The organism is Streptomyces sp. NPDC001634 (genome assembly GCF_040298185.1).
GTDB lineage: Bacteria > Actinomycetota > Actinomycetes > Streptomycetales > Streptomycetaceae > Streptomyces.
Map to the genome: position 1 here is coordinate 1 of NZ_JBEOZU010000033.1, position 57,507 is coordinate 57,507.

The following is a 57,507-nucleotide window of genomic DNA, read 5'->3' on the forward strand; positions in this document are numbered from 1 at the left end:
GCGGCGGGTGCGGTGACCTTCAACGTGCTGACGACGGTGTTCACGGGCGGTGAGGGGGCTGCGGCGGCGGGTGCGGGCAAGGCCGGCGCGATCGCGAAGGCCCTGTCCGTGGCGGGCAAGGCGGGCCGGATCATCGACCCGATGACGTATGTCAGCAAGGGTGTGGGCGCGGGCCTGTCGAAGATCGGCGATGTCACCAAGGCGCTGAAGGGCGTCGGCCACGTCGACATCCCCACGCTCCCCGACGGTTCCGTACACCTGCCGAACGACCACCTGCTGGACCCGCACGGCAACATCCTCGGGCCCGACGGCACCGTGCCCACGGTGCCGACGCCGCACGAGGTGGCCCCGGGGCTTCCGGCCCACTGGACGATCCCGAACCAGCCGCCGGTGTCCCCGGGGATTCCCCACGCGGCGGCGGACGGCGTGCACGGCGGCGTCCCGCACACGACGGACGGTGTGTACGGCGGCATGCCGCACACCGGGAACGGCGTGTACGGCGGCATGCCGCACACCGGGAACGGCGTGTATGGCGGGATCCCGCACGGCCACACGCCGACCACTGGCCTCCCGCACGATATGCCTGCGGCCGCGCACGATGTGCCGACCGTGCCGCACGATGTGCCCACTGCCCCGCACGATGTCCCGGCGGGCACGCCGCACACCGGTGGTCACGACGTCCCCGGCGGCCACACCCCGGAGACCGCTCCGCACGGCACGGGCCACGACGCCACTCCGGGCAGCCACACGGACGGTGCCTCCCACGGTGCTGGGCACGACCACCATGGCGCGGGTCACGACGGCGCGGGTCACACGGACGACGCCGCGCACGCCGGTGACGACACGGGCCTCGGGCACGACGCCGTGGACACCGCCGCGCACCCCGGCACCGACGCTCCGGTCGCCCCGGGCCACCCGGGCACGGACGTGCCGGTGCATGGCGGGGCCGGGGAGGCGTTCGAGTACAAGCCTTCCATGTCGACGGCAGAGTTCGAAGGTCTGAGCGATGCCGAGAAGCACGCGGTGGCCACGGCTGAACTGGCGCACGGCACGAACCCCGCGCCCAGCATTAGTAACAAGGCAGGGATGGACTACGGCAACGCGAACTGGAATGAGTTCATGGACGGCCTCAGTCCCGAGGAGAAGCGAGGGCTGGTTACGTACACCGGTTCCGCTTACACCCCGATCAACAACCACCTCCGCTACGGCACTCATGCGTCTGAGTCGACGTTGCGCACCATCAAGGAGATGGACCAAGTCATGGGCGCCCGTCCCGTGCCCGAGGACATCATGGTCGTGCGCGGCACCGGAATCGACCACCTCAATCTGAAGTCGCCGCTTGACATGCGGGGCGGTGTTTACGACGACCCGGCGTACACCTCCACGGCACTGGGTAAGACGCCGCCGCCCCCCTTCGATGCCAAACCGGTGCGGATGCATCTGCGGGTGCCGAAGGGGACGCCTGCCCTCTGGCTGGAGTCCCTCACCCAGGTCAAGGGAGAACGGGAACTGCTCCTCGCCCGCGGGACCGAGTACAAGGTGACGCGCGTCTTCATGGACGAATCGGACGGCAAGTGGCACGTCTACGGGGAGGTCCTGCCGAGGCCGTAGCCTGCGTTGCGGATCAGCCCAAGGTAAAGGAATGTGGACGTCATGAACAGTGAACGACCGATCAACCCGCGCTTTGACGACGACATGATGTTCCGCCTCGTGTCGCCGGGTCCGCCGCGATACCAAACCCGGACCGACAAGCCGGTGCGGTACTTCACGGTGGTTGACAAGCAAGGTGGCGCGGTCCTCGGCTACGTGTGGGCCAACGACGAGGACGACGCTGCCGCGTGGGAACCGCGGCAGGCCGCCGGACCCCGCGGGATGTCCGAGGGCGGCATCTGGCACGCCAGGCTGGAGGATGCCAAGGAGCGGGGCATCCTGCCGTCCCAGGCCCTCGCGGAGCTGCTGGCCAACCCGGAGGGCAACAAAGGCCGGGCCCTGCCGGACTCCCTTACTGACGCCCCGAGCGCCGCCGCGGTCGAGGCCTTGGCCAAGGGTGAGTAGTGAACGGCCGGTCAACTCCCGCTTCGAGGAGGACCTGCCGTTCACAGAGGCGCCGGGCGGCCCGCCGCGCTACCAAGACTGGACCGAGAAGCCGGTGCAGTACTTCACCGTGGTCGACAAGGAGCGCTTGGTCCTCGGGCATGTCTGGGCCGGAGACGAGGACGACGCCGCTACGTATGAACCGCGGAAGGCCGGCGGCCCAGAGGCGGTGAACGAGGGTGCCTCCTGGATCAGGCGGCTGCGCAACGCCAAGGCACGGGGCATCCGACCATCCCAGGCCCTCGCCGAGCTGTACGCCGACCCGGAGCCCGGTGGCAGGGGTCGCCCCCTCCCCGGCTCCCTCGCCGAGGCCCCCAGCCCTGCCGTCGTGGAGGCCCTGGCCGGTCCGTACGGGCCCGTCCGTATGGTCCACCCCGTGCAGTACGTCACCGTCACCGCGCCCGACGGCGAGGTCGTCGGATACGTGTGGGGCGATGCCGAGACCGCGGAGTGGATCCTCCGCCCGGCCGGCAGCATCAGTGCCTACGATGCAGGATCGGAGTGGTACCGCAAGGTCACCGACCTCCGCGAGCGCGGCCTCGCCCCCCTCGCCGTCCTCACCGAACTCGCCCGCGAACCCGGCGTCGGGCCCGTCACCGGTGCCCCCAGCACGGCCGCCGTCGAGGAACTCGCCCGTACGGTCACTCCGGCCGACGACTGGCGGCTCCTCGCGCAGCTCCGCCGGGACGATCACGCCGCCTGGCAGGAGCTGGCCGATGCCTTCGACGCGCTCACGGACGAGGACCGGAACGTCCAGTGGGGCGGCGGCGAAATGAAGGCGAACGGCGTGATCCAGGTGGCGTACCCCATCCACAGCAAGCCGCTGTGGCGGACCGTCACCGCCCTTTACCATGTCGGCGCCGTCACCGGCGAGCACCGTTGGGTCGACAATCCCATGCCCGAAGTCCCGCCCGGCGGTCTGCTGCACCCCGCCGACGCCGTGCGCGCGGCGACCGCCGTCGTGCGCGGGGAACGGCTGTGTGAGGGGACCCTCTCCCATGCCCTGAAGATCGGGCTCTTCGACGCCGTTGGGGAGTCTCTCCGTGCCTGGTATGCGGCCTGCGGAACCGAGTTGGCGCCGGACCTTCCCCCGCGGTAGAGATAACCGCTCCACCGCGCTCGACTCATCAGGAACACCGTCTTCAGGAGCCCTCACCATGACCACCCCGCCGGGCAACCCCTACGCCCAGCAGGCCAACCCGTACGCATCCCAGGGCGGTTACCCGCACTCGTACTCGCACCCGACCGCGTACGCGGCGCCGGGGCCCGGGTACCCCCAGGGCCACGGCCCCCACCTCACCTGCCGTTTCTGCGGCACCGCCCCCGCCGTCGACGTCACCTTCCGTGCCCACCGCGGGCTCCTGGTTCTCATGACCTTCCGGAAGCTGGAAGGGCCCATGTGCCACGGCTGCGGAATGCAGGCCTACAAGCGGCTGACCACCGAGACGCTGTGGCAGGGCTGGTGGAGCCCCGCCTCCCTCGTCGTGTTCACCCCGTTCACCCTGATCTGGAACGTCATCGCCAGTGCCAAGGTGAAGAAGCTTCAGGCGGCCCCGGTAGCCCGTCAGTCCGGTCAGTACTGACCCACCGCCCGTCCCACGCGTGGCCGACCGCACCCGGGGTGTACTCCCCGCTCGTCCATGCCTTATGTTGCAGAGGCAAAGTTAGGGGGAGCCTGTCATGCCGCAGGAACGGCAGACACCGCAGACGCCCGCGTCGCTCATGACGCCGGCCGAGGTCGAGGCCGTGGCGTGCGCCGCGCACGCCGCGCAGAAGGACAAGGCGGGGCGGCCGTACACGGAGCATCTGCGGGCGGTCGCCGAGGGCGTACGGGCGCGCGGTGGCGGGGACGAACTCGTCGCCGCGGCCTGGCTGCACGACTCGGTGGAGGACGGGGTCCTCAGCGAGGAGTGGCTGGAGGCGGCCGCGCTGTCGCAGGTGACCAAGGACGTCGTGCGGGCCGTGACCAAACACCCGGGCGAGCCCCCGGAGGCGTACGCTCGGCGCATTCTCGCCACCCCGGGCGCCCGGCTCGTCAAGGCGGCCGACCTCGCGCACAACGCGAATCCGCGCAGGCTGGCCGTGCTCGACACCCCGACCGCCGAGCGGCTCACCCGCAAGTACGCCGCCATGCGGCAGTACCTCGGCCTCACCACCGAGGACTGACGGTCCCCGAGCACGGAAAACGGACGGAACGGCACAGGACAACTGATGGCACGGGACTACGACAGCCAGCTGCTGGAGTCGGTGGCGGTGCGCCGCCGGCGCATGCGCGACGCGCTGCTGTTCGGCGCCCAGCGCGGCCGGCGCACGGTGGACGAACGGCTCGGGAAGGTGTTCGCAGGCATAGCGATCGCCGCCGTGCTGTGCGCCGGATGCGTCGGCTGGTCCTTCCTGCAGGCCACCCTCGCGAAGCAGAAGGCCGAGCAGAAGAAGCAGCAACAGCAACAGGAGCAGCTGTACAACCCGTCGGGGTCGAGCACGTCCCCCACGCCCTCCGGCAGCGGTACGCCATGAGCGCCCGGTATGCCTGCACGGAACCCCCGTATGGAAGCCCCGATTCGGACAACATCGCGATGATAGGTTCCCGTAAGTGGTGAGCACAGCAACGACTTCCCGAGCCCAGCTCAGCCGGGTCACCCTGGTCGGCGAGCGACGGCGAGCCGACATCGTCCTGCCGTCGGACACCCCGATCGGTCAACTGCTGCCCGACATCCTGCAGTTGCTTGACGACCGGGCCGCCTCCCGGCCGATGACGCGGCAACTCATCACCTCCGACGGGTCGGTGCTGCCGCACGACGCCACCCTGTCCTCGGCCGAGGTCGCCGACGGCGCCGTACTGCAGCTCGTACGCGCGCACGCCGCGCCGCCCGCGCCCGTCGTGCACGACGTCACGGACCAGGTCGCCGATGACCTCGATCTGCGCGCCTGGCGCTGGCGGCCCGCTGCCCGCCGGGTCAGCGCCGGCGTGGCCACCTTCGTCTTCGCGGTGACCGCGGCCGTCCTCGCCCGACGCGAGTTCGCCCTGGAGTCGCTCACGACCGGGCTCGTGGCCGCCACCCTGGTCTTCCTCGTCGCGGGAGCGGTCGTCGCCAAGGTCGGGGACGGCAACCGCGGCCTCGCCACGGCCCTGCTGCTCGCCTCCGGCGGGCTCGGGCTGCTCGCCGCGTGGACCGCCGCCGACGCCTACGACTGGCCCGGCACGGCCCGGCTGGCCGGTGTCGTGGCCGCGCTGGTGCTCACCCTCCTGCTGCTCGCGTACTTCTCACCGCTCGGTCGCGGCGGGCTCATCGGCGCGGGCGCGACCGCCGTCATCGCCGTCGTCTGGGAGGCGGCGGCCGCCGTACAGGACCAGCCCGCCCGGCTCGGCGCCGTGATGGGCGTGTTCTCCGTCGTGCTGCTCGGGTTGCTGCCACGGTTCGCGCTCATGGCCTCCGGGCTCACCGGGCTCGACGACAAGCGCTCCGGCGGCGTCTCGGTCAGCCGCCACCAGGTCGGCAACGCGCTCGCCGCCACCCACCGAGGGCTCGCCCTCGCGACCATCGTCACCGCCGCCTCGGCCGCCGCCGGCGGCTGGCTGCTGACCACCGCTCCCAGGCCGACCCCGTGGACCGTGACCCTCGCGTCGCTGATCGCCGTCGTGCTGCTGTCCCGGGCCCGGGCCTTTCCGCTGGTCGCCGAGGTGGTCGCGCTGTTCGCCGCGGCCGCGCTGCTCGTCGTACGGCTGGTGGTGCTGTGGATGGACCACGCCGTCGGCGCGGGGCCGCTCGTCGTCCTGTGCGCGGCCGCGCTGCTGCCGCTGCTCGCCCTCGCCGTCCAGCCGCCGGAGCATGTGCAGATCCGGCTGCGGCGCATCGGCGACCTGATCGAGTCGATCGGCGTGATCGGGCTGTTCCCGCTCGCCGTCGGTGTCTTCGGTATCTACGGGCAGCTGCTCAACAAGTTCTGACACACCGTGCGGCCGCTCCGGGCGGGGCGGGCAGGAGAGAAGGGCGACATGCCGAACGGCGACAACTGGCAGAGCGAAGTGATGCGTGACCTGAGGGGCAACTCCGGCCCGTCGGGGCCGCAGCCGCAGCCCGAGGGCACCCACGCCGCCGGTGCCGCGTACCCGCAGAGCGCACCCGCACAGGGCCAGGCGTACGGCCACCCCGGGCAGCCGGCGCCCCAGCAGCCGTACGCCGGTCACCCGGGCGCCCCCGTGCAGCCCCAACAGGCCCAGCAGCCCCAGCAGTTCCCCGCCCAGCGGCCCGTCGCCCCCGCCCCCGGCCCCAGGCCGGTGCCCCGCACCCCCGACTCCCGCCCGGTCATGGACAAACAGCTCGCCGGCGCCGGTCTCAAGCCCCGCCACGGCGAACCCTTCAGCACCCGCGCCCTGCGCGCCGTCCGCCGTACCGTCTCCTCCTCCGCCGCCCGTGAGGTCGCCGGCGCCACCGCCACCGCCGAGGTGCTCCAACAGGCCGTGACCACCGGCCGCCAGATCGCCGTCACCTCCATCAGGGGCGGCTCCGGGAAGACGACCGTCGCCGCGCTGCTCGGCACCACGTACGCGCACTACCGGCACGACCCGACCCTCATCATCGAGGCCGACCCGGCGCTCGGCTCGCTGCCGCTCCGGCTCGGCGCCGAGACCCTCCGCTGGACCACGGGCGACGTCGCGGGCATCGTCGAGCCGCAGATGTCGCTCCTCGACGTCACCGGGTATCTCGTCCAACTCCCGGACAACGCATGGCTGTTGCCGGGAAGTCAGGGGCAGATCGGTGCGATGCTCGACACCAAGGGGTACGAGAGGGTCATGGTGTCCCTGCGCCGCTACTTCGGCGTGACCGTCGTGGACTGCGAGACGCTGCCCGCCGAGGTCGCCCGTGTCGCGCTGTCCGCCTCCCAGGCCCGGGTGCTGACGGCGCCCGCCACCCTGGAGGGCATCGCAAGCACGTACGCCGTCCTTGAGTGGATGCGCGGCCTGCCCCGGCACGTCATCGAGGGGACCGTCGTCACGCTCACCGAGACGGTCCCGCACACCGGGCTCGACATCGACAAGGCCGCCGAGAAGCTGAAGGCGACCGGGGCCCGGGTCCACGTACTGCCCTACGACCGGCATCTCGCCGCCGGCGGCACGATCCACACCGAACTCCTCGCGCACGCCACCCGGAACGCCGCCACGCACCTGGCCGCCGAGGTCTTCCAGCTCTCCCAGAAGCGCCGCTGAACCGGGGGGAGGAACACGGCATATGAGCACAAGACTGATCCATCGCCCGGCCCGCACCACGCGGCCCCCGGCGGCCCCTGAGCCGCGCACCATAGAGGCGCCGCCCAACCTGCCCGAAGGCAAGGCGGGTTCGATCGCCACCTCGCTGCTGCCCGTGGCGGGTGTGATGTCGTCCGTCGTGATGATGACCGTGGTACGCAACAGCCAGTTCGCGGGGCTCGGCGCGATCATCCTGGTGGTCACCATCGCCGGATCCATGGCGCTGGTCTTCTCCCAGCGCGGCAAGGCCCAGCGCACCCGCCGCACCCAACGCGAGGCCTATCTCGCGTACTTGGAGGACCTGCGCGAGGAGCTGTCCAAGGAGGAGCGGGAGCGGCGCGAGACCGCCCAGGTGCTCAATCCGCCGCCGGACGCCCTCTACGACATAGTCCGTGACCCTGCGCGGCTGTGGGAGCGGCGCCGGATGGACGGCGACTTCCTGCGTGTGCGCGTCGGCACCGGTGAGATGCCCGTACGGGATCTGAAGGTCGCCCAGCAGGGGTCCTCCGTGCTGACGCCCCCCGACCAGTTCATGCTGAACGAGGCCTCCGCGCTGATGGCCCGGTTCAGCACCGGCACCGAACTCCCGCTCACCGTCCCGCTGGACCGGGTCGGCAACGTCAGCGTCATCGGCCCGCGCGAGGACACCCTGCGGGTGGCCCGCGCCCTGATGGTCGAGGCCGCCGCCACACACGCCCCCGACGACGTCGCCATGGCGCTCGCCGTGCCCGGCGACCGGCTCGGGGAGTGGGAGTGGGCCAAGTGGCTGCCGCATCTGCTCGACGCCGAGCAGTTCGACGGCCCGGTCGCCGCCCGCCGTATCGCCCCCTCGCTGCCCCAGCTCGCCCGGCAGATCGGAGCCGAGCTGCGCCGCCGCGCCTCCTACGCGGCCGAGGTGCGCCGTGGTCTGTCCGGCAAGGACGCGCTCGCCATGACCTCCCGGCTGCTCGTGGTCACCGACGGGCACGGCGACGACGCCGTCGACCTGCCGCGCCCCGACGACGCGGTGGGCCTGCGCGACATGGGCGTCACCGTGCTGCATCTGCTCGACCAGCGGGTGCAGGAGCCCGGCAGCGTCGGCGTCCGCATCACCGTCGACGGCGACCGGATCGTCATCGAGGACCTGCGCGAGGCGGAACCCATCAGCGCGCACGGCACGGTCGACGAGGTCGGCATCCCGTTCGCCGAGGGCCTGGCCCGGATGCTCGCCCCGCTGCGGCTGTCCGCCGAGTCGACGGCCGACGCACCGCTGACCGGCCCGGTCGACTTCGCGGAGCTGCTCGGCATCGACGACGTGGCCCACCTGGACCTGGACCGCCTGTGGGCGCCACGCGGAGAACGCGCCTTCCTGCGCGTCCCCATCGGCCTCAGCGACAGCCGCGAGCCGGTTCTGCTCGACCTGAAGGAGTCCTCCGAGCTGGGCATGGGCCCGCACGGTCTGTGTGTCGGAGCCACCGGCTCCGGCAAGTCGGAGCTGCTGCGCACCCTCGTACTCGCCCTGGTCGCCACCCACCCGCCGGAGGACCTCGCCCTCGTCCTCGTCGACTACAAGGGCGGCGCCACCTTCGCGCCCTTCGCGGACCTCCCGCACGTGGCCGGCGTGATCACCAACCTGGAGAACCAGGCGGGCCTCGTCGAGCGCGTCCACGCGTCGCTCGCGGGCGAGGTCAAACGCCGCCAGCAGGTCCTCAAGGATGCGGGCAACGTCGCCGACATCGGCCACTACGCCGCCCTGCGCGCCGAGAAGCGCCCCGATCTGGATCCGCTGCCGCACCTGTTCGTCGTCATCGACGAGTTCGGCGAACTCCTCACCGCCAAGCCGGACTTCATCGACCTGTTCCTGTCCATCGGCCGCATCGGCCGCTCCATCGGCGTACACCTGCTGCTGTCCAGCCAGCGGATCGAGGGCGGCAAGCTCAAGGGCCTGGACACCTATCTGTCCTACCGGCTCGGCCTGCGCACCTTCTCGGCCGACGAGTCCCGTACGGTCCTGGACACCACGGACGCCTTCCATCTGCCGCCGCTGCCCGGCTTCGGCTACCTCAAGGTCGACACCAGCCACTACGAGCGGTTCAAGGCGAGCTACGTCTCCGGCGGCTACCGTGGCCCCGTCCAGCAGCGCGAGGAGCAGGACACCGGGCCCCTCGCCCTGGAGTACGACGCGTACAACACCCTTGGCCAGGAGGAGGCGTCGGGCCCGGAGGAGCCGCAGATGCGGCGCCGCGAGACCGGCCCCACCGAGATGGGCGTCATGGTCCAGCAGATCGAGAACGCCGACACCAGGCCCGTACGCCAGATCTGGCTGCCCCCGCTGCCCGACGCCATCGCCCTCGACAAGGTCGCCGGGCCCGTCGACGTCGGAGCCCGCGGCATGCAGCTCGCCAGGCGGCGCGGACCGCTCCAGGTACCGATGGGCATCCTCGACGACCCGACCAAGCAGTGGCAGGGCCGGTGGTACCTGGACCTGACGGTCGCGGGCGGCCACGCGGCGGTCGTCGGCGGACCGCAGTCCGGCAAGACGACCCTCCTGCGCACCCTCGCCCTCTCCCTGGCGCTCACCCACACCCCCCAGGAGGTCGGCATCTACGGCCTCGACCTGGTCGGCGGCGGCCTCCAGGCCCTCTCCGGGCTCCCGCACGTCGGCGGGGTCGCGGGCCGTGCCGACCGCGAGCGCGCCGCACGCACCATCGACTCCGTGCGCGGCATGCTCGACCAGCGCGAGGAACTCTTCCGCATCCACAACATCGACTCGCTGGAACAGCTGCGCGACCTGCGCACCGCCGGACGCCTCCCGGAGCTGGCCTCCACCGAGATCGTGCTGCTCATCGACGGCTTCGGCGCGCTGCGTGACGACTTCGAGGAGCTGGACGACGCGGTCGTCGACATCCTCAAGCGGGGCGGCGGCTACGGCATCCACGTCGTCGCGGGCATGCTCCGCTGGAACGACGTGCGCATCGCCACCCAGTCCCAGTTCGGCACGCGCGTCGAGCTGCGCCTGAACGACGCGAGCGAGTCCAGCGTCGACCGCAAGCTCGCCGAGACCCTCGCGCCGGAGGAGAGGGGCCGCGTCCTCACCGACGGCAAGCTCTTCGCCCAGGTCGCGCTGCCGCGCACGGACGGCCTCGCCGACACCGCGGACCTCGGCGCCGTCCTGGAGCGCACGGCCCGTACGATCCGCGCCACCTGGACCGGCGAGGTCGCCCAGCCGGTCCGGGTGCTGCCGCACGTTCTGGAGCCCCAGCTGCTCCCGGGCCCGTCGGCCGAACCGCGGCGGGTGGCCATCGGCCTGGACCAGAACCGGCTGGCACCCGTCCTTCTCGACCTGTTCGAACGCGACCAGCATCTGCTGATCATGGGCGACAGCGAGTGCGGCAAGACGAACCTGCTGAAGGCCATCGCGCACGGCCTCATCGAGCGCTACAGCGAGGACGAGCTGGTCTTCGGCATCATGGACCCGCGGCGCGGCCTGCGCGGCGCGATCCCGGAGGAGTACCGCGGCGGCTACGCCTACAACGCCAAGCTGGCCGGGGCCCTGTCGGCCGGTATCGCAGGCGAGCTGGAGAAGCGGCTGCCCGACGAGAGTGCGGACAGCGAGGATCTGGAGCCCGGCAGCTGGGGCTCGGGCCCGCGGATCGTGATCCTCGTCGACGACTACGACGTCCTGACCACGGCCGGCCAGCAGCCCCTCGCCCCCTTCCTCCCGTACATTCCCTCGGCCGTCGACATCGGCCTTCACTTCGTCGTCACCCGCCGTGTCGCGGGCGCCTCCCGCGGTCTCTACGAGCCGTTGCTGCAGGGCCTGCGCGAGTCCGGCGCCTCGGCCCTGGTGATGGCGGGCGACCGCAGCGAGGGCCAGCTGTTCCCCGGCGTGTACGCCACCCACCAGCCGTCGGGCCGCGGGGTGCTGGTCCGCCGGGGCGAGCCGAACCGGCTGATCCAGACCGTGTACGCGGGGGACCGGTGAACCGGACGCTCCCTGTGGGGCGTCCAGGACAGCAGAGGCGTACGACAGCCGAGCAACACAGACGTAGGACAGCCGAGCAACACAGACGTAGGACAGCCGAGCAACACAGACGTACGACACCCGAATCGAGCAGCAGTATGAAGGACCGGCCGACCTCATGACCAAGGACGTCATCGCCCTCACCAAGAAGATGCCCGACCCGCTGAGCGTGATCGCGGGTCTGCTCTCCGGCGGCCCGGACAAGCTGGTGGGTACGGAGGGCGACGGCGCGGTCGTGCAGCTCTGCGACGAACAGGGGCGTCCGCTCGTCTCCGTCGAGGCGCCGCTGCTCGTGCAGGTCAGAGGCGAGGCCGCGCGGCTGCTCGGCGCGAGCGAGCCCGAGGTCCCGTACTGGTGGACCGAGGCCCGTGCCACCACCGGCGTCAAGGAGGCCGAGCAGCTGGCGGGCACCTTCGCGGCCCGTCTGGCCACGCTGGTCGGCGGCACCGCTTGGCCGCCACAGGCCGCGACTTCCCTCGCCGTCGTGAACACCGACGCGGTGAGCGCGACGCCGACACCCGCCGCCGCGCAGCCCGCCGTGGACGTGCTCACCGACAAGGTCGCCGTCGTCATCCAGGACCGTCCGGTCGTCGCGATGACGGCGTGGCTCTCGGACGCCCTGCGCGCGGCGGCGAACGCCGAACTGGGCCTTCAGATCGTGACCCCCGCGGGCACCCGCCTGTCACCCGCCGTCCGCTACAGCCTCCCGGGCTGGCCCTCGCGCTGGGTCGTGCAGGACGAGAAGGACGGCTACTACGACGGATTGTCCGGGGCCGTGCTGGAGTGGAAGGGCGGCCTGTTCGTGACGGTCGAGTCCCCGGACGCGACCCCGCAGGACCCGCGCACCCCGGTGGCGGACTCCTTCAGGAAGGACATCGAGGACAGGGGAGAACGCCAGCTCGCGATCTCCTTCCGGGCGATCCATCCGGCGGACGAGCGTCTTGTGCTCGGCGGCGCGCTGGAATCCGTATGGCGAGAGATCACCGGCGAGCCGCCGGCCGGCTGGGGCACCGAGGAGCCCGCCAACCTCCCTTGGTCCCTGCGGCAGTTGACGGACGTGGCGCACGAGCGGTCGCCCGCGCCGACCTGGCTGGTGGTGGTCGGCACCCCGGAACGCCCCGGGCTTGCGACCGTGCGTATCAGCCGTACGGAGGGCGGGGTCGAGGAGGACGTCACGCTGGCGTTCGGCTACGGGCCGGGGGAGGAGGTGCCGACGGACGCGGTGCGCACGGCCGCGGAGGTGCTGGCCACCCGGCACGACCTCCAGTCGATGCTGGTCCAGATCCGCAAGGCCCGCCGCGACCTGTCCGTACCGCCGCGCTTCGAGGGCCCCGGCGTCCCGTTCGCCTTCGTCCTGGGCGCGGAGGAGGTACGGGCGATGCCGGGCGACCGGGCCCGCCGCACACCACTGTCGGAGGCCCCGGTCCCCCTGGGCCCGAGGACGCGGCAGGCGTTGTACTACCCGCTGCCGGGGGATCCGGGGGATCTGTCCGGGTGGGCGGAGTTCGAGAAGCTGATGAGGCACCTCAAGGGTGCTTCGTAACGAGAGGGAACTGGAGCGCCCCGCCAGGGGTGCGAGGCTGTGACATTGTGCGGCTCCGCCGCGTGGGCGCGCCCGGCCACAGGTCGGGGCGCATGTCGAAACTGCGGGAGAAGTAGCCGGAGATGAGGATGAACGCCGGCATGTGGAAGGCGTAGACGAACATGTACGCCGCCTGGAGGGCGCGGCTGTCGCCCTTCAGCGGCTCCCGGGGGCGGCCCATGGCCACGAGCACGATCGCCAGGTACTTGGCGTTGTCGAACGCTGTCTGTGGGTATTCGTAAAACCCTCGATATGAATCCCGGTTATCGCCTGCGTGTGCCCCGGATTGACGGAAATCGGCATTGCCAGGTGGTGTTCCTGCGCACATCGGCAACGATCGACAACCATCGACAACGATGCCGATTTTCCTACCGCATACGGGTGTTGTGTCCGTATTCATCCGGACTAAGGGTGCATAATGCCTGCGGGTGACTCTGGCGAAATGTCCGGCGGGCGAGGGTACTGGAATTACCCGCGAGCGCAATGTATGGACATGGAAACGATCTGTGTCAAATCCCTGTCCGACGACCTCCGAATTGCTCTGCGGGAACGCGGAGTTCACTGTCGCCCGTGCCCGGAGCGGAGCGGTATGTGCGGCTGGGGTGGCCGACGATGCCTCACGGGCCGCATAGGGCGGGCCTGTTGGTGGCACGATGGTTCTGGCGGGGGTGTGCAGGGGATGGCGCCCCGGGCCGGGAGAGCGGACCGACCGAGGGTGTGATCAGTTGTGGCCATTTCGCTGTCAGTGGTGCTGCTGTTGGCGATCATCCTGGTGGTGATGATCCGAGGGGGGTCGATCAAGGCCGGCCCGGCGATCGTGGCGATCCTGTTCGGCTTCTTCCTCGCCTCGACCGGAATGGCTCCGTCCATCAACCGGTTCCTCAACTCGATAGCGGAGACGATCAACTCGATCCGCTTCTGAAGGGGCGTTCCGGTCGGCGGCCCGCCGTGGGTCTGTACGTCCTGTACGGCGCAGTACGAAACGCGAAGGCCGGGCGAGGGAACTGGTCCCTCGCCGGGCCGGGCGCGCATGGTCGCGTGTGCGTCGCTACGACGCCGGAGTGGGCTTGCTGCGCCGGGCGAGCCGACGCCAGACCACCCAGAGGTTGATCACGAGGTTCGCCGCTCCCGCAATGGGCCACCCCACGGATCCGCCGGCTCGGTAGGTTTCGACCCCGATTGTCAGCAGCATGACGCCGACCGCCGGGCCTGCCAGGTCGAGAAAGAGGTCGACCCGGTCCGCGATCTTCGAGACGTTGGACACGGCGTGATCCTGGCAGGGAACCGAGTCGCTGCCAAGGGGCAACCGGACCGGTTGATCAGGTCCGGTGCATGACCAAGGCCCAGGTCGGACATTCACGGTCCCACCTGGGCCTCGCCCATATGGAGCGGGCGACGGGAATCGAACCCGCGTAGCTAGTTTGGAAGACTAGGGCTCTACCATTGAGCTACGCCCGCAACAGGACGCGCCGCAGGTCAGTGACCGCGGCACAGGAGGCATCGTAGCGGGTCGCCCGCCCCGTAGGCCAACGCGTTGCCCCATGCGCGCGCCTGTGAACAAACCGGCCGACGCAGCCTGTCCGGGCATGTACCCTACGTGTCGCACCAGACGGGGTGTGGCGCAGCTTGGTAGCGCGTCCGCTTTGGGAGCGGAAGGCCGTGGGTTCAAATCCCGCCACCCCGACCACCGTGCCGGAACGGTGTACCGGACACCGGCATGATCGCCTTTTGGGGCGTGTACCGCCTGCGGTTACTATGCAAGCTGCGCGCCCGTGTGTCTGCATTGTCACGTCTCTCAGGCAGGGGCCCGCGAATCGGCCGAAGGCGCGCCCGTCCCGGGCGGAGCAGCCGGCAGAACCCCAAGAAGTCAGCCACAAGGAGACCGAACCGTGAAGAGCGCCGTGGAGACCCTGAACCCGACCCGGGTTCGGCTCACTGTTGAGGTGCCCTTCGAGGAGCTCAAGGACAGCCTCGACGCGGCGTACAAGAAGATCAACCAGCAGGTCACGGTGAAGGGCTTCCGCAAGGGCAAGATCCCGGCGCGCGTCATCGACCAGCGGTTCGGCCGTGGCGCCGTGCTGGAGGAGGCCGTCAACGACGCGCTCCCGAAGTTCTACACCGAGGCGGTCAACGAGGCCGAGCTGAACCCGCTGGGCCAGCCCGAGGTCGACATCAAGGAGCTGAAGGACAACGAGGTGCTGTCCTTCACCGCCGAGGTCGACGTCCGCCCGACCATCGAGATCCCGGACTACTCCGGCATCGAGGTCGAGGTGGACGCCGTCGAGGTGACCGACGAGGACATCGAGAAGTCGGTCCAGCAGCTGCGCGACCGCTTCGCGTCGACGAGCCCGGTCGAGCGCGCCGCCGAGGACGGCGACGTCGTCACCATCGACCTGGAGGCCAAGGTCGAGGGCGAGGTCCTCGAGGACGGCGTTGCCAACGACGTCTCCTACACCATCGGCTCCGGTGAGCTGCTGGACGGCATCGACGACGCCGTGAAGGGCCTGTCGGCGGGCGAGGAGGGCACCTTCACCTCCGAGCTCAAGGGCGGCTCGGCAGCCGGCAAGGAGGCCGAGGTGACGGTCAAGGTCACCCAGGTCGCCTCCCGTGAACTGCCGGAACTGGACGACGAGTTCGCGCAGCTCGCCTCCGAGTTCGACACGCTGGAGGAGCTGAAGGCGGACAGCCGCAAGCGCCTCGAGAACATGAAGCAGTACGACCAGGCCACGCAGGCCCAGGAGCGTGTCCTGGACAAGCTGCTCGAGCTGGTCGAGGTCCCGATCCCCGAGAAGCTCCTCGAGGACGAGATCAACACCCGTAAGCACAACCTCGAGCACCACCAGCTCGCGCAGATGGGTCTGACCCTCGACAAGTACCTGGAGATCCAGGACAAGACCGCCGAGGAGTTCGAGACCGAGACGCGCGAGGCCGCGATCAAGGGCATCAAGACCCAGTTCGTCCTCGACGAGCTGGTCAACAAGGAGAAGCTGAACGTCAACCAGGAGGAGCTCACCGAGCACCTCATGCGGCGCGCGGCCTCCTCCGGCATGTCCCCCGACCAGTTCGCCCAGGCGGTCGTCGAGGGCGGCCAGGTTCCGATGCTGGTCGGCGAGGTCGCCCGCGGCAAGGCCCTCGCGGTGGTCGTCGAGGCCGCCACGGTCAAGGACACCAACGGCGAGGTCATCGACCTGTCCGACGAGGACGAGGAGGAGCCCGAGGCCGAGGCCGCGGAGGGCTCCGCCGAGGCCGCGGAGGGCTCCGCCGAGGAGAAGCCGGAGGCGTAACCTCCGCACGCTTCGACAGCCGTACGACGGGCCCCAGGACGCACAGCGCGCCCTGGGGCCCGTCGCCGTATGCGTCCGACCGACGACGGCCGGGCGTTTGGTTGCCCGCGGCGCCGGTGGGTCCGGGGCCGGGGGCGGAGCCCGGTGAGGGCCGCTGAGGGGCGGGCGTTTGGTTGCCCGCCGGAGCGGGGCGGTGACGTTGTGCGGCTCGGCCGCGTGGGCGTGTGCAGCCGCCGACGAGTGGCCCCAGTGCGCCTGCCGGGCGACCCGCGGCGCCGGTGGGCCCGGGGCCGGGGGCAGAGCCCCGTGAGGGCCGCCTAGGGGCGGGCGTTTGGTTGCCCGCCGGACTGGGCCCAGCAAGGGGCGCGGGGCCGTGACGTTGTGCGGCTCCGCCGCTTGGACGCATGCAACCGCCGACGAGCCGCACCGACACGCCTGCCGGGCCACTTACGGCGGCAATGGGCCCGCGGCGGAGCCCCGTGACGGCCACCGACGGCCCGGAGTTTCGCTGCCCGCGTGCCCCGTAAGGAGCGCGAAGAAACCGGGTGCGCGGCGGCTGACAAGCCGTACCAACGCGCCTACCGGGCCACCTGCGGCGACAATGGACCCGGGGCCCGGGGCGGAGCCCCGTGAGCCGCCCGGTCCCGGGCACCGCACACACAGCCAAGGCCCATGCGCTGACAGCGAACACCCGCGGAAGCGGGATGGCACCCGCCTGCCTGCGCGTTAGGGTCCATGAATACGAGGGCAGGGGAGTCCCCGAAGCCGCCCCACCAAGGGGCGCACGGGGTCCCAAGCCCCAGCAGAACACGTGAGACGGCCCCGCGCCGTCGTAAGACGAGCAGGTGGATACGTGACGAATCTGATGCCCTCCGCCGCCGGCGAGCCTTCCATCGGTGGTGGCCTCGGTGACCAGGTCTACAGCCGGCTGCTCAACGAGCGGATCATCTTCCTCGGCCAGCCGGTCGACGACGACATCGCCAACCGGATCACCGCGCAGCTGCTGCTCCTTGCCGCCGACCCGGACAAGGACATTTACCTGTACATCAACAGCCCTGGTGGTTCCATCACGGCCGGCATGGCGATCTACGACACCATGCAGTACATCAAGAACGACGTGGTGACCATCGCCATGGGCATGGCGGCCTCCATGGGGCAGTTCCTGCTCAGCGCGGGCACCCCGGGCAAGCGATTCGCCCTGCCCAACGCCGAGATCCTGATCCACCAGCCCTCGGCCGGCCTCGCCGGCTCCGCGTCCGACATCAAGATCCACGCCGAGCGGCTGCTGCACACCAAGAAGCGCATGGCCGAGCTCACCTCCTTCCACACCGGCCAGTCGGTCGAGCAGATCACCCGTGACTCGGACCGCGACCGCTGGTTCGACGCCGAGGAGGCCAAGGAGTACGGCCTGATCGACGAGGTCATCACCACCGCTGCCGGCATGCCGGGCGGCGGAGGCACCGGGGCGGGCTCGTAAGGGCTCACCGGGCCCCGTACGGCCGGTAGACGCCCGAAGGGGCTCCACCGGTCCCGTAACGGCCGGTGAACCCCGTAAGGGCTCACCGGGCCCGCCAAGGCCCCCAGTGCCCCCTCCAGCCCCCAGCCACCGCCCCAGCCCCTTTCCAGGAGACATCGTGAACGACTTCCCCGGCAGCGGCCTCTACGACCGTGTGCGCGCCGAGTACAACGGCCCCACGGCCGAGTCCCGCTACGTCATCCCGCGCTTCGTGGAGCGCACCTCGCAGGGCATCCGCGAGTACGACCCGTACGCGAAGCTCTTCGAGGAGCGCGTGATCTTCCTCGGCGTCCAGATCGACGACGCCTCCGCCAACGACGTCATGGCGCAGCTGCTGTGCCTGGAGTCGATGGACCCCGACCGTGACATCTCGGTCTACATCAACAGCCCCGGTGGTTCCTTCACCGCGCTGACGGCCATCTACGACACGATGCAGTTCGTGAAGCCGGACATCCAGACGGTCTGCATGGGCCAGGCGGCCTCGGCCGCGGCGGTCCTGCTGGCCGCGGGCACCCCTGGCAAGCGCATGGCGCTCCCGAACGCCCGTGTGCTGATCCACCAGCCCTACAGCGAGACGGGCCGCGGTCAGGTCTCCGACCTGGAGATCGCCGCCAACGAAATCCTCCGGATGCGCTCGCAGCTGGAGGAGATGCTGGCCAAGCACTCGAACACGCCGATCGAGAAGATCCGCGAGGACATCGAGCGCGACAAGATCCTCACGGCCGAGGACGCGCTGGCGTACGGCCTGATCGACCAGATCATCTCGACCCGGAAGATGAACAACACCGCGGTCCGCTGACGCGAATCGACACGATTCGTCATCGGATCTGTATCGTCTGCCGCCCCTTGGCCCGGTTTGAAACAGTGCACGTCAAAGTGAACCGTGCCAAGGGGGGCCCGAACGGGGGGCCCGGCAAGGTACCGTCGGACATAAGGCAGCACCAGGAGCCGCTGGATCCAAGGCGTCTCCCAGGCGAAGGGGAAGCACACCGTGGCACGCATCGGTGACGGCGGCGATCTGCTCAAGTGCTCGTTCTGCGGCAAGAGCCAGAAGCAGGTCAAGAAGCTCATCGCAGGCCCCGGTGTGTACATCTGCGACGAGTGCATCGACCTCTGCAACGAGATCATCGAGGAAGAACTCGCGGAAACGAGCGAGGTGCGCTGGGAGGAACTCCCCAAGCCCCGCGAGATCTACGAGTTCCTCGAGGGATACGTGGTCGGTCAGGAAGCGGCCAAGAAGGCCCTTTCCGTCGCGGTGTACAACCACTACAAACGGGTCCAGGCCGGTGAGAACGGCGGGCCCCAAGGCCGCGACGACGCCATCGAGTTGGCGAAGTCCAACATCCTTCTGCTGGGCCCGACGGGCTCCGGCAAGACACTCCTCGCCCAGACCCTGGCCCGCATGCTGAACGTACCCTTCGCCATCGCCGACGCCACGGCGCTGACGGAGGCGGGTTACGTCGGCGAGGACGTCGAGAACATCCTGCTGAAGCTGATCCAGGCCGCGGACTACGACGTCAAGAAGGCCGAGACGGGCATCATCTACATCGACGAGATCGACAAGGTGGCCCGCAAGAGCGAGAACCCCTCGATCACGCGCGACGTGTCGGGCGAGGGCGTCCAGCAGGCACTCCTGAAGATCCTCGAGGGCACGACGGCTTCCGTGCCTCCCCAGGGCGGCCGCAAGCACCCCCACCAGGAGTTCATCCAGATCGACACGACGAACGTGCTGTTCATCGTGGGCGGCGCGTTCGCGGGTCTGGAAAAGATCATCGAATCCCGCGCCGGGGCGAAGGGCATCGGCTTCGGGGCGACGATCCGCTCGAAGCGCGAGCTGGAATCGAAGGACCAGTTCGAGGACGTGATGCCGGAGGACCTGGTGAAGTTCGGGATGATCCCGGAGTTCATCGGCCGCCTCCCGGTCATCACCTCGGTGCACAACCTCGACCGCAAGGCCCTCCTCCAGATCCTCGTCGAACCGCGCAACGCGCTGGTGAAGCAGTACCAGCGCCTCTTCGAACTCGACGGCGTGGAACTGGACTTCGAACGCGAGGCCCTGGAGGCCATCGCCGACCAGGCGATCCTCCGCCAGACGGGCGCCCGGGGCCTGCGCGCCATCATGGAGGAGGTCCTCCAGGCGGTGATGTACGAGGTTCCGTCCCGCAAGGACGTGGCCCGCGTCGTCATCACGGCCGACGTGGTCCTGTCGAACGTGAATCCGACGCTGATCCCGCGTGACGCCCGCGGCCGCGGGCCGGGGGAGCAGAAGACGGCGTAACCGCGCGCCGCACAGAGCACAAAAGTGCCCGGCACTCACGAAGTGCCGGGCACTGTGCTGCGCGGGTCCGGAACTACTTCTTGACCCGGACCTCCTTGCGGACCTTCGTGGTGACGTCGATCGCGGTGTCCTTGGAGACATCCGTGGTGTTGTCACCGGGGGAGACCATGGCGATGGTGCTGTAGTCCGCCCAGGCGCAGAACCAGTCGGTCTTCACCTTCTGGGTCACCTTGTTGGTGCCCTTGGCCGCCTGGCACTTCATCACCGCGCCGTCGAGGTCGGCCGACTCCGGCTGACCGATCAGCTCGGTCTTCTGGCTGGAGCTGCTGCTCGAAGAGCTTTCCTGGGTCTCCTTCTTGAGGGAGGCGAAGAACTTGTCCAGAGCCGCCTTGGGGTCGGAGATCTTTCCGTAGCCGCCGAGGATCGTGACGCTCTTGGCGGTGGCGAGCTGGGCCGCGCCCGGTGCGGTGCTGGGGTCCTTGGGGTTGTAGTGGCTGAAGTCGGCCGTGGAGTAGACGGCGGCGACGGCGGTGCCGTTCTGCACCCCGCTGGCCGCCAGGTCCTTCACGGTCGCGGAGTCGCTCGACGCACCGTCCTTGGTGACCCGGGTATAGGTGTCCATCACCTTGGCCGGCGTCGTCAGCTTGTGCGGACCGTCGTCGGAGAGGCCGGAACCACCGCTGCCGAACACGAAGTACGCGCCCACCGCGACCGCCGCCACGGCCGCCACCGCGCCGATGACGATCCCGGTCTTCTTCTTGCCGCCCTCCGGAGCCGGCGGCTGCGGGCCGCCGTAGGACTGCTGGCCGTAGGGAGGCTGGCCGTACGGCTGCTGCTGTTGGCCGTAAGGCGGCTGCTGCTGCGCGTACGGGTTCGGCTGGGGCGGGGAGCCCTGGGGGGCCTGCTGGGGGTAGCCGTAGCCGGGGGCCGGCGGAGCCTGCTGGGGGTAGCCGTAGCCGGGCTGGGGGGCCTGCGGCGGCTGGCCGTAGGGGCCCGGCTGACCGTACGGTCCGGGCTGCTGGGGCTGCCCGCCGTACGGGCCCGGCTGGTTGTAGCTCATGGTCTGGGTTCCCCTCCAGATGCTTATGTGGTCCTGACATCCTGGCGCAGGCGGAGGGACGGCAGGTCATCGGGGGGCTCACCGTTACGAAAGAATCGCGTTTCGGGACGGGGCGGTGACACCCCTAAACTGAGCCCGTGACCGAGAACGCTCAGCAGCAGCCATCAGCGACCCACACCGAACTGCCGACCCAGTACGCGCCGGCCGAGGTAGAGGGGAAGCTGTACGAGCGCTGGGTAGAACGGGGTTACTTCGAGGCCGACGCCAAGAGCGAGAAGCCCCCGTACACCATCGTCATTCCGCCGCCGAACGTCACCGGCAGCCTCCACCTGGGCCACGCCTTCCAGCACACGCTCATGGACGCCCTCACCCGCCGCAAGCGGATGCAGGGCTACGAGTCGCTGTGGCTGCCCGGCATGGACCACGCCGGCATCGCCACCCAGAACAAGGTCGAGCAGCAGCTCGCCGAGGAGGGCAAGTCCCGCCAGGACCTGGGCCGTGAGGCGTTCGTCGAGCGCGTCTGGCAGTGGAAGGAGGAGTACGGCGGCAAGATCCTCGGCCAGATGCGCCGGCTCGGCGACGGAGTCGACTGGAACCGCGAGCGGTTCACCATGGACGAGGGCCTGTCCAAGGCCGTCCTCACCATCTTCAAGAAGCTGTACGAAGACGAGCTGATCTACCGCGCCGAGCGCATCATCAACTGGTGCCCGCGCTGTCTGACGGCCATTTCGGACATCGAGGTGGAGTACCAGGAGGACGACGGCGAGCTCGTCTCCATCAAGTACGGCGAAGGGGACGACACCGTCGTCGTCGCCACCACCCGTGCCGAGACCATGCTCGGTGACACGGCCGTCGCCGTTCACCCCGAGGACGAGCGGTACAAGCACCTGATCGGCAGGCGCATCAAGCTGCCGCTCACCGACCGCAGCATTCCCGTCGTCGCGGACGCCCACGTCGACCCCGAGTTCGGCACCGGTGCCGTCAAGGTCACCCCGGCCCACGACCCGAACGACTTCGCGATCGGCCAGCGCCACGGCCTGGAGTCGATCACGATCATGGACGAGCGGGCGATCATCACCGCCCACGGCCCCTTCCAGGGCCTGGACCGCTTCGAGGCGCGCAGCGCCGTCGTCGGCGCGCTGCGCTCGCAGGGCCGGATCGTCGCCGAGAAGCGCCCGTACGTCCACTCCGTCGGCCACTGCTCGCGCTGCAAGACCACCATCGAGCCGCGTCTGTCCATGCAGTGGTGGGTCAAGGTCGGCCCGCTCGCCAAGGCCGCCGGCGACGCGGTCCGTGACGGCCGGGTGAAGATCCACCCCGAGGACATGTCGAAGCGTTACTTCGACTGGGTCGACAATATGAACGACTGGTGCATCTCGCGCCAGCTGTGGTGGGGCCACCGCATCCCGATCTGGTACGGCCCGGACGGCGAGATCGTCTGCGTCGGTCCCGACGACGAGCCGCCGGCCGGCGAGGGCTGGCACCAGGACACCGACGTCCTGGACACCTGGTTCTCCTCCGGCCTGTGGCCCTTCTCCACGCTGGGCTGGCCGCAGAAGACCGACGACCTCGCGAAGTTCTACCCGACCGACGTCCTGCTCACCGGCCACGACATCATTTTCTTCTGGGTCGCCCGGATGATGATGTTCGGCCTGTACGCGATGGACGGCGAGGTCCCCTTCAAGACCATCGCCCTCACCGGTCTGGTCCGCGACGAACGCGGCAAGAAGATGTCGAAGTCGTTCGGCAACGTGGTCGACCCGCTCGACTGGATGGACAAGTACGGCTCCGACGCGCTGCGCTTCACGCTCGCACGCGGCGCCAACCCGGGTACCGATGTGCCGATCGGCGAGGACTGGGTCCAGGCGTCCCGGAACTTCGCCAACAAGATCTGGAACGCCACCCGGTTCGCGCTCATGAACGGAGCCACCGTCGAGGGCCCGCTTCCGGACGCGTCGCAGCTGTCCGCGACCGACCGCTGGATCCTCTCCCGGCTGAACGAGACGGTCGCGCAGGTCGACGCGTACTACGAGGACTTCCAGTTCGCCAAGCTGTCCGACGCCCTCTTCCACTTCGCGTGGGACGAGGTCTTCGACTGGTACGTGGAGCTGTCCAAGACGACGTTCCAGGCGGGCGGCGAGGCCGCCGAGGCCGGCAAGCGCGTCCTGGGCGAGGTCCTGGACGTGACCCTGCGGCTGCTCCACCCGGTCGTCCCGTTCGTCACGGAGACGCTGTGGACCACCCTCACGGGTGGGGAGTCCGTCGTCGTCGCGGACTGGCCGAAGGACAGCGGCTTCCGGGACACGGCCGCCGAGCGGGAGATCGAGACCCTTCAGTCGGTCATCACCGAGGTCCGCCGCTTCCGCGCCGACCAGGGCCTGCAGCCCGGCCAGCGCGTCCCGGCCCGGCTGACGCTCGACGGGACGGCGCTCGCCCCGCACGAGGCGGCCATCCGCCAGCTGCTGCGCCTGCAGCCGGAGGGCGAGGGCTTCACCGCGACGGCGACCCTGCCGGTCGCGGGCGCCACGGTCGCGCTGGACCTGTCCGGCACGATCGACGTGGCGGCGGAGCGCAAGCGGCTCGCCAAGGACCTCGCCGCGGCGGAGAAGGAGAAGGCCCAGGCGGGCGCCAAGCTCGGCAACGAGGCGTTCCTGGCGAAGGCCCCGGACCAGGTGGTGGAGAAGATCCGGACGCGGCTGGCCAAGGCGGACGAGGACATCGCGCGGATCCAGGCGCAGCTGGAGCGTCTGCCGCAGGCGTAGGCGAAACCCACCCCCGGGCAACCGAAGGCCCCCGGAACCTCACGGCTCCGGGGGCCTTCAGCCACGTTGTCACCTGTCCTCCGTAGACTGGCCTCGTGAACGACCTGCCCTCGCGTGACCCCAATGAGAGCGATCCCTTCGAAGACATCGTCGCGGCCGAAACCGATCGCGACCCCGATCTCGCGATGATCGAGGCCGGCAGCCGTACCCTGCGGACGCAGGGCGGCGTGCCGCAGGCCGACGTGCCCATCCGGCCTGCCGACCCCGAGGTCGACAAGGCGCTCCGGGCGGTCGAGGCCGAACTGGCCACCCGCTGGGGCGAGACCAAACTGGAACCGTCCGTCAGCCGTATCTCCGCGCTGATGGACGTGCTGGGGGAGCCGCAGCGGTCGTATCCCTCGATCCACATCACGGGGACCAACGGCAAGACGTCCACCGCCCGCATGATCGAGGCCCTGCTCGGCGCCTTCGAACTGCGCACCGGCCGGTACACGAGCCCGCACGTCCAGTCGATCACCGAGCGCATCAGCCTCGACGGCGCCCCCATCTCCGCCGAGCGTTTCATCGAGACGTACGACGACATCAAGCCGTACATCGAGATGGTCGACGGTCAGCAGGAGTACCGGCTCTCCTTCTTCGAGGTGCTCACGGGCATGGCGTACGCGGCCTTCGCGGACGCGCCCGTGGACGTCGCGGTCGTCGAGGTCGGCATGGGCGGCAGCTGGGACGCCACGAATGTCATCGACGGCGACGTCGCCGTAGTCACCCCCATAGACCTTGACCACACCGACCGGCTCGGCGCCACGCCCGGCGAGATCGCCCAGGAGAAGGCCGGCATCGTCAAGCAGGACGCCACCGTCATCATGGCCCAGCAGCCGGTCGACGCGGCCCAGGTGCTGCTGAAGAAGGCCGTGGAGGTGGATGCGACGGTGGCCCGGGAGGGCCTGGAGTTCGGCGTCGTCTCCCGGCAGGTGGCGGTCGGCGGCCAGCTCCTCACGCTCCGCGGCCTCGGCGGCGAGTACGACGAGGTGTACCTGCCGCTGCACGGCGCCTACCAGGCCCACAACGCGGCCGTGGCGCTCGCCGCGGTCGAGGCGTTCTTCGGCGTCGGCTCCCAGCGCCCCGAGCCCCTGGACGCCGACACGGTCCGCAAGGCCTTCGCGTCGGTCTCCTCGCCCGGCCGGCTGGAGGTCGTACGGCGCTCCCCGACGGTCGTTCTGGACGCCGCCCACAATCCCGCGGGCGCCCGCGCCACCGCCGAGGCCGTGAGCGAGGCGTTCGACTTCAGCAGGCTGATCGGGGTCGTCGGCGCGAGCGGCGACAAGAACGTACGGGGCCTTCTGGAGGCCTTCGAGCCGATCTTCGCCGAGGTCGTGGTCACCCAGAACTCCAGCCATCGCGCGATGGACGCCGACGAGCTGGCCGCGATCGCCGTCGAGGTCTTCGGCGAGGAGCGTGTCCAGGTCGAACCACGGCTGCCCGACGCCCTGGAGGCCGCGATCACGCTTGCCGAGGAGGAGGGGGAGTTCGCGGGCGGGGGCGTGCTCGTCACCGGCTCCGTCATCACCGTCGGCGAGGCCCGACTGCTCCTGGGGAAGGGCTGACGTTCCGTGCGTACCCTGTGTTCATCCACTTTGATCGGCGAGTTCTTCGTCATCGGCTTCGCCGGTCTGGTCGCCATGAAGGACCCGGACCTGTCCACGGGCACGGTCTGGACCGTCAGCGGCATCGCCATGGCCCTGAGCATCCTGCTGTGCGGCCTGATCACCCGCCCCGGCGGCGTCCAGCTGGGCTGGGCCCTGCAGATCGCGCTGATCGCCTCCGGGTTCGTGGTCCCCTCGATGTTCTTCCTGGGCGCGATCTTCGCGGCGCTGTGGTGGGCGTCGGTGCACTACGGAAGAAAGATCGACGAGGCGAAGGCCCGTTTCGCGGCGCAGGCCGATGCCAATAGCCCGTCCGGCATGTGAGGACGAGGCCGTTCAGGCCGATCGGGGTCCGGGGACGGAGCCCCCGGCCTGCGCAGCTGACTCTGCGTAACAGTCCCACGGCCCTGCCCTGTAGCCTCGTCCTCCCGCACAACCTTGATTGAAGGAGCCCTCTCGTGAGCCAGCGCACCCTCGTCCTCCTCAAGCCCGACGCCGTCCGTCGCGGGCTGATCGGCGAGATCATCAGCCGCATCGAGCGCAAGGCCGGGTGGACCATCAGCGCGCTGGAGCTGCGCACCCTGGACACGGACACGCTGGAGCAGCACTACGGCGAGCACAAGGGCAAGCCCTTCTACGAGCCGCTGGTGGAGTTCATGGCTTCCGGCCCGGTCGTCGCGCTCGTTGTCGAGGGCGAGCGGGTCATCGAGGGGCTGCGCGCGCTCGCCGGCCCGACCGACCCGATCGCCGCCGCCCCCGGTTCCATCCGCGGTGACTACGGCGTGATCGTCCGCGAGAACCTGATTCACGCGTCCGACTCCGAGGAGTCCGCCGAACGCGAGCTGAAGATCTTCTTCCCCGGTCGCTTCTGAGCGTACGGATGATGAACATCTGAGCTCGATTCGTGAATGATTTCTGAGGGGTCGTCACGTCACCCGGATGCGTGATCGGGGGCGGCCGTGAAAACCCGGTTCCACAAAACCGGCCGTCCCCCGGCATATGCGTGCCGATCGGGGGAACGGCTACCCCCGAACGCCCGTCTCCAGGAGCGAGGCGATGCGTCATCTGCTGACAATGGCGAAGACCCTCGCGCAGTGTTCGTGCAGGCGAGACTACGATGTAAGCCTTCGCGTCACAGCACCCACTTCGCCACCCCAACGAAAGCCATGAAACGCTCAACTTGGGAAGGCCAGACGAATCCTGATGGGGAACTCAATGTCGTTCATCGGCCGTGACATGGCTGTCGACCTCGGGACCGCCAACACGCTGGTGTACGTCAGGGGTCGCGGGATCGTACTCAACGAGCCGTCCGTCGTCGCGATCAACACCAACACCGGTGGCATTCTCGCGGTCGGCGCGGAAGCGAAGAAGATGATCGGGCGGACGCCGGGCAACATCGTTGCGGTGCGTCCGCTGAAGGACGGTGTGATCGCCGACTTCGAGATCACCGAGCGAATGCTCCGCTACTTCATTCTGAAGATCCACAAGCGGCGTTATCTCGCCCGTCCTCGGGTCGTCGTCTGCGTGCCCTCCGGTATCACGGGGGTCGAGCGTCGTGCCGTCATCGAGGCGTCGTCCCAGGCCGGCGCCCGCCAGGTGCACATCATCGAGGAGCCCATGGCCGCCGCCATCGGTTCCGGCCTGCCGGTCCACGAGGCCACGGGCAACATGGTGGTGGACATCGGCGGCGGCACCACGGAGGTCGCGGTCATCTCGCTCGGCGGCATCGTCACCGCCCAGTCCATCCGCGTCGCGGGCGATGAACTGGACAATGCGATCATCCAGCACATCAAGAAGGAGTACTCCCTCCTCCTCGGTGAGCGGACGGCCGAACAGATCAAGATCACGATCGGTTCGGCGTACGACCTCGACACTGACGAGCACACCGAAATCCGCGGCCGGGACCTGGTCTCCGGGCTGCCCAAGACCGTGGTCATCTCGGCGGCCGAGGTGCGCAAGGCCATCGAGGAACCGGTGAACGCGATCGTGGACGCGGTCAAGACGACCCTCGACAAATGCCCGCCGGAGCTGTCCGGCGACGTCATGGACCGTGGGATCGTCCTCACCGGCGGCGGCGCCCTGCTGCGCGGACTCGACGAGCGGCTGCGCCGGGAGACCGGTATGCCGATCCACATCGCCGAGGACCCGCTGGACAGCGTGGCGCTCGGTTCGGGCAAGTGTGTCGAGGAGTTCGAGGCACTGCAGCAGGTGCTGGACGCCCAGCCCCGCAGATGACGCGACGCGCCGATTCCGCCGTACGAGACGATCTCCTCTCGTGCGGCGGATCGTTGATGGATCGTTGATATCGAGGCATAAGCTCCCATAACACCCCCGGGTTCCGCCCAACGGGCACCGCGCACCCTGGGGCGTCCGCCTTTTCACCATCCGACACATTCCGACGAGGAAGGCACGGCCGCCGCACGTGAGGGACACACGAGAGAGCCGGCTGCTCCTGGTGCTGCTGATCGCCATCGCGTTCGCTCTGATCACGGTGGACATCCGCGGCGGCCAGGACTCACCGGTCGAAGGTGCCCGCCAGGCTGCTGCCACGGTCTTCGGCCCGATCGAGAACGGGGTGTCGTCCGCCGTCGACCCCGTCGGCAACGCGATCGCGGCCGTACGCGACTCCGGCAGCCGGCACGACCGTATCGCCCAACTGGAACGCGCCAATGCGGCGTTGAAGGCCAAGCTGGGCAGCGACGACCGCAATCGCAGCCGCCTCAAGCAACTCGACAAGATGATCCGGGTGGCGGGCGAGGGCCAGTACGGGATCAAGGGAGCCGAGGTCATCGCGATAGGAGCGGCCCAGGGCTTCTCCTGGACCGTCACCATCGACGTGGGCGCGAACGACGGCATCAAGCGCGACATGACCGTCCTCAACGGCGACGGACTGGTCGGCCGCGTCACCACCGTCGGCCCCGACACCTCGACGGTGCTGCTGGCCAACGACCCGGACTTCACCGTCGGCACCCGAATGGAGAACAGCGACGAACTCGGCTTCGCATCCGGGCAGGGCGACCGCCCGCTGCGTGTGCAGCTCCTCAACGGCAAGGCGGACGTGAAGAAGGGCGACCGCCTGATCACCTTCGGCTCGGAGGCCGACAAGCCGTTCGTGCCGGGCGTCCCGGTCGGCGTCGTCTCCCGCGTCGACCCCTCCGGCGGAGACCTGACGCGCACGATCTATGTGACGCCGTTCGTGTCCTTCACGAAGCTCGATATCGTCGGCGTCGTCGTCCAGGCGCCGAAGAAGGACCCGGGCGACACCGTGCTGCCCCCGAAGCCCAAGCCGACTCCGACGCCGACCGTGACGGTCACCGTCACCCCCTCGGCCTCGGACTCCGCCCCCGGCCGGCAGCAGACGCCCTAGGAGCTGAACCAGATGCGCTTCAACCGGATGCTGCTCTCCACCACCCTGGTGATCGTCGCCCTGGTGATCCAGGTGAGCGTCCTCGCCCGGCTCCATCTGCCCGGCGCCGTTCCCGACCTGGTGCTGCTGACCGTCGTCGGCCTCGCCCTGGTCTACGGCCATGTCGGCGGCTGTCTCATCGGCTTCGGCGCGGGTCTGCTCTCCGACCTGGCCCCGCCCGCCGACCACGCCGCCGGCCGCTACGCCCTCGTGCTCTGCGTCGTCGGCTACCTCGTCGGACTCGCCCGGCCCGACCACGGACGCCTCAAGTCCGCGACCGGCCCGATGGTCGTGGTGGTCGCCGCCGCGATCGGCTCGACCCTGCTGTACGCGGTTGTGGGCGCCCTGGTCGGCGACACCGCCGCCCGCCATGTGGGCCTGGCCAGCCTGCTGTTCACGGCGGCCGTGTACGACCTGCTGCTCGCGCCCTTCGTCGTGCCCGGGATCATGGCCCTGGCCCGCCGCGCCGAGAACGACCCGCTCGCCGAGACCAACTCCACCAAGGCGGCCGACGTCTCCTCCGGCTGGCTCTCCTCCGGCACCGGACTGCGCATCGGCAGCCAGCGCAGCGGACTCCGCGTCAAGGCGGCCAGGGCCCGGGTGGCCCGCGCCGGGCGCATCAAGGGGGTCAAGCGCTTGTGACCAGCCAGAGGTTGGCCGCCCGGTCGCACAGGTTGGCCGTGTACTCGTATGACCCGTATGTGCACTGAGAGGGGGCGGCAGCAGCAGTGACCAATATCCCCGAGACCGGTCGGACCCCACGGGTCCAGATCCGGCTCGTCATCCTCCAGATCCTCGTCCTGTCCCTCCTCGGCACCCTCGGCGGCCGTCTCTGGTTCCTCCAGATCCGCAACGGCGCGGAGTACGCCAAGGAAGCCTCCGGGAACCATGTTCAGCAGGTCGTCCAGCCCGCCGTGCGCGGCGAGATCCTGGATGCGCGCGGCATCCCGATCGCCGACAACGAGACCCGGCTCGTGGTCTCCGCGTCCCGCACCGACCTGCTGAAGATGAAGGACGACGGCAAGGCCGTCCTCACCAAGCTGGCCGGCGTCCTTGGCATGAAGCCCCAGGACGTCATCGAAAAGGTTCGCCTCTGCGACGCCAAGACGCCGCAGCCCTGCTGGAACGGCTCCCCGTACCAGCCGATCCCCATCACCGACGAGGCCACCCCGCGCCAGGCCCTGCAGATCCGCGAGCGCTCCGAGGACTTCCCGGGCATCACCGCGGAGCCCGAGGCCCTGCGCCGCTACCCGAGCCCCGGCGAGGCCAACACCGCCCAGGTCCTCGGCTACCTCTCGCCCGTCACCGACGACGAGATCCAGCAGGCCAAGAACTCCGACTCGCCGTATCTGCGCTCCGACCAGGTCGGCCGCTCCGGCCTTGAACGCCAGTACGACAAGGTGCTGCGCGGAAAGGCCGGCGTCACCCGCTACGAGGTCGACAACCTCGGCCGTGTCATCGGCAAGGCCAAGTCCGACGCCGCCGAGTCCGGCTCCAACCTGATCACCAGCATCGACGCCCGCGTCCAGCGGGTCGCCGAGTACGAGCTGGACCGCGCGATGAAGATCGCCCGTACGCAGTACGACAAGGTCACCAGCGAGAACTACAAGGCGGACTCCGGTGCCGTCGTGGTGATGGAGGCCAAGACCGGCCGTATCGTCGCCATGGCCTCCGCCCCGACGTACGACCCGAACGTCTGGGTCGGCGGCATCTCCGCCAAGGACTACAAGAAGCTCACCGGCAAGGATTCCGACTACCCGCTGCTCAACCGGGCCATCCAGGGGCAGTCGGCGCCCGGCTCGACCTTCAAGGTGGTCTCCACGGCCGCCGCCGTCCAGGCCGGTTATGCCTTCGACGGCAACTACCCGTGCACCAGCTCGTATTCGGTCGGCAGCCAGGTCTTCAAGAACTTCGAGGGAGAGAACTTCGGCCCGATCTCGCTCGGCCGCGCCCTCGAGGTCTCCTGCGACACCGTGTTCTACGGCCTCGCGGACAACGAGTGGAAGAAGGACGGCGGCATCAACCCCAAGAAGGGGAAGCCCAAGGACTGGTTCTTCAAGACCGCGCACCAGTTCGGCCTCGGCAAGACCACCGGCGTCGACCTGCCCAACGAGGTCTCCGGCCGCGTCCCCGACCGCCAGTGGAAGCAGAAGTACTGGGAGGCCAACAAGGACGCGTGGTGCAAGACCGGCAAGAAGGACGGCGACTACGTCCAGAAGATCGCCTACGAGAACTGCCTCGAGGGCAACAAGATGCGCGAGGGTGACGAGATCAACTACTCCATCGGACAGGGCGACACGCTCCTGACCCCGATTCAGGAGGCGGTCATCTACTCGGCGATCTCCAACGGCGGCACGCTGTGGAACCCGACCATCGGCAAGGCGGTCGTCAGCCCCGACGGCAAGCAGGTCACCGAGATCAAGCCCAAGTCGCACGGCAGGCTGCCGATCGACAAGAAGACCCGGGACGTCATGGACGAGGCCCTGGCCGGCGTCATCACCCGCGGTACCGCCGCCTGGAAGTTCGGCGGCTGGCCGCAGGACAAGATCCCGCTGCACGCCAAGACCGGTACCGCAGAGGTCTACGGCAAGCAGACCACGTCGTGGCTGGCCACGTACTCCAAGGACTACGCGGTCGTCATGACCATCGCCCAGGCCGGTACGGGCTCCGGCGCCTCCGGTGAGGCCGTGCACAACATCTACGACGCTCTCTACGGGGTCCAGAAGGACGGCTCGATCGACAACAAGAAGGCCCTGCTGCCCACCCCGCAGAAGGGACTTCCCAAGATCCAGCCCGATGGCTCGATCCAGGCCCCGAAGATCGAGAAGTACGACCCGAACGCGGACCAGGCCGGCGGGCAGGACCAGCAGGGCACGCCCACCGACAACCCGTCGGCCACCGTGCCCTCGCCGACCGCGAGCAACCGCAGAACCCGTAGGCACACGGCCCGCCCGAAGAAGAGGCGGAGGACGCTGACGTGACCGCGAACAACTTCTCCGTCTCCGGATACGGGCCCGAGCGGGCGGGCTGGACGCGGATCTTCGCCCGCGACAGCCTGGCCCGCCGCCTCGACTGGCCGATACTGCTGTCCGCCATTGCCCTGTCCCTGATCGGCACGCTCCTCGTCTACTCGGCGACCCGGGGCCGCACCGAGATCAACCAGGGCGACCCCTACTACTTCCTGATCCGGCACCTGATGAACACCGGCATCGGATTCGCCCTGATGATCGGCACCGTCTGGCTCGGCCACCGCACCCTGCGCACGGCCGTACCGATCCTGTACGGCATCTCGCTCTTCCTGATCCTGCTGGTGCTCACCCCGCTCGGCGCCACCATCAACGGCAACCGCAACTGGATCGTCTTCGGCGGCGGCTTCTCCCTCCAGCCCTCCGAGTTCGTGAAGATCACGATCATCCTGGGTATGGCCATGCTGCTCGCGGCCCGGGTCGACGCGGGCGACAAGCAGTACCCCGACCACCGGACCGTGGCGCAGGCCCTGGGCCTGGCCGCCATCCCGATGATGATCGTCATGCTCATGCCGGACCTGGGCTCGACGATGGTCATGGCGGTCACCGTCCTGGGCGTGCTGCTCGCCTCCGGCGCCTCCAACCGCTGGGTGTTCGGCCTGCTCGGCGCGGGCGCCCTGGGCGCGGTCGCCGTCTGGCAGCTGCACATCCTGGACCAGTACCAGATCAACCGCTTCGCCGCCTTCGCCAACCCCGATCTGGACCCGGCGGGCGTCGGCTACAACACCAACCAGGCGCGTATTGCGATCGGCTCCGGCGGACTGACCGGAGCGGGCCTTTTCCACGGCTCGCAGACGACGGGCCAGTTCGTGCCGGAACAGCAGACGGACTTCGTGTTCACGGTCGCGGGGGAGGAGCTCGGCTTCGTCGGCGCGGGACTGATCATCTTCCTGCTCGGCGTCGTCCTGTGGCGGGCCTGCCGCATCGCCCGCGAGACGACCGAGCTGTACGGCACGATCGTCGCCGCCGGGATCATCGCCTGGTTCGCCTTCCAGTCCTTCGAGAACATCGGCATGACCCTCGGCATCATGCCCGTCGCGGGCCTGCCACTGCCGTTCGTGTCGTACGGCGGCTCGTCGATGTTCGCCGTATGGATCGCGGTGGGACTGCTGCAGTCGATCCGGGTGCAGCGGCCGATGTCGGCGTAGGTTGGTGTCGGCGTAGGCCGGTGTCGGTACGGGCCGGTGTCGGCGTAGGGGAGGGACGGCCGGCTGCGGCCGGTCGGCGTCCCTCCGGGGGCGTCGCCCGTACGGTCGGGCAGGCCTGCCTGCCCGACGACAAGCGCACCTCGAAGGCCCTGTTCGGTCTGTTTACTTTATGTACGCCTGAATTTTCCCTTCCATTCACCTTCGATGGCCCCTGCCCTCCCGGCCCGATTGCCACTAGATTCGGTTCATGGCGGACACGAAGCGCGAAATCGAGCGTAAATACGAGGCCGCGGCCGGGGACGAGCTTCCCGACCTGACCCGTGTCGGCGGGGTCTCCGGCGTCCTCGACAAGGGCCTGGCGGAACTGGACGCCACCTACTACGACACCGCGGACCAACACCTCGCCGCATCCTCGATCACCCTGCGCCGCCGCACCGGCGGCGACGACGCCGGCTGGCACCTCAAACTGCCGGTCTCCGACGGCGTACGCGACGAGATCCGGGCTCCGCTGTCCGACACCGTCCCCGAGACCCTGGCCGCCCTGGTCCGCTCCCGCGTACGCGACGCCGAACTCGTCCCCCTCGTACGACTCCGCTCGTCCCGTGACATCCGTCACCTCGTCGACGCCGACGGCAACCTGCTCGCCGAGGTCAGCGTCGACCGGGTCCGCGCCCAGCGGCTCAGCGGCGGCACCGGCACCGCCGAGTGGACCGAGACCGAGGTGGAACTGGCGGACGACGGCGACCCCGCCTTCCTCGACAAGGTCGACAAGAAGCTCCGCAAGGCCGGACTGCGCCGCTCGTCGGCCCCGTCCAAGCTCGCCAGGGCGCTGGAGGAGACGAGCGAGGGCACCGGGCCCCCCACGGCGGCCGGTCCCCAGCAGCCGCCGGTCACCGCGGGAGACCACGTCCTCGCCTACGCCCGCGCCCAACGGGACGCGATCGTCGAGCTGGACCCCGCGGTGCGCCGGGACGTCTTCGACTCCGTGCACTCCATGCGCGTGGCCACCCGCCGGCTGCGCAGCACCTTCCGCTCGTACGACAAGGTCCTGGACCGCGGCGTCACCGACCCGATCGCCGACGAGCTGAAGTGGCTGGCCGGGGAGCTGGGCATCGACCGCGACCAGGAAGTCCTCACCGAGCGCCTGATGGCCGCCCTGGACGAACTCCCCCCGTCCCTGCTCTCCGGCCCGGTCCGCGACCGCCTGGACACCTGGTCGCAGGGGCGGCGCGGCGGCTCCCGGCAGCGGCTGACCGACGTCCTGGACGGCAAGCGGTACCTGGAGCTGCTGGATGCGCTGGACACCCTGATCGCCGACCCGCCGCTGCTGAAGGCGGCCGCCAAGGACCCGGCGAAAGCGCTCGCCAAGGCCGTGCGCAAGGATTTCGGTAAGGTCGCCGGCCTGGTCGTCCAGGCCCTGGACCTGCCGTCGGGCCACGACCGCGACGTAGCGATGCACGAGGCCCGCAAGAAGGCCAAGCGCACCCGTTACGCGGCCGAGGCCGCCGCACCCGCGCTCGGCAAACCGGCCGAGGCCCTGGTCAAGGCGATGAAGTCCCTGCAGACCCTGCTCGGCGACCACCAGGACAGCGTGATGGCCCGCGAGGCTCTGCTGGAGCTGTCGGCCGAGGCGTACGCGGCGGCGGAGAACGCGTTCACGTACGGCGTCCTGTACGGCCGTGAGGAACAGCGGGCGGCGGCCGCGGAGGCGGCGCTGCCGGAGACATGGCAGACGGTGGAGAAGGAGGCGCGGGTCTGAGGGCGTCCTGGGAGGTGTCGCGACCGCGTTAGGCTTGATGGTCACCCCTGTCAGCTCAGTCCTGTCAGTCCTGTCAGTCCCTTCCCGTCCCGCTCACGAAAGTCGCGAGATGTCTGCCGAAGCCGCCCAGTCGGTGTTCCCGCAGCTCGAAGCTCTGCTCCCGCATGTGCAGAAGCCGATCCAGTACGTCGGCGGAGAGCTCAACTCCACGGTCAAGCCGTGGGACGCCTGTGACGTCCGCTGGGCGCTCATGTACCCGGACGCCTACGAGGTGGGTCTGCCCAACCAGGGCGTCATGATCCTCTACGAGGTCCTCAACGAGCAGGAGGGCGTCCTCGCCGAGCGCACCTACAGCGTGTGGCCGGACCTGGAGGCGCTGATGCGGGAGCACAAGGTCCCGCAGTTCACGGTGGACAGTCACCGCCCGGTGAAGGCCTTCGACGTGCTGGGCCTGAGCTTCTCCACCGAGCTGGGCTACACGAACATGCTGACGGCCCTGGACCTGGCCGGCATCCCCCTGGAGTCCAGGGACCGGACCATCGACGACCCGATCGTGATGGCCGGCGGCCACGCGGCCTTCAACCCCGAGCCGATCGCCGACTTCATCGACTGCGCGGTGATCGGCGACGGCGAGCAGGCGGTCCTGGAGGTCACCAGGATCATCCGCGCCTGGAAGGAAGAGGGCCGCCCCGGCGGCCGCGAGGAACTCCTCTTCCGCCTGGCGAAGACCGGCGGGGTCTACGTCCCGGCGTTCTACGACGTCGAGTACCTCCCCGACGGCCGTATCGCCCGTGTGGTCCCCAACAAGTCGGGCGTCCCGTGGCGTGTGTCGAAGCACACGGTCATGGACCTGGACGAATGGCCGTACCCGAAGCAGCCCCTCGTCCCCCTGGCCGAGACGGTCCACGAGCGCATGTCGGTCGAGATCTTCCGCGGCTGCACCCGCGGCTGCCGCTTCTGCCAGGCAGGCATGATCACCCGCCCGGTGCGCGAGCGCTCCATCACGGGCATCGGCGAGATGGTGGACAGGGGCCTGAAGGCGACGGGCTTCGAGGAGGTGGGCCTCCTTTCTCTCTCCTCGGCGGACCACTCGGAGATCGGCGACATCGCGAAGGGCCTGGCGGACCGCTACGAGGAAGACAAGATCGGCCTCTCCCTCCCGTCGACCCGGGTGGACGCCTTCAACATCGACCTGGCGAACGAGCTGACCCGCAACGGCCGCCGCTCGGGCCTGACCTTCGCTCCGGAAGGCGGCTCGGAACGCATCCGCAAGGTCATCAACAAGATGGTCTCGGAAGAGGACCTGATCCGGACGGTCGCGACGGCGTACGGCAACGGCTGGCGCCAGGTGAAGCTGTACTTCATGTGCGGCCTGCCGACGGAGACGGACGACGACGTCCTCCAGATCGCCGACATGGCCACGCGCGTGATCCAGAAGGGCCGCGAGGTCTCCGGCTCGAACGACATCCGCTGCACGGTCTCGATCGGCGGCTTCGTTCCCAAGCCCCACACCCCCTTCCAGTGGGCCCCGCAGCTCTCGGCGGAGGAGACGGACGCGCGCCTGGAGAAGCTGAGGGACAAGATCCGGGGCGACAAGAAGTACGGTCGCTCGATCGGGTTCCGCTACCACGACGGCAAGCCCGGCATCGTCGAGGGCCTGCTCTCGCGCGGCGACCGCCGCATCGGCGCCGTGATCCGCGCGGTCTACGAGGACGGCGGCCGCTTCGACGGCTGGCGCGAGCACTTCTCGTACGACCGCTGGATGAGCTGCGCGGACAAGGCCCTGGCCACCTTCGGCGTGGACGTCGACTGGTACACCACCCGCGAACGCACCTACGAGGAGGTCCTCCCCTGGGACCACCTCGACTCGGGCCTGGACAAGGACTGGCTCTGGGAGGACTGGCAGGACGCCCTCGACGAGACGGAGGTCGAGGACTGTCGGTGGACGCCGTGCTTCGACTGTGGGGTGTGTCCGCAGATGGACACAACCATACAAATCGGCCCGACCGGGAAGAAGCTGCTGCCTCTTGCGGTCAAGAACGCGGCGCCTGCTCCGAGCGGACACACTCACTGATGTGAGCGAGGCTCTGGGGCGCATCGCCAATGCGCTGGGGGGCGAGCGAGGATGAGGTTGCCGCTGTGCTGGAGGCAGGTAGGGGTACCGTCCAGGCGGCGGCAGTCTCCCGCGCGGGAGGTGTCTCCGACACCTCTGCCGCTGGCGCGCCTGGAGGGCTCTTGCGTCGTTCACTCACAAGTGGAGTGGCTCTGACCCTGGCCCTCACTCGTGAGAGTGGCTGACGGTCTGGGGTTGTCCAGAGCGCGGAGGGCCGTGGTGTCGCCTCGGCTCTGGCACGTGAGGCCACCCCGTCGCAACGCGACACCGCTGGGGACGGATCGTCGTCGGTGTGGGCGGCGGTGTGGGCGGCGGTTTGGGCGGCGGTGTTGGGTGCGGACTCGGTCGACGTCGAGACGTTCAGTCGAGGGTCGCGAGGTGGTCGGCGGTGCCCCCGTGCCACTCGATCATGAAAAGGGTGGCGTCGTCGGTGGTGCGCCCGCCCCGTTCGCTCTTCAGCGTGTGGGAGAGCCGGCGCAGATCCGCCCGCACACCCTCTGACGGCTCTTCCCCCAGGCGGTTGACGCAGCGGATGAGGCGTTCCCCGCCAAACGCCCGGCCGTCGGCGACATGCTCCTCGATGACGCCATCGGTGTAGCAGAGCACCCGGTCGCCTTGTTGGAGCACGTGCTCCCTGACTCGGGGCATTTCGCCGCCGAAGCCGACGGGCAGCGTCGTCGCGCTCTCGAGCTGCTGCACGACCCGGCCGTCGCGGATCAGCAGCGGCGCGGGGTGGCCCGCGTTCACCAGCTCCATCTCACCGGTGGCGATGTTCAGGTGCATCAGCTGCGCTGTGACAAAGTGGTCGGGCCCGAACTGCCGGGAAATGGCATCGTCCATGAACGCGTATTTTTCGTCCAGACTGATGAACACGCGCCGGGCATGCCGGTAGGCGCCGATGGCCACAGTCGCCATCGTGGCGGCGTCCAAGCCATGGCCCATCGCGTCGATGACGGCCATGTGCAGGATGTTGTCGTTGAGGGCGTAATCGAAGCTGTCGCCGGCGACGCGGTAGGCGGGCTCCAGGGCCCCGGCCACCTCGACCTGGGGAACGGACATCGTCAGCGGCGGCAGCAGGCTCCATTGGATCTCTGCGGACACGCTCATCGGCTCTCGACGCCGGGCCTGGAAGAACTGGTCGGTATAGGCGTTCTTGGTGACCAGCATGTCGGCGACCAGGCTGGCGAGCCTGTGCAGCAGGCGCCGGTCGTCGTCGCCGACTGCGTCCAGGGTGAGGGCCATTACGCCCACCTGGTCACTGCCGTCCAGCAGCGGCAGATACATCCGGACACCGCCGGGGGCCTGCGGTACTTCGACAACGTCCCCGCGCAGGAAGGCCCGCCCGGCGGGGGAGTCGGCCACCGGCTCTGGCTGGGCCACGTGCAGTTTCCTGCCCGGCAGCGGCACCAGCAACTCCTGCGCGTAGTCCTGGAGCAGGATGGAGACGTCACGACCGCCGATCCTGGCCACTCCCTCCGCGATCAGCGGGGCGATCATCTGGGGCGGCAGCAGCCGTGCTCTGTCCAGCAGCAGTCCGAGCAGCCGCTCGCCGAAGCCCTCCGATCGGTCAATGCTCTCCGTGCCCATGGCCCGGTTTGTCACCCACCTTCCCGCGTCCACGCTGCTCACCGTCTCCGCACAACGTGACCTGGGAAGCCGCCGGAGCGGTTCATTACGCCATGCGCGGCATGTCGGCCGCATGCTTTCCGCGTTTCAGGACTCCTTGCCCGGAGAACGTCTGCCCCAGGGGATGATCAAGCGCACGGCCAAGTCGCAGCGTTGCACGCCGTGCTGCGCGAGGAGGCCGGAATAGTCGCCCTGTGCGGCGCACCGGAGCCAGGAGCGGCTCGGCGGCAACCACGATCGTGATCATCCTCGACTGCTGCTACAGCGGAGCCTTCAAAGGTGCCGCATCGTTGAATCGGACTGTCGGCAAAGGCAGATACGTCCTCACCAGCAGCAGATTCACCCAGCTCGCACCAGCGGCAACACACCCGGGGCAACCGAGCCCGTTCGGCAGATGCATCGATGGATGACGGAAGAGGCAGTCATAACCCCACAGTTGAGGATTACTGGAGAGGGCGAGGTGATTATTGTCCGCCGCCCGGACCCGGTCCCAGTCACGCCATCTGCGCCCGATGAATTCCTGAGCACCGCAAGCTCGGATCTGCCAATCACCCAAATCCAGCAGTCACATGGCATGCCGTCCGCGCAGCCTGGCGCACGCGTCCTTGTCTCCGAGCCGGGGGCGGGGCGAGCACCGGCTCCGGTTCAGTTGTCCAAGCCTCGGGGCTCCGGGAGTGGTCTTGGTACGCATGGCTCGCCGTCGCTCCCTGGGCTACGCCGGCCCGCCCCAAAGCCGATCTGGTTGCGCGCGGGCCAGACGCCGGCGACCTGTATGAAGGCCGCCGACGCCTGGTCCGCCCTCCTGCGGTTGGCGCAACTCGGGGCCGCGCTCGGTAAGCCCCTGGTCGTCGTCGGCCAACGTGTCGATCAAGGTGGAGGAACGCGGCGTGGCCGTCCGTTTGAAGCGGCGGGGACTGGAAACGGAGCGTCAGCCACCGCGCCAGTCCCCGACCCTACTCGGGCCTACTCCGGGGCCAGGTCGAAGTCTCCATTGAGGTCGCCTCCAACCGTGACATTGGTGGTCTGATTGACGATCAGGCTCTCGCTGTCTTCGCCGACCTGACAGACAATCTGCTCGGCTGAGTCGTTGTCACACAGGCTGGCCCGCTCGAGGTCGGCCTCGTCGTCCGAGCATGCGCTGGCCGTTGAGGCACCACCAAGCAGGGCAACAGTTGCAGTGACCGTTGCGACTCCAAGTTTGACGGACTGACGCACTTAATCCTCCATTGTCTTGACCCCCTTGCTTACAGGTTGATTATCGGTTAGCTGCGGCCGTATCCCTGTCGGCGTCGATGCGCAAACGAGTGAAAATAATATAATCAGTTCTTCTGGTCTCACTTTGAGTAGGTGAGGGCTGCCTGCACAAGAGTGGTAATGCCGGTGGTGCGAGGCGCATCTCGCCGCCTGAGAACGCATCAGCCCTGTGGTTCGAGTGAGACAGCGCCTCGCAACCGCCCTGGAGGCCGAAGTCCACGCCTGCACAGCCGAGTTGGCTGACCAACGAGACGGGAACGGTCGCCGACTCGTGGTCCGCGCGGCTACCACCGGCCCAGGAAGGTCACCACCGCGGCCGGGGTGGTCGAGGTGAAGGGATGTCCTGCCAGGGCTGTCGACGGGGTCGAGGTAGGTGAGGACCATCCGGCACCCGCCACCAGGCCGGGGATCCCACCGCTCGACCCGCCCGCGCACGCCGTCCGGCGGCAGCCAGGCCTCGAGGGACTCCCGGTCGAGGAGAGCGCCGTGGACAGTCATCGGTTCCTTGCGTCCGCTGAGCGTCGCCATGCCCCTGCCGATCCGCCGGGCCGAAAGAAACGGGTGAGTCGCGGACGGGGACCGGGGCGAGGAACATCGGAGTTACGGAGGCAGGGTGGTGGCTATGGGTACGCCGTCGATGCTGTTCAGCGAGAGTCCGGAGGATCCGTTCGCCCTCGGGCGTGGAGCCTCGGCCGTGCTCGACGATCACGGCACAGTGGTCGGCTGGAGCACGCGTGCACAGGAGCTGCTGGGCTATCCGGCCAAGGAAGTGATCGGACGGGCGTGGCAGGACCTGCTGATCGACGCCCGTGACCTGGCTGTCGCGCGGGACGCTGCCGCAGACGCCATGAGCACGGGGGGCTGGTTCGGGGTCCTGCCCGTCCGCCACCGCGACGGACGGCGTGTGGAGATGGGTTTCCGGGCCCGCGTGGTCACCCGGGACGCGGGCAGTCGGGAGTGGCTCCTGGTCGGTGCCCCTGCCGCGGAGGTCATTGCCTGGCAGCGGGACCGTGCGCTGTTGGACGGCCTGTACCACCGGTCCCCGATCGGGCTGGCCGTCCACAGCCCGGACATGACAGTGATTCGGGTCAACCGTGCGGTCGAAAAGGCAAGCGGCGTCCCGGCCGCGGCGCCGGTGGGCCGTCGCCCCCGCGAATTCCTGGTCGACGAGGACGCGGGTCCGGCAGAGGAACGGGTACGGCACGTCTTGGAGACCGGCGAGCCGTTGATCTTCACGGAGCAGTCCGCCCGGGCACGCCACGATCCGGGTCGGGAACGGATCGTGTCCGTCTCGGCGTTCCGGATGGAAGACTCCTCGGGCCGGGTTCTCGGCGTGGCCGAGACGATCGAGGACGTGACCGACCGCCACCGGGCCCGACGCAGACTGACCCTGCTGAACGAGGCGAGCGCCCGGATCGGAACCTCGCTGGACGTGTCACAGACCGCCCGGGAGCTGGCCGAGGTGGCCGTTCACGGCCTGGCCGACTACTGCTCGGTAGACCTTCTGAAACCGGTGACACTTGGTGACGAGCCGCCTCCAGGTGCGGCAGGTCCGCTGCTCCGAGTAGCCCTGTCGCCCCAGGAACGTCGGGTTCCGTTCCAGGAGGGCGAGGTGATCCCGCTCCTTCCGGAATCTCCGCAGGCGCGGTGCCTGTTCGAGCGTCGCACGGTTCTGGAACGGCTGCTGTCCCTGCGCCCCGAGTGGTACGCAATGGACCGGCGGCGGATCGAGATCGCCTTGGGCCTCGGCGTTCATTCGCTGATCGTGGTGCCCCTGGTGGCGCGCGGCCTGGTGCTGGGCATAGTGAGCCTGTGGCGAGCGCGGCATTCGGAACCTTTTGAGGATGACGATGCCGCAGTGGCCCAGGAGTTTTCCTCGCGTGCGGCAGTCTGCATCGACAACGCGCGCCGCTTCACCCAGCAGCAGAGCGCGGCTCTGACTCTGCAGCGCAGTCTGCTGCCGAGCGCGGCGTCCGACCTGCCGGCCGTCGAGGTGGCCTGTCGATATCTCCCGGCGAGCGGTGAGCCGGGTATCGGCGGTGACTGGTTCGACGTGATCCCGTTGTCAGGGGCCCGGGTCGCCCTCGTCGTGGGGGACGTGGTCGGCCACGGTATCCACGCTGCGGCCTCGATGGGCCGCCTGCGCGCCGCCGTGCGCACCCTGGCCAGCCTCGACCTGGAACCCGACGAGGTGGTGGCGCGGCTGGACGATCTGGTCAGTCTGCTGGCCACCGAGCTGGAGGCGAGCGCGGACGGCAATTGGTCGGCGGACGAGCAGGTGCTCGGGGCCACCTGCCTGTACGCGGTCTACGATCCGGTCTCCCGGCACTGCTCCCTGGCGCGCGCCGGCCACCCGGCACCGGTGGTGTCCACCCCGGACGGCCGGGTGACCGAGCTCGACCCGCCTGCAGGTCCACCACTCGGCCTGGGTGGGCTGCCGTTCGAAACGTACGATCTCGACCTCCCCGAGGGCAGCCTGCTCACGCTCTACACCAACGGCCTCCTGGAGGCGCGCAACGGCGACATCGACGCAGCGCTGGAGAACCTGCACGAATGTCTCATCCACCCCGCCGAGACCCTGGACAGCACCTGCCACGCCGTGGTCGAAGCGCTGCTGCCCAAGGACCACCTCCCGACCGACGACATCGCGCTGCTCATCGCCCGCACCCGGGTGCTACCGCCGCAGAATGTCGCCTCATGGCAGCTGCCCTTGGAAGCGACCGCCGCTGCCCGCGCCAGGGAGCTGACCACGGCGAAACTCACCGAATGGGGGCTGGCGGAACTGGCCTTCACCACCGAGCTGGTCGCCAGCGAGCTCGTCACCAACAGCTACCGGTACGCGGCCGGCCCCGTCACCCTGCGCCTCATCCGTACGCAGTGCCTGATCTGTGAGGTGTCCGACACCAGCCACACCTCCCCTCACCTCCGGCGGGCCCTCAGCACGGACGAGGGCGGACGCGGGCTCTTCCTGGTCGCGCAGCTCACGGAGCGGTGGGGTACCCGCTACACCCACGACGGCAAGACCGTTTGGACGGAGCAGCCCCTGCCGCCCGCATGACCCGTGACCTCCACGACCGCAGCCAACCGCGAACAGCCGCCGGTGGCCGGTTCGCGCGGGTCAGGACCAGCCGGGCGCCGGCGGCAGTGGCCAGGCCGGCGGGGTCGGCAGCGGCAGGTCCCACTGCAGACCTGCATGCCCATCGCGGCCGGTCGGCCACGCGAGGAGGACATGCCCCGGGCCGGTGACGGCCGGGCCGGTCGGGGCGGGGGACCAGGCGCGGTTCAGGTCGGTGGCCTCGATGTGGGCGACGGGGAAGCCGCGTGCGGTCAGTGCCGCGATGGTGCCGTCCAGGGCCCAGGTGACGTAGTCGACGGGCCAGTCGGCAGTGGTGTGGCCGAGGCGCAGGTCGACATGGTGGGTTTCCAGTTCGCGCCAGGCGCGGTGGAGGGTGAACCATGCCGGGTGCCGTCGGCCCGCAAGGGCAGTGACCGGCGTGGGCCGGGGCTCGGCCGGCACGGCCGTGGCCTCGTCGAGCAGTCGCTCCACACTGCCGCGCAAGTCGGCGACGAGCTCAGCGGCGCCACGGCCGGCGCCTTCCTGCAGCGCGCGCTCCAGCGCGGGACCATCGGCGCGCGGCCCCCGGCTCCGTGCCGGTGCGGGCTGGGCTCAGCAGCCACAGGTAGACGTCGGCGCTGCGGGCGAGGTGGGTGATGACGTGCCCGCGACGCCATCCGTCCCAGCGCGGACGGCGCGTCGGCCTGCATGTCGGTCAGTGTGTCCAGGGTGGTGCCCAGGCGCACGGCCGAGCCGCGGACGGAGTCCAGGAGGACGGTCAGGTCCGCTGGAAGGAGGGCGGTGGTCCCGTTCATGGGCCGGTACTCCACGGCCGGCCGCTGAACAGGCCGCCGATCGCGGCGATGCCCTCGCTGATGGCTCGCTCGCCGACGTTGCCGAAGCCGAGGACGAGTTGAGCAGGTGCGGCAGTGTGCGAGGCGCGGCACGTGCTCATGCCGTAGAGGCCGACCGACCGTTCGCGCGCGGCGGTGACGACGTGGTGTTCGTCGGCGCCGTCGGGCAACTGCGCAACGGCGTGGAAGCCGGCCGCGAGACCGGTGACCGCCACCTCCGGAGCGTGCTCGGCCAAAGCGGTGAGCAGGGCGGTGCGCCGGGTCGCGTAGCGTGCCCGCACACGGCGCAGGTGACGGTCGAAGCGACCGGACTCGATGAGGCGGGCCAGGGCCAGTTGATCGAGAGTGGGCGTACCGCGATCGCTCAGATACTTCTGCTCGGCGACGGTTTCTGCCAGGTCGGGCGGGCAGAGCAGCCAGCCGATGCGCAAGGCGGGTGCGAGGGACTTGCTCACGGTGCCGATGTAGATCACCCGGTCCGGCGCGAGACCCTGAAGTGCGCCCAACGGCTCGCGGTCGTAGCGGAACTCGGCGTCGTAGTCGTCCTCGATGACGACCGCCTCGCATCTGCGCGCCCACTCGGCCAGGGCGAGGCGCCGCTGAGGACCAAGAGCGACACCGGTCGGCCACTGGTGAGCAGGAGTGACCACGACCGCGCGGGCTCCGGTCGCGGCCAGCGCCTGTACGTCGATGCCGTACTCGTCGACCGGGACGGGAACCGCCGACAGGCCCGCCGCCGTGGCAGCGGCACGGACGGTGGTCGGTGAGCCGGGGTCCTCGAAGGCGACGCTGCGCACGCCGCCGGCGGCGAGGGCACGCAGCGCGAGGCCCAGACCCTGGGCGTAGCCGTTGCAGATGACAGTGTGCTGTGGGTCGGCAGCGGCGGAACGGACCCGGCGCAGATAACCGGCGACCACCTCGCGCAGGACCATGCTGCCGTGCGGCGCACCGTAGTCGAGTGCCATGACCGGCATGGCGCGGGCGGCCTCGCGGGTCGCCCAGAGCCAGTCCCCGACCGGGAAGGAGCCCAAGTCCGGTACACCCCAGCGGAAGTCGGCCACGAGCCGCGCCGAGGTCTCGGGCGGAGGCGATGCGACGGCCGTTGCCGTTACTCCCGCCGCGACCCGGGTCGCCGAGCCGGGACGGGCCACCAGGTAGCCCTCGGCCTGGAGTTGGCCGTAGCAGTCCTGCACCAGACCGCGCGACAGGCCGAGTGTGCGGGCGAGTTCCCGGGAGGACGGGAGCCGTTCGCCGGACTGCAGTCGGCCGGAGCGGATCGACTCCCGTATCGACTGCTCCAGTTGCACGCGCAGCGGCCGACCGCTGCTCCGGTCGATGACCAGCAGCAGCTCGGGCGAGGAACCGGACCACTCCAGCGGCACGGAACTGGAGCTTACGGCAGTCCGGTCGGCCGCCTAACGTCCTGCCGTGACCGAGATCCTCAAATCCTCCGCTGCGGCGGTCCCGTCACGGCCACCGCTGCTGACGCGGCCGTTGCTGCTTCGCTTCGTGTCCATCCTGGGCGCCTCGACCAGCTTCTACCTGCTGCTGTCGGTGGTACCGCGCTATGCCTCGACGGTCGGCGGAGGCGGCGCGGCCGGGCTGGTCACCGGCGCCCTGATGCTGGCGACCGTAGTCGGTGAAATCGCCACGCCCGCCTTGGTCAACCGCTACGGCTACCGCGTGGTGCTGGCCGCCGGGCTGGGTCTGCTGGGCGCCCCGGCGCTGTTACTGACGGCATCGCGAGACCCTTGGTGGATCATCGCGGTCTGCCTGGTGCGCGGCCTCGGCTTCGCCTTCACTGTCGTCGCGGGCGGGGCGCTGACCACCTCCCTCATCCCGGCCGAGCGCCGCGGCGAGGGCCTGGCCCTGGTCGGCATCGTCGGCGGGGTGCCCGCCCTTGCGGGTCTGCCGCTGGGGGTGTGGCTGGCCGGGCACGCCGGCTACGGAGCGGTCTGTACCGTGGCGGCGACGGCCGCGCTCGCGGCGATCCTCGCCGTGCCCGGCCTGCCCGACCGCATACGCGTATCAGGGCGCCCCGTCGGCATCACCGAGGGCCTGCGGACAGCCCAACTGGTGCGGCCGGCTCTGGTCTTCGCGGCCACCGCCGTCGCCGCCGGGATCGTCGTCACCTTCCTGCCCCTGGCGGTTCCGGCCTCGGCCACGAGGCTGGTCACCGTGGCGCTGTTCGTCCAGCCCGCAGCGGCCACCTTGGCCCGTTGGCTCGCGGGCCGGTACGGCGACCGGCACGCCCCCACCCACCTGGTCCTTCCCGGCCTGCTGCTGTCGGCCGGCGGCACGCTGCTCATGGCGCTGACCGGCAGCCCGGTCGCCGTCCTCCTCGCGGTGGCCCTCTTCGGCACCGGCTTCGGCATCACTCAGAACGCCACCCTGACCTTGATGTACGCGCGCGTTCCAGCCGCGGGATACGGCACCGTCAGCGCCCTGTGGAACTTCGCCTACGACGCGGGCATGGGCGCCGGCGCCGTCGCCTTCGGCTGGCTCGCCACCGCGACCGGCTACCCCTGGGCCTTGGCCATGACGGGTGTCGCCATGCTGACCGCCCTCGTGCCCGCCCGGCGCGACCGCACACACGCCGCCCCGAACCGTGCGAACGGGTCGCGAGGCAGGCGGTGACAGGTGTTTTTACCCGGTCGGTTCGGCACACGGCTGACAGCGCACAGCCGGAAACGATCCATTCGCCCCCTCACTGGGCGCGCTTGCGTCGGCGGTAGGCCGCGGCTCGGTCCTTGCCGCCGCAGGCTGCGCTTGAGCACCAGCGCCGCCTGCCCGGGCGACTCGTGTCAACGAAGAGCAGACCGCATTCGGGGCCGGCGCACTCGCGGATGCGGGCGGCGTCCACATGGGTGAACAGATCGATCGCGTCCCGTGCCAGTGTGCTCAGGGCTGCCCGTTCGGCGCCGGTCGGCGGGGGGTTCAGGCGGGCGGTTCCGGATCGCAGTACGGGGACCAGTGGGGGGAAAGCGGCGGCCGCGTTGATCACCTCTTCGTCCTCGGCCGCAGGCGTCAGGCCGCTGACCAGGCGCTGTGCGGGGCGGTAGATCGCCTCTCGCAGGGCGCGGGCGGTTTCCAGTCCGCCGGATGTGATCGTGATCGGGGCGTCCAGTACTTCCGCCTCCTGGTACCAACGGGCCAGGTCGGCGGGGCGTCGCAGTCGTTCGTACTTCCCGCGCCGGCGCTCCCCCACCGTCGCCACGAAGGCCAGACACAGGCGTCCCGAGAGGAAGTTGAACCGGAGTTCCTCGGCGGGCACGTCATCGGACGGTATTGCCTCCACACTCACGTCACGACTATAACTCGTGACATGTCGAACAGAGTCGAACGCGCACCGCAGTGGTCTCACATCGAAAGCTTCCTGATCGCCCGGGGAGCCGCCGAGATGCCCCATCCGGGCGGCACACTGCTGCAGCACCTGCGCCGCGTCCGGGAGTCACTGGCTGCCTGGGGGGCCGACCTGGCGGTCCAGACGGCGGGGATGTGCCATGCCGCCTATGGCACCGACGGCTTCGACCAGTCCCTGTTGCCGGTGGCCGAGCGGGCGACTCTGGCCGAGCTGATCGGCGGCCGGGCAGAGGCACTGGTGTACCTCTACGCAAGCTGCGACCGTGGGACCGCCTATCCCCGCATCGGACGAGACCGGCTCGTGGTCTTCCGAGACCGCTTCACCGGCCGCGAACACACCCCGACAGCCGGGGACCTACGGGCGTTCCTGGAGATCACCGCCGCCAACGAGCTCGACGTGCTCACCCACAACGAAGACATGGCCCACCAGCACGGGCCGGCCTTGTACCGGCTGTTCGCCCGAGCCGGCGACTGGCTGTCCGCCGCAGCGCGGGACGCCTGCGAACGGCAACTCGGCCGGCACTCCTCCGCGCCGGAACTACGGATCACCGGGCTCGACCACCTTGTGCTGACCGTTGCCGACGTCGAACGCACCGTCGCCTTCTACGAACGCGTCCTGGGCATGCGCCCGATCACCTTCGGTGAAGGCCGCCGCGCCCTGGCCTTCGGAACGAGCAAGATCAACCTCCATGAGGCCGGCCACGAACTCCTGCCACGCGCCGCTCACCCGGCGCCCGGCAGCGCAGACCTCTGCCTTCTGACCGATGCGCCGCAGAGCCAGGTCCTCGACCACTTGGCCGCCTGCGGGGTTGCAGTGGAAGAAGGCCCCGTGCCGCGTACCGGTGCTCAAGGCCCGATCATCAGCACCTACCTGCGCGACCCCGACGGCAACCTGATCGAGATCAGCACCTACGACGTCTCTGCGCAATCCGGCACTCACGTGGTGGCGTAGGTACGCCTGGCCGACGGCATCGGATGCGTCCCGGGCCTCACGGCTCCCCGCCAAGGCGCCGCACTCACGGGCCGAAAGCATGCGCGAGGCTCAGGGGGCCCATACGGTGGAAGGGCAAGTAGCCGGCGCGTGGGTGCCGTGCTCTGCGGGTGCCGCGTGTCGGTTCCGCACAGCACCGGAAAGCGGTCCAGAGATGTCCACAGCATCAGACGCCCCTGTTCTCGACACGCTCGCCGCCATGACCGTCGACTCGATCGAGCGCTGCGGCATGGATGAAGGCACGCTCATCCTCACCCGCATCGCCGCGCTCGCGGCCATGGACGCACCGGCGGTCTCCTACCTCGCCCACGTCGGTCCTGCCATCAAGGCCAACCTGACGCTCGAGCAGGTGCAAGACGTTCTCGTGGCGATCGCCCCCGTTGTGGGCACGGCACGCGTCATGGCGGCAGCAGGTCACATCACCGAGGCGCTCGGCTTCGCCGTCGCGGTGGCCGAGTCCGACGCCGAAACAATTGCCGCTGCCGAAGCCCGGAGCCGGCGCAAGTCCTGAGCGAAACCGGCCCGACCGGCAGGAAGCTGCCCAGCAAACACCGAGATGCCTCCGTCCGGAGAAACTGACGCTTCATCACAGACACAGCAGCAAGGGCCCGCCGGAATTCTCCGGCGGGCCCTTGCTGCTGGATTGCTTATACGGCTCAGACGGCCGGGGACAGCTTCGGGTTGGCGCCGTGCTGGTTCGGCTCCGGCTGGCCGTCGGTGGCGAGGAAGACGATCAGGATGATCGTGCCCACCAGCGGGATGAGGGAGATGAGGATCCACCAGCCGGACTTGCCCGTGTCGTGCAGCCGTCGGACCGTGACACCGAGGCCGGGGAGCAGGACGGCGAGGGTGTAGAGCAGTCCGAGGATGCTTGTGCCCGCGGCGTTGTCGATGATTGCCAGCACGATGCTGATGATCACGTTGAACAGGAAGAACATCCAGTATTCCTGCCGACGCGCGCGGCCGCTGAACACCGCGTACTTCTTCAGTACGTCCACGTACCAGTGCATTCTTGTCCCCCCAGGGATCACGGCGATGCCCGATCTCTATGGGATCGGGCCAACGTGGCCGGAATCTATGAGCTTGGTGTGTGCTGGTCAAGCCGTTACCTTGCCGCGGCCGTTCAGTGATCAGGGAAAGGGGTCGGGGCAGGCAGAGGATTGGACTGGCAACTCGACGATCCTGCCGGGCAGGGGGTTGCTGCGGTCCGCCCGGTCCGGGACGAGATCGAGCAACGGATCCGGGGTCTGGTGGCCGACCTGCTCGGCTGAAATCACGACCGGAGTCCGCGACTACCTGGAGTCGGCGCCGGCCATCAGCATCCGGAGGGGACCTGCATGCATGACACAGCCGACTTCATGGCGGAGACCTACGCGCTCGGCGCCGGGCCGTGGACGATGACGCCCGTCACCCGTGGCGCGTTGGGCCAGATCTGGAAGTTATCCGGAAACGGCTCCTCATGGGCGGTAAAGGAACTTCTCTTCGGCTGCGACGAAGAACAGGTCCGCCGGGAGGCCGCACTGCGGCACGCCACGGAGAACCTGGGAATCGCATCACCGCGGCTCGTCCCCAATCGCCACGGCGCCTACGTCTCGCAACTCGCCGCATCTTCGGGCGGGTCGTACGTGAAGCTGTACGACTGGATCGACGGCACCGAGGCGGACGCGTCCGATCCGGAGATCCTGGACTGGTTCGGCCGGACCATGGCACTCCTCCACAGGGCAGGAGAGGGCGCGAGCCAGAGGCCCGATTCCTGGTACGAGCAGTGCCCTCGGGACGCCGACTGGAAAGACCTGCACAAGAAGGTTCACCGCGCCGGACTGCCGTGGTCGGACGCGTTGGGCCGGTTCATCGCCGGTACAGCGGCAGAGTTGGCGCACTGGGTGACGCCGACCGACCCCGGTGATCTGGTGACGTCACACCTCGATCTGCAGCCCCAGAACGTTCTCGTCGGCCCGGACGGGCCGGTCCTCCTCGACTGGGACAACGCCGGGTCCGCTTCGGCGGAACGAGAGTTCGCACGTGCCGTGTACGTGTGGTCGGGCGGCAACCGGGTGAACACCGATTCCGCCCGGCGATTGGTACGGGCGTACCGGAGTGCCGGAGGCCGCGCCACCATCAAGGGGCCGCAGTCGTTCTCGATGCTTTTCGCGACGACCTTGAACTTCGTCCACGTACAGGCCGAGTGCGCCATCGATCCGACCGTGACCGCCGCGCAGCGCGAGTTCGCGAGCAACCAGGTCGTCGCTTCTTTGGGCAGCGTGCCGGACCTGGCGGCCGTTTCCCGGCTGACCTCGGCGCTCAAGGCGGTGTGGTGACCGGCCGCGGTACGGGCCCACGTCCGGGATCTTCGGTTCCCGCGGCCCGGACGTCACGCGGGTGCCGGGCCGCGGGGACCTTGTCCCACCTGTTGATGACGAACTTCTTGCTGGCGAACTTCCACCCGCTGACGGCGAAGTCCTCCTTCTCGATGGCGAAGTCCTACTTGCTCATGGCGAAGCGCATCAGGGCATGCTCGTCACCCTGCTTGATCTTCCCCGTCACATTGATCACCTCGAGCTTCCAGCTGTTGCCGACGCGCATGGCTTTGGCCACGGCGCAGCCGTTGTCCTGGGTGAGCAGACTCGGCCAGATGTCGGCGACCTGCTGAGAGCTGCCCCCGGTCGCGTCGTACACCTTGAAGCTGATGTTGCGCGCCTTCTGGAAGGAACTGCCCTTCTTGAAGGCGGCGGCGACGAACACGATCGACGTGATGTGCGGCGGTATCCGCGCGAACTCGACCGTCACCGTCTCGTCGTCGCCGTCGCCGCGCCCGGTCTGGTTGTCGCCGCTGTGCACCAGGGAGCCGTTGCCCATGGGGTCCAGCGAGTCGAGGCCCGCGAGGCGCACCGGGTCCGTGCCCTGCATGGCGACGGCGATCAGGTCGAGGTCGGTGCCGGCCTTGCGGCGGAGCACGCCCATCACCCCGCCGCTGGTGCCGGCGGTGGGGTCCCAGGACACTCCGATGGACAGATGGGTCACTCCGTCCAGATCCGCCGGGCCGTCTTCCTTCGTGAGCGTAATCATGTGTGAGTCATCCTCTGGGTGACGGGACTTCGACACGCAAAGTGTGCCTGGGACTTCGCCGTTCTACTCGACTGGTTCGTCACGAGCCGGCACCGAGACCGTGCAGGCGGTGGAGCACCCCGCGCATCCGCGCGGGCGGTTGAGGCGTCCAAGCCGGTATGGACCCGGAGAAGCCGCAGCAGCAGCCCGCCGAGGGGTGTCTCACCGTCGCGGTCCGTCTGCCCGTGCGGATCGTCGTGCTCGTCCTGGTCGTGCCGGTGCGCATGGTGTGGGACGCGCTGGTCGTCTGCGGGAGGTTCCTGCGGGACACCGTTCTGCGGCCGGTGGGCCGGGCCCTGCTGTTGGTGGGCCGGGCGGTGTTCGTATGGCCGTGGGTGATGCTGTGGCGGTACGTCCTCGTGCCGCTCGGCCGAGGAGTCGCCCGGCTGGGCCAAGTCCTCGTCGTCGTACCGGCGGTGTGGGTCCACCGGCGTGTGCTGACGCCCCTCGGGCACGGCCTCGCCTGGGTGTACGCGCGCGTGCTGACCCCGGCAGGGCATGCCGTCACCCGGGTGTTCAAGGGCATCGGATACGTCCTCGCCGCCCTCGGGGCCGGGGCGTACGCGGTGCTGGCGTGGCTCGTGCGGTATCTGGTCGTCGCGCCGGCGGTGTGGATCCACCACCATGTGCTGACGCCCGTCGGGCACGGGATCGCCTGGGTCGCAGGTGGTCTCGCGTGGCTCGTCCGCATGATCTTCACCGGCATCGGGATCGCCCTCTACTGGACCGTGCGCGTCCTGGTCGTGCTGCCCGCGCTCGCCCTGTGGCGGTGGATCCTCACCCCGGCCGGACGTGTCCTCGCCGTCGTCGGGCGTGAGATCCGGGACGCGCTCGGGCATGCCTGGCGCATCGCCGGGCACATCTCGCTCGCCGTGGGCCGGTTCCTCGGCACCCTCTTCCGGTGGATCTTCGTGGAGCCGGTGCGGTGGGTGTACCGGAACGTGCTGACACCGGTCGGGCACGTCGTACGGGACACCGTCCTGCGGCCCGCAGCCGAGGCTGCGCGCAGCGTGGGCCGGGTCGCGCGGCAGGCGCTTGCCTCCGCGCGCGAGTCCGCACGACAGGCCCGGGCCGACTTCCGCCGCATGCTCCTCGGCGACCCCGGCGAGCCATTGGCGGTCTCCCGGCGGGAACCTGCGGCCGGTGAGACACGTACTCTAGGTAGCAGTACGACCGCTCTCACGAAGGACTGAACGACACTGGGCAAGCGACAGCCCGAAGGCCCGCCGCCCGCACCCGCGGTGCAGCGCATCCGACTGCGCTACACCAAGCGCGGCCGCCTCCGGTTCACCAGCCACCGTGACTTCCAGCGCGCCTTCGAGCGTGCGCTGCGCCGTGCCGAGGTGCCGATGGCGTACTCGGCGGGGTTCACGCCGCATCCGAAGGTGTCGTACGCCAATGCCGCACCCACCGGCACGGGCAGTGAGGCGGAGTACCTGGAGATCGCGCTCACCGAGGCGCGCGACCCGGAGAAGCTGCGCGAGCTCCTCGACGAGTCGTTGCCCGCCGGGCTCGACATCGTCGAGGCGGTCGAGGCCCGTACGTCGGGGCTCGCCGACCGGCTCACGGGGTCGGTGTGGGAGCTGCGCCTGGACGGCGTTCCGCCCGCGGACGCCGACCGCGCGGTGGCGGCTTTCAAGGCGGCCGGGACCGTCGAGGTCCAGCGCATGACCAAGAATGGTGTTCGCACCTTCGACGCCCGCTCCGCGGTCGCAAGCCTTGAGAACCTGGAGAACGCGAAAACGCACAGTTCGCAGGCTGATAGGCCGACGGACCAGCCCTGTGCGATACTGCGGCTGGTTGTTCGGCACGTGACGCCTGCCGTACGACCCGACGACGTCCTGTCCGGTCTCCGCGCCGTGGCCGACCTGGCGCCGCCGGTCCCCGCAGCGGTGACCAGGCTGGCGCAGGGGCTGTTCGATGAAGAGACCGGCACGGTGACCGACCCGCTCGCGCCCGACCGCGAGGCAGCAGCGACCGAGCCCCACACGGCCGCCGCCACTGCCGCCGCGACGGCGCCGGAGTAAGGAAGGTTCCGCGTAGGGACGGACGTCGTAGCGCCGCCCTCGTACTCGGGAGCCACCTGGGTCGGGCAGCGCACCGACCAGAAGACTTTCGCCAGGCCGTACGTACATGGCGTACGGAACCGGCGAGACAGGACACAGAGAGCTCCCGTGCGGCGCCCGCGCCCCGGACGGCGGCACCGCGCATCGCGCGAGCCGCGGACGTCACCGGCGATGCCGGACCAGGCGCGGCGCCCGGGAGCCTGACGGGAGAAACGCCCGCATGCTCGAACCGAACGAGCCCATCGAGGGTTCCGAAAACAACACCCCCAGCGACACCCTGCCGCCGCGCCGCCGGCGCCGCGCCGCGTCGCGCCCGGCGGGTCCGCCGACGGCCGCGGCCGATGCCGCGACGACCGAGTCCACGACGGCCGAGGCCGTGACCGGGACGGCGTCCGCCATACCGGCCGCGGAGACCACGAGCGTCGTGGAGGCCGTGCAGCCTGCCGAGGCCGTGACGGCTGCGGAGGCCACTGGGGCGGAAGAGATCGAAGAGACGGAGGCGGTGGCCGAGGCCGCCGTGTCCGATGAGGCCGAGGTGCCTGAGGCCGCCGAGGCCGAGGCCGTCGGGGAGGAGGCCGCGCCGCGTCCTGCGCGTCGTCGTGCCACGCGTCGTGTGTCGGCGCCTGCCGGTGCGCTGGAGGCTGCCGAGGCGGTCGAGGTGGTGGTGCCTGCCGGTGCCGAGAGTGCCGAGGTGCCTGAGGCCGTTGCGGCCGAGGTGGAGCCGGTCGTGGAGGAGGCGGCGCCGCGTCGTACGCGTCGTCGTGCCACCCGCCGCGTGACCTCGCCCACTGAGGCGTCCGAGGCCGCTGAGGCTCCCGTGGCCCAGTCCGCCGTCGCGGTCGCCGAGGCACCGGTGAGCGAGGAGGCCGAGCCGGCCCTCGCCGCCGGGATCCCCGCGGCCGAGGAGGCCGCCCCTCGCCGTACCCGCCGTCGGGCCACCCGCCGGGTGTCCGCGCCCGCCGGTGCTCCCGCGGACGAAGCCGCCGAAACGCCTGTGGAGGCGCCCGTGACCGTCGCCGAGGAGACCGAGGCCGAGGAGACCGTGACCGCGGTGGCAGCCGAGATCCCGGCCCCGTCGCAGCCGGAGCCGGTCGCCGAGGACGCCGCCCCGCGGCGCTCCCGCCGTCGCGTCGTCCGCAAGGCCGCCACCGGCTTCTCCGAGCCCGCGCGGCCGGCCGTCGAGGAGTCGCCGGAGGCCGTGCAGCGGCCCGCGCGGCCCGCTGTCGCCGTGTTCCAGGCACCGGTGTTCACCGAGCCGATGTTCCAGACCCCGGAGCGGGCCGCCGCTGCCGCTGCCGCCGAGGCCGCGGAGCAGGAGGAGGTCCCCGAGGAGGAGATGGCAGCGCAGCCCCGCCGCCGTCGTCGCCGGGGCGGTGACGAGGAGCCCGTGGCCGTGACGGCCGAGACCACCGACGAGGTGGAGGAGGCCGAGGAGCCGGAGGACTCCGCCGAGGGCGAGGAGACCGACGAGACCGAGGAGACCGGTTCGCGCCGGCGCCGCCGTCGCGGTGGCCGTCGCCGTCGCCGCGGTGAGGCCGCCGAGGGTGATTCCGCGGAGGCCGAGGAGACCGAGGAACTCGCCGCCGAGCAGGCTGCACAGGACGCCGAGGACACCGCCGAGCAGGTGGATGAGGACACCGAGGAGGCGGAGGAGGAGCACGGCGAGGCGTCCGGGTCCTCCAGCAGCCGTCGTCGCCGCCGTCGTCGTCGTCGCGCCGGTGACACGGCCGTCGACACCGAGCCGTCGTCCGACGACCCGGAGCGCACGGTCGTCAAGGTCCGCGAGCCGCGCAAGAAGGACGAGCACCCGTCCGACGAGGTGCAGTCCATCAAGGGCTCGACCCGTCTGGAGGCCAAGAAGCAGCGCCGCCGCGAGGGGCGCGAGCAGGGCCGCCGCCGAGTGCCGATCATCACCGAGGCCGAGTTCCTCGCTCGCCGCGAGGCCGTCGAGCGCGTGATGGTCGTCCGGCAGAACGGCGACCGTACGCAGATCGGCGTCCTGGAGGACGGCGTGCTCGTCGAGCACTACGTCAACAAGGAGCAGTCGACCTCGTACGTCGGAAATGTCTACCTCGGCAAGGTCCAGAACGTCCTGCCGTCGATGGAGGCCGCCTTCATCGACATCGGCAAGGGGCGCAACGCCGTCCTGTACGCCGGTGAGGTCAACTTCGAGGCCCTCGGCCTCGCGAACGGGCCGCGCCGCATCGAGTCCGCCCTGAAGTCGGGCCAGTCGGTCCTCGTCCAGGTCACCAAGGACCCGATCGGACACAAGGGCGCCCGTCTGACCAGCCAGGTCTCCCTGCCCGGCCGCTACCTCGTGTACGTGCCCGAGGGCTCGATGACCGGCATCAGCCGCAAGCTGCCCGACACCGAGCGGGCCCGGCTGAAGACCATCCTCAAGAAGATCGTCCCCGAGGACGCGGGTGTCATCGTGCGCACCGCCGCCGAGGGCGCGAGCGAGGAGGAGCTGCGCCGGGACGTCGAGCGGCTGCAGTCGCAGTGGGAGGACATCCAGAAGAAGTCGAAGAGCGGCGGCAGCTCAAGTGCACCGACGCTGCTGTACGGCGAGCCGGACATGACCGTCCGGGTCGTGCGCGACATCTTCAACGAGGACTTCTCCAAGGTCATCGTCAGCGGTGACGACGCGTGGCAGACCATTCACGGGTATGTCTCGCACGTCGCGCCCGACCTGGCGGAGCGGCTGCAGAGGTGGACCTCCGAGATCGACGTCTTCGCCACGTACCGGATCGACGAGCAGCTCGCCAAGGCGCTGGACCGCAAGGTCTGGCTGCCCAGCGGCGGTTCGCTGGTGATCGACCGGACCGAGGCGATGGTCGTCATCGACGTCAACACCGGCAAGTTCACCGGTCAGGGCGGCAACCTCGAGGAGACCGTCACCAGGAACAACCTGGAGGCGGCCGAGGAGATCGTGCGCCAGCTGCGGCTGCGCGACCTCGGCGGCATCATCGTCATCGACTTCATCGACATGGTGCTGGAGTCCAACCGGGACCTGGTGCTGCGGCGCCTGCTGGAGTGCCTGGGCCGGGACCGTACGAAGCACCAGGTCGCCGAGGTGACCTCGCTGGGTCTGGTGCAGATGACCCGCAAGCGCGTCGGGCAGGGTCTGCTGGAGTCCTTCTCCGAGACCTGCGTCCACTGCAACGGCCGTGGCGTGATCGTGCACATGGAGCAGGCGGCCGCCGTCGGCGCCGGCAAGCGCAAGAAGCGCGGCCGGGGCGGAGCCGAGGCCGAGCCCGAGACGCACGAGGCGGTGGCCGCGGAGGTCGAGGAGGCCGTCGAGGCCGTGCCGGCCGCCGTGGAGACCGAGGTCGAAGTGGCCGCCGAGGTCGCGGTCCCGGCTGCGCTGCCCGAGCCTGCGTTCGCGCCGGACGAGGAGCTGTACAGCAGCGTCGCCGAGGCCGAGGCCGCCGTTTCCCGGGGCCGTTCGCGGCGCCGGGTGACCCGGCGGGCGTCTGCTCCGGCGGGCGCACCGCGGACCGAGGAGCGGGCACCGAAGTCCCGTACGGACGAGCGCGCACCGAAGTCGCGGGATGCCGCGGAGGCGGAGCCGGTGGCGGCCGAGGACCCGGTCGTCGAGGCGCCCGCGCCGGTCGAGGAGGAGGCCGCGCCCAAGGGCCGTACGCGCCGCCGTGCCACCCGCCGGGTGTCGGCGCCGACCGGTACGCCGGCGGAGGCCGTGGTGACGGTCGCCGAGCCTGAGCCGGAGGCCGCCGAGGCTCCGGCCGAGCCCGTGGCCGAGCAGGCCGCCGAGCCGGTCGAGGCAGCCGTCGAGGCACCCGTCGAGAGTGCCGCCCCGGCCCGTCCGCGCCGCCGCGCCGTGCGCAAGACCACCGCGCCCACCTCGTCCGAGGAGACGGCGGTCGTGGTCGTCCCGTCGGCGGCGGAGGCTCCCGGGGAGCCGGGGACCGAGGTTCCTGCGGAGGCCGAGGCGTCGGCGCCCGCCAAGAAGGCGGCCCGCAAGACCGCCAAGAAGGCGACGGCGAAGAAGGCCGCGACCAAGAAGACGACGGCCAAGAAGACGGCCGCCAAGAAGACCGTCGCGAAGAAGACGACCGCCAAGAAGGCGGCGGCGAAGAAGACGGCTGCGGCCGAGCAGCAGTCTCAGCCGACGGTCTCGGTGGCCACGGAGGACTGACCCGGCCCTCACCCATGGGGCGCCGCGGACACGGAAGCGCGGGGGGGCCGGGCCCGGTTGGTGCTCGGGGGGGGACAGGGTCGCGCGGGGCGAGGGGCGGGGGGGGGGCGCGGCG

General features: G+C 69.9%; 43 protein-coding genes, 2 tRNA genes and 3 pseudogenes. 37 read left to right on the forward strand and 11 right to left on the reverse strand.

What is annotated here, in order from left to right:
* The 10 genes from ABT186_RS22675 to ABT186_RS22720 all read left to right on the forward strand — a co-directional run.
* Positions 1–1,611 (forward strand): ADP-ribosyltransferase (locus ABT186_RS22675; RefSeq protein WP_351926494.1); only part of this gene is annotated, 1,611 nt, incomplete at its 5' end.
* A gap of 42 nt (positions 1,612–1,653) precedes the next feature.
* Positions 1,654–2,055: a hypothetical protein gene (locus ABT186_RS22680; RefSeq protein ID WP_351926496.1), complete on the forward strand. Its 402-nt coding sequence runs from the start codon at positions 1,654–1,656 to the stop codon at positions 2,053–2,055.
* A complete protein-coding gene (locus ABT186_RS22685) occupies positions 2,048–3,193 on the forward strand; it encodes a DUF6508 domain-containing protein (protein ID WP_351926498.1) in 1,146 nt (381 codons plus the stop codon). Before ABT186_RS22680 ends, ABT186_RS22685 begins: the two co-directional genes overlap by 8 nt.
* Positions 3,194–3,251: 58 nt before the next feature.
* Complete coding sequence (locus ABT186_RS22690; protein WP_351926500.1) at positions 3,252–3,677, forward strand: hypothetical protein; 426 nt, start codon at positions 3,252–3,254, stop codon at positions 3,675–3,677.
* A gap of 97 nt (positions 3,678–3,774) precedes the next feature.
* On the forward strand, positions 3,775–4,260 hold the full coding sequence (locus ABT186_RS22695) for an HD domain-containing protein (RefSeq protein WP_351926502.1): 486 nt from the start codon (positions 3,775–3,777) through the stop codon (positions 4,258–4,260).
* Between the two features lie 45 nt (positions 4,261–4,305).
* Positions 4,306–4,611 (forward strand): hypothetical protein, encoded by a 306-nt coding sequence (locus ABT186_RS22700; protein WP_351225224.1) that lies wholly within the window; start codon positions 4,306–4,308, stop codon positions 4,609–4,611.
* Positions 4,612–4,687: 76 nt separating this feature from the next.
* Positions 4,688–6,043, forward strand: a complete 1,356-nt coding sequence (eccD, locus tag ABT186_RS22705) for a type VII secretion integral membrane protein EccD (RefSeq protein ID WP_351225222.1) — start codon at positions 4,688–4,690, stop codon at positions 6,041–6,043.
* Positions 6,044–6,091: 48 nt separating this feature from the next.
* The gene (locus ABT186_RS22710) at positions 6,092–7,303 is read left to right on the forward strand and encodes a MinD/ParA family ATP-binding protein (protein ID WP_351225220.1); all 1,212 of its coding nucleotides are present in this window, start codon (positions 6,092–6,094) and stop codon (positions 7,301–7,303) included.
* 22 nt (positions 7,304–7,325) lie between these two features.
* Positions 7,326–11,306 carry a type VII secretion protein EccCa gene (eccCa, locus tag ABT186_RS22715; RefSeq protein WP_351926504.1) on the forward strand — a complete coding sequence of 1,327 codons (3,981 nt, stop codon included), beginning with the start codon at positions 7,326–7,328 and terminating at the stop codon, positions 11,304–11,306.
* A gap of 157 nt (positions 11,307–11,463) precedes the next feature.
* Positions 11,464–12,888, forward strand: a complete 1,425-nt coding sequence (locus ABT186_RS22720) for a DUF6177 family protein (protein WP_351225216.1) — start codon at positions 11,464–11,466, stop codon at positions 12,886–12,888.
* Positions 12,889–12,970: 82 nt separating this feature from the next.
* On the opposite strand, the pseudogene ABT186_RS22725 reads toward ABT186_RS22720, so the two are convergent.
* A pseudogene (locus ABT186_RS22725) lies at positions 12,971–13,255 on the reverse strand (hypothetical protein); the annotation flags it as partial.
* A 399-nt stretch (positions 13,256–13,654) separates the two neighbouring features.
* On the opposite strand from ABT186_RS22725, the gene ABT186_RS22730 reads away from it, so the two are divergent.
* The gene (locus ABT186_RS22730) at positions 13,655–13,849 is read left to right on the forward strand and encodes a hypothetical protein (RefSeq protein ID WP_351225214.1); all 195 of its coding nucleotides are present in this window, start codon (positions 13,655–13,657) and stop codon (positions 13,847–13,849) included.
* A gap of 126 nt (positions 13,850–13,975) precedes the next feature.
* On the opposite strand, the gene ABT186_RS22735 is transcribed toward ABT186_RS22730, so the two are convergent.
* Together ABT186_RS22735 and ABT186_RS22740 are read right to left on the reverse strand one after the other, a co-directional pair.
* Positions 13,976–14,191, reverse strand: coding sequence for a hypothetical protein (locus tag ABT186_RS22735; protein ID WP_351225212.1), 216 nt, complete (start codon positions 14,189–14,191; stop codon positions 13,976–13,978).
* 120 nt (positions 14,192–14,311) lie between these two features.
* A tRNA-Gly gene (locus ABT186_RS22740) sits at positions 14,312–14,385 on the reverse strand.
* A 152-nt stretch (positions 14,386–14,537) separates the two neighbouring features.
* On the opposite strand from ABT186_RS22740, the gene ABT186_RS22745 reads away from it, so the two are divergent.
* The 5 genes from ABT186_RS22745 to clpX all read left to right on the forward strand — a co-directional run bounded on the left by ABT186_RS22745 (position 14,538) and on the right by clpX (position 20,005).
* Positions 14,538–14,614 (forward strand) — tRNA-Pro (locus ABT186_RS22745).
* 202 nt (positions 14,615–14,816) lie between these two features.
* A complete protein-coding gene (gene tig / locus ABT186_RS22750; protein ID WP_351225210.1) occupies positions 14,817–16,211 on the forward strand; it encodes a trigger factor in 1,395 nt (464 codons plus the stop codon).
* Between the two features lie 865 nt (positions 16,212–17,076).
* Positions 17,077–17,688, forward strand: coding sequence for an ATP-dependent Clp protease proteolytic subunit (locus ABT186_RS22755; RefSeq protein ID WP_351225236.1), 612 nt, complete (start codon positions 17,077–17,079; stop codon positions 17,686–17,688).
* A 157-nt stretch (positions 17,689–17,845) separates the two neighbouring features.
* Positions 17,846–18,526 carry an ATP-dependent Clp protease proteolytic subunit gene (locus ABT186_RS22760; RefSeq protein WP_351225208.1) on the forward strand — a complete coding sequence of 227 codons (681 nt, stop codon included), beginning with the start codon at positions 17,846–17,848 and terminating at the stop codon, positions 18,524–18,526.
* Positions 18,527–18,718: 192 nt separating this feature from the next.
* Positions 18,719–20,005 carry an ATP-dependent Clp protease ATP-binding subunit ClpX gene (gene clpX, locus ABT186_RS22765; protein ID WP_351225206.1) on the forward strand — a complete coding sequence of 429 codons (1,287 nt, stop codon included), beginning with the start codon at positions 18,719–18,721 and terminating at the stop codon, positions 20,003–20,005.
* A 73-nt stretch (positions 20,006–20,078) separates the two neighbouring features.
* Here clpX and ABT186_RS22770 read toward each other — a convergent pair whose 3' ends face one another.
* Entirely contained in the window at positions 20,079–21,065 is a 987-nt protein-coding gene (locus ABT186_RS22770) for a hypothetical protein (RefSeq protein WP_351926506.1), read from the reverse strand.
* Between the two features lie 137 nt (positions 21,066–21,202).
* Between ABT186_RS22770 and ABT186_RS22775 the strand changes: the two genes are divergently transcribed.
* The 11 genes from ABT186_RS22775 to ABT186_RS22825 all read left to right on the forward strand — a co-directional run bounded on the left by ABT186_RS22775 (position 21,203) and on the right by ABT186_RS22825 (position 36,883).
* On the forward strand, positions 21,203–23,827 hold the full coding sequence (locus ABT186_RS22775) for a valine--tRNA ligase (RefSeq protein ID WP_351225202.1): 2,625 nt from the start codon (positions 21,203–21,205) through the stop codon (positions 23,825–23,827).
* A 95-nt stretch (positions 23,828–23,922) separates the two neighbouring features.
* Complete coding sequence (folC, locus tag ABT186_RS22780) at positions 23,923–25,431, forward strand: bifunctional tetrahydrofolate synthase/dihydrofolate synthase (RefSeq protein WP_351926508.1); 1,509 nt, start codon at positions 23,923–23,925, stop codon at positions 25,429–25,431.
* A 6-nt stretch (positions 25,432–25,437) separates the two neighbouring features.
* Positions 25,438–25,794, forward strand: a complete 357-nt coding sequence (locus tag ABT186_RS22785) for a DUF4233 domain-containing protein (protein WP_351225198.1) — start codon at positions 25,438–25,440, stop codon at positions 25,792–25,794.
* A gap of 134 nt (positions 25,795–25,928) precedes the next feature.
* Complete coding sequence (ndk, locus tag ABT186_RS22790; protein WP_351225196.1) at positions 25,929–26,342, forward strand: nucleoside-diphosphate kinase; 414 nt, start codon at positions 25,929–25,931, stop codon at positions 26,340–26,342.
* Between the two features lie 343 nt (positions 26,343–26,685).
* Positions 26,686–27,705, forward strand: coding sequence for a rod shape-determining protein (locus ABT186_RS22795; protein ID WP_081217257.1), 1,020 nt, complete (start codon positions 26,686–26,688; stop codon positions 27,703–27,705).
* 187 nt (positions 27,706–27,892) lie between these two features.
* Complete coding sequence (gene mreC, locus ABT186_RS22800) at positions 27,893–28,837, forward strand: rod shape-determining protein MreC (protein WP_351225193.1); 945 nt, start codon at positions 27,893–27,895, stop codon at positions 28,835–28,837.
* A gap of 12 nt (positions 28,838–28,849) precedes the next feature.
* Positions 28,850–29,518 (forward strand): rod shape-determining protein MreD, encoded by a 669-nt coding sequence (mreD, locus tag ABT186_RS22805; protein ID WP_351225191.1) that lies wholly within the window; start codon positions 28,850–28,852, stop codon positions 29,516–29,518.
* Positions 29,519–29,604: 86 nt separating this feature from the next.
* On the forward strand, positions 29,605–31,857 hold the full coding sequence (mrdA, locus tag ABT186_RS22810) for a penicillin-binding protein 2 (protein WP_351926510.1): 2,253 nt from the start codon (positions 29,605–29,607) through the stop codon (positions 31,855–31,857).
* Positions 31,854–33,050: a rod shape-determining protein RodA gene (rodA, locus tag ABT186_RS22815; protein ID WP_351225187.1), complete on the forward strand. Its 1,197-nt coding sequence runs from the start codon at positions 31,854–31,856 to the stop codon at positions 33,048–33,050. Before mrdA ends, rodA begins: the two co-directional genes overlap by 4 nt.
* Before the next feature lie 247 nt (positions 33,051–33,297).
* Positions 33,298–34,809: a CYTH and CHAD domain-containing protein gene (locus ABT186_RS22820; protein ID WP_351926512.1), complete on the forward strand. Its 1,512-nt coding sequence runs from the start codon at positions 33,298–33,300 to the stop codon at positions 34,807–34,809.
* 109 nt (positions 34,810–34,918) lie between these two features.
* Positions 34,919–36,883, forward strand: a complete 1,965-nt coding sequence (locus tag ABT186_RS22825) for a TIGR03960 family B12-binding radical SAM protein (RefSeq protein ID WP_351225183.1) — start codon at positions 34,919–34,921, stop codon at positions 36,881–36,883.
* Between the two features lie 399 nt (positions 36,884–37,282).
* Here the strand turns inward: ABT186_RS22825 and ABT186_RS22830 are convergent, their stop codons facing one another.
* Both ABT186_RS22830 and ABT186_RS22835 read right to left on the reverse strand, forming a co-directional pair.
* Complete coding sequence (locus tag ABT186_RS22830; protein ID WP_351225181.1) at positions 37,283–38,509, reverse strand: PP2C family protein-serine/threonine phosphatase; 1,227 nt, start codon at positions 38,507–38,509, stop codon at positions 37,283–37,285.
* 1,002 nt (positions 38,510–39,511) lie between these two features.
* Positions 39,512–39,763: a hypothetical protein gene (locus tag ABT186_RS22835; RefSeq protein WP_351225179.1), complete on the reverse strand. Its 252-nt coding sequence runs from the start codon at positions 39,761–39,763 to the stop codon at positions 39,512–39,514.
* 199 nt (positions 39,764–39,962) lie between these two features.
* Between ABT186_RS22835 and ABT186_RS22840 the strand changes: the two are divergent.
* Both ABT186_RS22840 and ABT186_RS22845 read left to right on the forward strand, forming a co-directional pair.
* Positions 39,963–40,138 (forward strand): annotated as a pseudogene (locus tag ABT186_RS22840) (IS256 family transposase); the annotation flags it as partial.
* Between the two features lie 286 nt (positions 40,139–40,424).
* Positions 40,425–42,860: a SpoIIE family protein phosphatase gene (locus tag ABT186_RS22845; protein ID WP_351926514.1), complete on the forward strand. Its 2,436-nt coding sequence runs from the start codon at positions 40,425–40,427 to the stop codon at positions 42,858–42,860.
* Positions 42,861–42,920: 60 nt separating this feature from the next.
* On the opposite strand, the gene ABT186_RS22850 is transcribed toward ABT186_RS22845, so the two are convergent.
* Complete coding sequence (locus ABT186_RS22850; protein WP_351926540.1) at positions 42,921–43,418, reverse strand: maleylpyruvate isomerase N-terminal domain-containing protein; 498 nt, start codon at positions 43,416–43,418, stop codon at positions 42,921–42,923.
* Between the two features lie 250 nt (positions 43,419–43,668).
* Complete coding sequence (gene pdxR / locus ABT186_RS22855; protein ID WP_351225175.1) at positions 43,669–45,093, reverse strand: MocR-like pyridoxine biosynthesis transcription factor PdxR; 1,425 nt, start codon at positions 45,091–45,093, stop codon at positions 43,669–43,671.
* A gap of 46 nt (positions 45,094–45,139) precedes the next feature.
* Here pdxR and ABT186_RS22860 point away from each other — a divergent pair, with 46 nt between their 5' ends.
* Entirely contained in the window at positions 45,140–46,348 is a 1,209-nt protein-coding gene (locus ABT186_RS22860) for an MFS transporter (RefSeq protein WP_351225173.1), read from the forward strand.
* A gap of 70 nt (positions 46,349–46,418) precedes the next feature.
* On the opposite strand, the gene ABT186_RS22865 is transcribed toward ABT186_RS22860, so the two are convergent.
* Positions 46,419–47,015: a CGNR zinc finger domain-containing protein gene (locus ABT186_RS22865; RefSeq protein WP_351926516.1), complete on the reverse strand. Its 597-nt coding sequence runs from the start codon at positions 47,013–47,015 to the stop codon at positions 46,419–46,421.
* 21 nt (positions 47,016–47,036) lie between these two features.
* Between ABT186_RS22865 and ABT186_RS22870 the strand changes: the two genes are divergently transcribed.
* Positions 47,037–48,026: a VOC family protein gene (locus ABT186_RS22870; protein ID WP_351225169.1), complete on the forward strand. Its 990-nt coding sequence runs from the start codon at positions 47,037–47,039 to the stop codon at positions 48,024–48,026.
* Between the two features lie 193 nt (positions 48,027–48,219).
* Positions 48,220–48,576, forward strand: a complete 357-nt coding sequence (locus tag ABT186_RS22875) for a carboxymuconolactone decarboxylase (RefSeq protein ID WP_351225167.1) — start codon at positions 48,220–48,222, stop codon at positions 48,574–48,576.
* A 145-nt stretch (positions 48,577–48,721) separates the two neighbouring features.
* Here the strand turns inward: ABT186_RS22875 and ABT186_RS22880 are convergent, their stop codons facing one another.
* Entirely contained in the window at positions 48,722–49,075 is a 354-nt protein-coding gene (locus ABT186_RS22880) for a DUF805 domain-containing protein (RefSeq protein WP_351225165.1), read from the reverse strand.
* Between the two features lie 144 nt (positions 49,076–49,219).
* On the opposite strand from ABT186_RS22880, the pseudogene ABT186_RS22885 reads away from it, so the two are divergent.
* Together ABT186_RS22885 and ABT186_RS22890 are read left to right on the forward strand one after the other, a co-directional pair.
* Positions 49,220–49,336 (forward strand): annotated as a pseudogene (locus ABT186_RS22885) (phosphotyrosine protein phosphatase); the annotation flags it as partial.
* A 66-nt stretch (positions 49,337–49,402) separates the two neighbouring features.
* On the forward strand, positions 49,403–50,383 hold the full coding sequence (locus ABT186_RS22890) for a phosphotransferase enzyme family protein (protein ID WP_351225163.1): 981 nt from the start codon (positions 49,403–49,405) through the stop codon (positions 50,381–50,383).
* Between the two features lie 163 nt (positions 50,384–50,546).
* Here the strand turns inward: ABT186_RS22890 and ABT186_RS22895 are convergent, their stop codons facing one another.
* Positions 50,547–51,131 (reverse strand): TerD family protein, encoded by a 585-nt coding sequence (locus tag ABT186_RS22895; protein ID WP_351225161.1) that lies wholly within the window; start codon positions 51,129–51,131, stop codon positions 50,547–50,549.
* A 158-nt stretch (positions 51,132–51,289) separates the two neighbouring features.
* Here ABT186_RS22895 and ABT186_RS22900 point away from each other — a divergent pair, with 158 nt between their 5' ends.
* The 3 genes from ABT186_RS22900 (at position 51,290) to ABT186_RS22910 (ending at position 57,392) form a co-directional block, all read left to right on the forward strand.
* The gene (locus ABT186_RS22900) at positions 51,290–52,363 is read left to right on the forward strand and encodes a hypothetical protein (protein WP_351926518.1); all 1,074 of its coding nucleotides are present in this window, start codon (positions 51,290–51,292) and stop codon (positions 52,361–52,363) included.
* Between the two features lie 48 nt (positions 52,364–52,411).
* On the forward strand, positions 52,412–53,197 hold the full coding sequence (locus ABT186_RS22905) for a TIGR03936 family radical SAM-associated protein (RefSeq protein ID WP_351225157.1): 786 nt from the start codon (positions 52,412–52,414) through the stop codon (positions 53,195–53,197).
* A gap of 259 nt (positions 53,198–53,456) precedes the next feature.
* Entirely contained in the window at positions 53,457–57,392 is a 3,936-nt protein-coding gene (locus ABT186_RS22910; RefSeq protein WP_351926520.1) for an Rne/Rng family ribonuclease, read from the forward strand.
* Positions 57,393–57,507: the final 115 nt, after the last annotated feature.

What these genes read in the sequence shown, in the direction of transcription:
- ABT186_RS22680 (WP_351926496.1), top strand. Translation starts at nt 1,654, where the DNA reads ATGAACAGTGAACGACCGATCAACCCGCGCTTTGACGACGACATGATG.
- ABT186_RS22690 (WP_351926500.1), top strand. Translation starts at nt 3,252, where the DNA reads ATGACCACCCCGCCGGGCAACCCCTACGCCCAGCAGGCCAACCCGTAC.
- ABT186_RS22695 (WP_351926502.1), top strand. Translation starts at nt 3,775, where the DNA reads ATGCCGCAGGAACGGCAGACACCGCAGACGCCCGCGTCGCTCATGACG.
- ABT186_RS22700 (WP_351225224.1), top strand. Translation starts at nt 4,306, where the DNA reads ATGGCACGGGACTACGACAGCCAGCTGCTGGAGTCGGTGGCGGTGCGC.
- ABT186_RS22710 (WP_351225220.1), top strand. Translation starts at nt 6,092, where the DNA reads ATGCCGAACGGCGACAACTGGCAGAGCGAAGTGATGCGTGACCTGAGG.
- eccCa (WP_351926504.1), top strand. Translation starts at nt 7,326, where the DNA reads ATGAGCACAAGACTGATCCATCGCCCGGCCCGCACCACGCGGCCCCCG.
- ABT186_RS22720 (WP_351225216.1), top strand. Translation starts at nt 11,464, where the DNA reads ATGACCAAGGACGTCATCGCCCTCACCAAGAAGATGCCCGACCCGCTG.
- ABT186_RS22755 (WP_351225236.1), top strand. Translation starts at nt 17,077, where the DNA reads ATGCCCTCCGCCGCCGGCGAGCCTTCCATCGGTGGTGGCCTCGGTGAC.
- ABT186_RS22770 (WP_351926506.1), bottom strand. Translation starts at nt 21,065, where the DNA reads ATGAGCTACAACCAGCCGGGCCCGTACGGCGGGCAGCCCCAGCAGCCC.
- ABT186_RS22795 (WP_081217257.1), top strand. Translation starts at nt 26,686, where the DNA reads ATGTCGTTCATCGGCCGTGACATGGCTGTCGACCTCGGGACCGCCAAC.
- mreD (WP_351225191.1), top strand. Translation starts at nt 28,850, where the DNA reads ATGCGCTTCAACCGGATGCTGCTCTCCACCACCCTGGTGATCGTCGCC.
- ABT186_RS22820 (WP_351926512.1), top strand. Translation starts at nt 33,298, where the DNA reads ATGGCGGACACGAAGCGCGAAATCGAGCGTAAATACGAGGCCGCGGCC.
- ABT186_RS22825 (WP_351225183.1), top strand. Translation starts at nt 34,919, where the DNA reads ATGTCTGCCGAAGCCGCCCAGTCGGTGTTCCCGCAGCTCGAAGCTCTG.
- ABT186_RS22830 (WP_351225181.1), bottom strand. Translation starts at nt 38,509, where the DNA reads ATGGGCACGGAGAGCATTGACCGATCGGAGGGCTTCGGCGAGCGGCTG.
- ABT186_RS22845 (WP_351926514.1), top strand. Translation starts at nt 40,425, where the DNA reads ATGGGTACGCCGTCGATGCTGTTCAGCGAGAGTCCGGAGGATCCGTTC.
- ABT186_RS22870 (WP_351225169.1), top strand. Translation starts at nt 47,037, where the DNA reads ATGTCGAACAGAGTCGAACGCGCACCGCAGTGGTCTCACATCGAAAGC.
- ABT186_RS22875 (WP_351225167.1), top strand. Translation starts at nt 48,220, where the DNA reads ATGTCCACAGCATCAGACGCCCCTGTTCTCGACACGCTCGCCGCCATG.
- ABT186_RS22880 (WP_351225165.1), bottom strand. Translation starts at nt 49,075, where the DNA reads ATGCACTGGTACGTGGACGTACTGAAGAAGTACGCGGTGTTCAGCGGC.
- ABT186_RS22890 (WP_351225163.1), top strand. Translation starts at nt 49,403, where the DNA reads ATGCATGACACAGCCGACTTCATGGCGGAGACCTACGCGCTCGGCGCC.
- ABT186_RS22895 (WP_351225161.1), bottom strand. Translation starts at nt 51,131, where the DNA reads ATGATTACGCTCACGAAGGAAGACGGCCCGGCGGATCTGGACGGAGTG.
- ABT186_RS22900 (WP_351926518.1), top strand. Translation starts at nt 51,290, where the DNA reads ATGGACCCGGAGAAGCCGCAGCAGCAGCCCGCCGAGGGGTGTCTCACC.
- ABT186_RS22910 (WP_351926520.1), top strand. Translation starts at nt 53,457, where the DNA reads ATGCTCGAACCGAACGAGCCCATCGAGGGTTCCGAAAACAACACCCCC.